Origin of the sequence: Lelliottia sp. 489 (genome assembly GCF_050435885.1) — a bacterium.
In the GTDB taxonomy this organism is placed as follows: Bacteria; Pseudomonadota; Gammaproteobacteria; order Enterobacterales; family Enterobacteriaceae; genus Enterobacter; species Enterobacter nimipressuralis.
This window is the reverse complement of sequence record NZ_JBNDLC010000006.1, coordinates 173,015-213,684: the sequence shown is the minus strand read 5'-3', so window position 1 is coordinate 213,684 and position 40,670 is coordinate 173,015. Positions and strand designations below refer to the sequence as shown.

The following is a 40,670-nucleotide window of genomic DNA, read 5'->3' as shown; positions in this document are numbered from 1 at the left end:
ATACCACGAGCTTTTTCTTCTGGTGCGTTATCGATCTGATCGAATGCACGAGCAGAACCACCGTAGGTTTTAGCCAGAACGGTAGTGATTGCAGCAGTCAGGGTAGTTTTACCATGGTCAACGTGGCCGATAGTACCAACGTTGACGTGCGGTTTTGTACGTTCAAATTTTTCTTTAGACACGGCTATATTCCTTACTATAGTGCCCCCTCACCGAGGGGACACGGGATTTTGGTTTTTAAACCTGAGGCTTATTTGCCACGGGCTTCGATTACGGCCTGAGCAACGTTGTTCGGCGCATCATCATACTTCAGGAATTCCATGGAGTAAGATGCACGACCTTTAGTCAGAGAACGCAGCTGAGTTGCGTACCCGAACATTTCTGACAACGGAACTTCAGCATGAATCTGAACGCCAGTAGCGTTAGATTCCTGACCTTTCAGCTGACCACGACGACGGCTAAGGTCACCGATAACGTCACCGGTGTTCTCTTCCGGAGTCTCTACTTCAACCTTCATGATAGGCTCAAGCAGAACTGGTTTCGCTTTCTTAAAGCCATCTTTGAAGGCGATAGAAGCGGCCAGTTTAAACGCCAGTTCAGAGGAGTCAACGTCATGGTAAGAACCGAAGTGCAGACGCACGCCGAGATCTACTACTGGGTAACCTGCCAGAGGGCCAGACTTCAGCTGCTCCTGGATACCTTTATCAACGGCAGGGATGTATTCGCCAGGAATTACACCACCTTTGATGTCGTTGATGAACTCGTAACCTTTCGGATTTGAGCCCGGCTCCAGTGGGTACATGTCGATAACAACATGACCGTACTGACCACGACCACCAGACTGCTTAGCGTGTTTACCTTCAACATCGGTAACTTTCGCACGAATCGCTTCGCGGTAAGCAACCTGAGGTTTACCCACGTTAGCTTCAACGTTGAATTCACGCTTCATACGGTCAACGATGATGTCGAGGTGCAGTTCACCCATACCAGCGATGATGGTCTGGTTAGATTCTTCATCAGTCCATACGCGGAATGATGGGTCTTCTTTAGCCAGACGGCCCAGAGCCAGACCCATTTTTTCCTGGTCAGCTTTGGTTTTTGGTTCAACGGCGATAGAGATTACTGGCTCAGGGAACTCCATACGCTCCAGAATGATCGGGTGATCTGGGTTACACAGGGTGTCACCAGTAGTCACGTCTTTCAGACCGATAGCCGCAGCGATGTCGCCTGCGCGAACTTCTTTGATCTCTTCACGTTTGTTCGCGTGCATCTGTACGATACGACCGAAACGTTCACGTGCAGCTTTCACGGAGTTCAGGATGGTGTCACCGGAGTTAACCACGCCAGAGTACACGCGGAAGAACGTCAGGTTACCCACGAACGGGTCGGTAGCGATTTTGAACGCCAGTGCAGCAAACGGCTCGTCATCACTTGCGTGACGTTCAGCCGGAGTGTCTTTACCGTCGTCCAGGATACCGTTGATCGCAGGAACATCTACTGGAGATGGCAGGTAATCAATTACCGCATCCAGCATTGCCTGAACACCTTTGTTCTTGAACGCAGAACCACAGGTTACCAGGATGATTTCGTTGTTCAGAACGCGCTGACGCAGAGCTTTCTTGATCTCTTCTTCAGTCAGTTCTTCACCACCCAGGTATTTCTCCATCAGCTCTTCTGAAGCTTCAGCAGCGGACTCGATCAGGTTCTGGTGCCATTCGTCGGCCAGGTCCTGCATGTCTGCTGGAATATCTTCATAAACGAAGGTGACGCCTGCATCTTCTTCGTTCCAGTTGATGGCTTTCATTTTCACCAGGTCAACAACACCGGTGAAACCTTCTTCAGCACCAATTGCCAGCTGAAGCGGAACCGGAGTCGCGCCCAGACGGGTTTTGATCTGACCAACAACTTTCAGGAAGTTAGCACCCATACGGTCCATTTTGTTAACGAACGCGATGCGTGGAACTTTGTATTTATTAGCCTGACGCCATACGGTTTCAGACTGTGGCTGAACACCACCAACTGCGCAGTAAACCATTACTGCACCATCAAGAACACGCATGGAACGTTCAACTTCGATGGTGAAGTCAACGTGCCCCGGGGTGTCGATGATGTTTACGCGATGCGGTTCATACTGCTTAGCCATACCTGACCAGAATGCAGTAGTCGCTGCGGAGGTGATGGTAATACCACGCTCCTGCTCCTGTTCCATCCAGTCCATGGTAGCTGCGCCGTCATGAACTTCACCGATTTTATGGTTTACACCGGTGTAGAACAGAATACGTTCGGTAGTAGTGGTTTTACCGGCGTCGATGTGCGCACTGATACCGATGTTACGGTAGCGTGCGATGGGTGTTGTACGAGCCATTTGATTCCTCGTTTGATTCTTTGGCGTTCAGTTAAGTAACCCAGAGCGGGCGGCTTCTCTGAAGCGCCCGCCTGGTGACTATGACTCCGAAGGGATTACCAACGGTAGTGTGCGAACGCCTTGTTGGCTTCTGCCATACGGTGAACGTCTTCACGTTTCTTAACTGCAGTACCTTTGTTGTCTGCAGCATCAGAAAGTTCGTTCGCCAGACGCAGAGCCATGGATTTATCACCGCGTTTACGAGCAGCTTCAACGATCCAACGCATTGCCAGAGCATTACGACGAACCGGACGAACTTCAACTGGAACCTGATAAGTAGAACCACCAACGCGGCGGGACTTAACTTCTACGGTTGGGCGAACGTTGTCGAGAGCGACTTCGAAAGCTTCCAGTTCATTTTTACCAGAACGCTGAGCCAGGGTCTCCAGCGCGCTGTATACGATTGCTTCTGCAGTAGATTTTTTACCATCTACCATCAGGATATTTACAAATTTTGCCAGCAGTTCTGATCCGAACTTAGGATCTGGAAGGATTTTACGCTGACCAATGACGCGACGACGTGGCATGGGAATACTCCGTTGTTAATTCAGGATTGTCCAAAACTCAAAGAGTTTAGTTTGACATTAAGATAAATCAGTTTGGCCTTACTTAACGGAGAACCATTAAGCCTTAGGACGCTTCACGCCATACTTGGAGCGAGCTTGCTTACGGTCTTTAACGCCGGAGCAGTCGAGCGCACCACGAACGGTGTGATAACGAACACCCGGAAGGTCTTTTACACGACCGCCACGGATCAGGATCACGGAGTGTTCCTGCAGGTTGTGACCTTCACCACCGATGTAGGAAGTCACTTCAAAACCGTTGGTCAAACGCACACGGCATACTTTACGCAGTGCGGAGTTTGGTTTCTTAGGAGTGGTGGTATATACACGAGTACATACGCCACGTTTCTGCGGGCAGGCTTCCAGCGCAGGCACGTTGCTTTTTGCAACTTTGCGAGCGCGTGGTTTGCGTACCAGCTGGTTAACTGTTGCCATTAAATAGCTCCTGGTTTTAGCTTTTGCTTCGTAAACACGTAATAAATCGCCTCATACAATATGAGGACGCGAAATTTTAGGGCCACGCCGAAAAGGTGTCAAGAAATATACAGCGATCTCACCTCACCAACTCATTTGAGTTGTGTGTTTCACCGAGAGATTGACGAAATCAGTATAGCTAACCACGTCGATTTTGGCTGAAATTTGAGCAGCAAGGCCGCGTGCATCAATGTCTTCCTTTAGCGCAGAGACAGTAATGGGGGCATTATTGAGCATTTCAACAAAGCGGCTGCCTTCAATTGCGGCCAGCACGCCGTCCTGAATCAGCAGCAGGTCGTCGCCGTCGGCCAGCATTCTCAGCAACCCGTCGATATCGCACTGCCACGGAGAGTGGCTCAAGGTATGGAGCATGACGGCCTCAGAAAGTCAGAACAGTATGATATTGAGAGAGTTGTTCGCGTAACACCTCGGGCGCGACGACGGTCACATCCAGCACCATAGCGATGTTTTCATCCAGCCCGCGCTCTTTTAGCGATGCCGCACAGACCCAGAAAGTCTCGATGTCGTACAGGGGCAGAACTTTGAAGGTCGCAATATAGTCACGCGCCAAAATCTGCTGAGGCTGTTGCCCGGCCAAAAGCTGGAGCACGCCATCACCGATAAAGAAGACACCGATATCTTCCGTCAGAGCCGAGGTTGCTAAAAGCGCATCAAGCCCTTCCCTGCCGGCTGCACTGCCGTGTGGGGCAGAAGTAAATACAAAGGCAACGCGGTTCATCAGAATTGTACCATCCGATCGCAGGTCAGCGCCGCTTGAGCCAGAGCGCCTAAGCCACTGAGGGAAAAGCCTGGCTGGAGATTCGCCCCGACAAGGCCAAGACGCTCGGCTTCTGCTTCATCCGTCACACCGCGACGCAACGCCGCCGCGACACAAATGTGCAGCTCGACGCCCTTTAACTCATTAAGTTTCTGCCAGCCGCGCACCAGATCAAACTCATCCGACGCAGGCGAGGTCAACTGGTTAGCGTTGTAGACCCCTTCCCGGTAGAAAAAGACACTGCTCAGCTGATGCCCGGCAGCCAACAACGCCTCGGAAAATTGGAAAGCGCTACTGGCCTGCTGAGTACCGTAAGCCGGGCCTGTCACCATGATGGCAAAACGCATTACTTCTCTTGTCCCAGGAAATCACCGCTTTTGAACTGGCGGATGTAGAGATAAACCGTGTGCTTGGAAATGTTCAGGCGATCTGCCACCTGGTTAATCGCATCTTTAATATCGAAAATGCCTTTTTCATAGAGGTTCAGCACGATCTGGCGGTTCTTAGCGTTGTTCGATACGTTGCGATCGGCATTGACCTCTTCGATGGTGAACTCCAGCGTCTGGGTGACGAGGTCTTCAACGGAAGACGCAAAGTTCACCGACGAATTCACTTCCGGCGTTTCAGGCGGAATAAAGGTGCTCATGATTTGAGAGAACGGCACATCAAGGTTCATGTTGATACACAGCAGTCCGATTACGCGGTGCTCGCGGTTACGGATGGCGATCGTTTCTGATTTCATCAGAACGCCGCTTTTGGCACGAGTGAAATAACATTTGGAGACGCTGCTGTCCGCGCCGGTCATGTCGTGCAGCATACGCAGTGCAAGGTCGGTAATTGGCGATCCAATTTTGCGGCCAGTGTGCTCACCATTAGCAATGCGGATGGCGGAACATTTCAGATCTTGCAGGGAGTGCAATACGATTTCGCAGTGGGAGCCAATGAGCATCGCTAACCCGTCCACCACCGCTTCGTAGGATTTGAGAATATCGAAGTCGGTCTGGTCGAAAGGACGTTGATCCAGCAAATCGAGTTCACTGGTTTCGTTGGTTAAAAGCGACCTGGACATGAAAAAAACACTCCTTTTCAGGAGCCTGTCATTAGGTTGTCAGGGCAGGCTCATATTTACACGGACAACTAAATTAATACAGCGTAGGTAACGCTTTCCAGTGTTAATTATATCTGCCCCTAATAAAAGAACCGCCGCCTTAAAGGCGGCGGTTTTCAGCGTTTTACTTCTTCGCTGCGTCTGCAGCTTTATCATCTGCTGCAGCATCTGGTTTGGCATCTGCCTTCGGTGCTGGTTTGATATCCAGCAGCTCAACATTGAAGACCAGAGTGGAGTTAGCCGGAATACCCGGAACGCCCGTTTTGCCGTAAGCCAGATCCGGTGGGATTACCAGCTGAATTTTGCCGCCTTTCTTGATGTTTTTCAGGCCTTCGGTCCAGCCTGGGATAACACCGTCAAGACGGAAGGAGAGCGGCTCACCACGGGTATAAGAGTTATCGAACTCTTTACCGTCGATCAGGGTACCTTTGTAGTTCACAACTACGGTATCGCTGTCTTTAGGCGCATCGCCAGTACCGGCTTTCTCTACTTTGTACAGCAGACCGGTAGAAGAGGTTTTCACACCCTTCTCTTTAGCAAAAGTATCGCGGTAGGCTTTGCCTTTCGCTTCGTTGTCTTTTGCGTCTTGTTCCATCTTGCCCTGAGCAGCACCTTTCACGCGAGCTTCAAAAGCCTGCAGGGTCTGTTCGATTTCCTGGTCAGACAGTTTGCTCTTGTTTGCAAACGCATCCTGAACCCCGGCGATCAGCTGGTCTTTATCCAGTTTGATGCCCAGTTTCTCTTGCTCTTTGAGAGAGTTTTCCATGTAACGGCCCAGAGATGCGCCCAGCGCATAGGCTGATTTCTGGTCGTCATTTTTGAACGCAGCTTTACTGTCTGCGCTTGCAGCAGGCTTCGCAGCGGTATCAGCAGCGAAAGAGAGCGGCGCATTCAGTGCGACGGCCATTGTGGTCGCCAGCAGCGTTACTTTAAACAGTGATTTCATCCATTTCTCCAGGACCGGGGCCTCTCACCCCAGCGTTAAACGTATATGAGAAGCGTACTATAGAACGTTGAAGAAGAAATCTACAGACAGACTCTCCCTAAACTCGCTTCTTTTCAGACTATTTTTGTTTAAATAAGTTTCTTGCATTAAGGCAGGATGCTTTACAGAGGAGTAAACTCGGGTAAAATTCGCCGCCGCCAACGCCCCTGGCGTGCGAAATCACAGAGAGGTCAATCATGCAAAATACGACATTGGAAGCGCGGCTGGCCGAGCTGGAAAGCCGCCTGGCTTTTCAGGAAGTGACCATCGATGAGCTGAACCAGACGGTGACGGCTCACGAACTGGAAATGGCCAAACTGCGCGATCTTCTGCGCCTGCTTACGGAAAAAGTGAAAGCGACACAGTCGTCACACATCGCCTCACAGGCAGAAGAGACGCCCCCACCTCACTATTGAGGCATAAAAAAAGCGGGAATATTTCCCGCTTTTTTGTGCCTGCGACACTGCTAAATTACCCGGTCATACGCGTTGCAGAAAGGTGACTGGTTAGAACATTCCCGAGAGCATAGAATACTCTACCACCGGGACTGGTAAACGCAGTCAACGTCTCTGCGGCTCGAAAGACGCCGGTGATTTAGTGGCAGCCGCAACCGCCGTTACCACCACAACCGCCTTTGCCGTGCTCATGACCGTGGTCATGCTCGTGGCCGTGACCACCGCAGCAACCGTCATGGTCGTGATCGTGGTCGTGACCATTTGCACCGTGAACGTGGCCATGAGCCAGCTCTTCAGCAGTCGCTTCACGAATCGCGATAACTTCAACGTTGAATTTCAGGTTCTGGCCAGCCAGCATGTGGTTACCGTCGACCACAACGTGCTCGTCTTCAACTTCTGTGATTTCAACAGGTACTGGCCCCTGGTCAGTTTCAGCCAGGAAACGCATGCCAACCTGCAGCTCGTCAACGCCCATGAACACGTCTTTAGGAACGCGCTGAACCAGATTATCGTCGTACTGACCGTAAGCGTCATTCGCGCCTACAGCAACATCAAATTTGTCGCCAACAACATGACCTTCCAGCGCGTTTTCCAGGCCGGAAATCAGGGAACCGTGACCATGCAGGTAGTCCAGCGGCGCACTCACCGGAGACTCATCAACCAACACACCGTCTTCTGTACGTACCTGATAGGCCAGGCTGACCACCAGGTCTTTTGCTACTTTCATGATATCTCCTGAGCGTGGGAAAATTGCTGGCGCAGATTGTAGCGGAAATCTGCACCCGTGTACCCTTTAGCTTAAAAAATCTGAGGGCATATCGCTAGTCCGGATGAAAAATGCCGATCACTTGCTCTTCTTTGCGAACATGCTCGCGAACCTCTTTGTCCGCCTCGCGCATCTGGTGCCCGCACTTAACACACTCAACAATATCGATATTATTCTCGCGCCACATGGCCAGGGTATCTTGCGCCTGGCAGGACGGGCATTTTGCGCCTGCAATAAAACGTTTACGAACTGCCATACTTTTTCCCCTATTCAAATTCATCCCAGCCATCCAGCTGACGCCGTTCCTTCTGCATCTCACGCTGGAAGATCTCTTCCAGCTCACGGCGAGCTTCCCGCACGCGGGAGATTTGCGCCGTATCGCTATGGACGGGCATTAACTCGCGCAGCATACGCATATCAAGGCGGCGGAAATGCAGCTGGGCGCGCAGCGCCTGGTGCGGATGCATCCCCAACGAAACCAGCGTCTTACGGCCTAGCTCAAGGGCGCTGGAAAACGTCTCACGCGAGAAGTTTTTCACCCCCGCCTGCAACAGCTCATGGGCTTCCACGCGCCCTCTGGCGCGCGCCAGAATATGCAGGTGCGGGAAATGCTGCTGACACAGCTCCACCAGCTTCATCGTATCTTCCGGTTCATTACAGGTGATGACGATAGACTCTGCGGCCTCGGCACCTGCTGAACGCAGCAGCTCAAGCTGCGTCGCATCGCCGTAATAGACTTTATAACCGTATTTGCGCATCAGATTTACTGCGCTGATATCACGCTCCAGCACCGTAATACGCATCTCATTGGCCATCAGCAAGCGGCCAATCACCTGCCCAAAACGGCCAAACCCCACCACAATTACCTGTGGTTTATCGTCTTCCACCCACGGTGTTTCCGCTTCGTCTTCAGGCGGATTAAAGCGGCGCGACAGGGATTTATCAATCAGCTTCATCAGCAGCGGCGTGGTCATCATCGACAGAGTGACCGTCACCAGCAGCAGCGCCATCTGATCATCCTGAAATAAACGCTGAGACGATGCTGTGGAGAAGAGCACAAATGCGAACTCTCCCCCCTGACTCAGCACGCCCGCGAACTGCATGCGCTCAGAACTTCGGAGTCCGTAAATCCGCGCCAGGGCGTAAAGCACGCCGGTTTTCACTGCTACCAGCACCGCGACGCTGATCACCACCCACAGCAGATGGGTGTAGAGCACGCCAAGGTTGAGCGCCATGCCTACAGAGATAAAGAACAGCCCTAACAGCAGCCCCTTAAAGGGATCGATGGCAATCTCCAGCTCGTGACGATATTCACTCTCGGCAAGCAGAACGCCCGCAATAAACGTCCCCAGCGCCATCGACAGCCCCAGCGCATCCATAAACAGCGCGGAACCCAGCACCAGCAGCAGCGTCGCCGCGGTAAACACTTCCCGCACGCCAGACGCCGCAATAAAGCGAAACACCGGACGCAGCAGGTAACGCCCGCCAATCAGCATGCCTGCAAACGCCAGCACCTTCATGCCAACTTTCATCCAGTCGAAATGATCGTCGCCAGATCCGGCGAGCAGCGGCACCAGCGCTAACGCAGGGATCACCGCTAAATCCTGAAACAGCAAAACGGAAAAACCGAGCTGTCCCGACTCGTTGCGATTCATCCCCTTATCGCGCATCAGCTGCAGCGCCATCGCCGTCGAAGACATCGCCAGACCAATCCCGCCGATCACCGCCGCCTGCCACTTGAACTCGGTCAACATCAGCAATCCAGCGAGGATCACCGCGCTGAACAGCACCTGTGCGGCGCCAACGCCAAAAATCGAGCGCCGCAGGTGCCAGAGCTTCGCCGGATTCAGCTCCAGCCCAATGATAAACATCAGGAAGACCACACCCAGCTCAGAGAAGTGGAGGATTTCATCCACGTCGCTAATAAACCCAAGCCCCCACGGACCAATCGCGATACCTGCCAGCAGATAGCCCAGCACCGCGCCGATACCCAGCCGGGAGGCCAGCGGCACGGCCACAACCGCCGCGAAGAGGAACAACACACCAGCCAGTAACAGATCGGAACCTTCCATCAGCGGCCTCCTGTCAGAATCGGTGAGGCCAGCCAGTCGCCATAGGCTTTGGCATGATTCGCCAGCTCTTTTGAGGGCTGGCGGCGGGCCCAATAGACCACAATCGGGCTCATCCACTGCATACGGCACATGGCCGCCGTCAACTCAAAAGGGCGCAGAATATCGCTCATGGGATAGCGGTTTAGCCCGTCGTGACGGTAGGCGCTCTCGGGTTCACCGGTCGTGATGACACTCCGCCAGTACTTTCCCGCCAGCTGGTTTCCCCCTGGTCCACTGGAAAAGCCGCGGGTCAACACCCGGTCCAGCCACTCTTTCAGCAACGCCGGACAGCTGTAGGTATAAAGCGGATGCTGGAACACAATCACGTCATGCTGACGCAATAGTTCCTGTTCGTGTGGGATATCAATAAAAAAATCAGGATAGTGCGCGTACAGGTCGTGCACCGTCACATTGCTGAGTTGTCGAGCCGGTTTGAGCAAAACCCGGTTAGCGACCGAGTCCTGTGATTCCGGATGGGCATACAGCAGCAGCACTTTTGCTGTCTGGGACATCATTCCCCTCCCGGGTCGTCATCATTGCCATTTTGGGCTAACATGGCACTCCCGCGTCAGGCGCGGTACAACATTTAACTCCATTATAATGACAACTTAACATAGTCGGAACACACGGCGCTCTATGATTGTTTTCTCCTCGTTACAAATTCGTCGCGGCGTACGCGTCCTGCTGGACAACGCTACAGCCACCATTAACCCTGGGCAAAAAGTCGGTCTGGTGGGCAAAAACGGCTGCGGCAAATCCACTTTGCTGTCGCTTCTGAAAAACGAGATGAGCGCCGATGCAGGGAGCTTCACCTATCCGGGAAACTGGCAGTTGGCCTGGGTTAACCAGGAAACCCCTGCCCTGAGCGTTCCGGCGCTCGACTATGTCATTGACGGCGACCGCGAATACCGCAAGCTGGAAGCCGAGCTGAACGCCGCCAACGAGCGCAACGACGGCCACGCCATCGCCACCGTTCACGGCAAGCTCGACGCCATCGACGCCTGGACCATCCGCTCGCGCGCCTCCAGCCTGCTGCACGGTCTGGGCTTCAGCAACGAGCAGTTAGAGCGCCCGGTGAGCGATTTCTCCGGCGGCTGGCGTATGCGCCTGAACCTCGCGCAAGCGCTGGTCTGCCGCTCGGATCTGCTGCTCCTCGATGAACCGACCAACCACCTCGATCTCGACGCGGTGATCTGGCTGGAAAAATGGCTTAAAAGCTATCAGGGCACGCTGATCCTGATCTCCCACGACCGCGACTTCCTCGACCCGGTCGTCGATAAAATCATTCATATCGAACAGGAATCGATGTTCGAATATACGGGCAACTACAGCTCGTTCGAGCGCCAGCGCGCCACACGCCTGTCACAGCAGCAGGCGATGTACGAAAGCCAGCAGCAGCGCGTTGCCCATCTGCAAAGCTTTGTTGATCGCTTTAAGGCTAAAGCCTCCAAAGCCAAACAGGCTCAGAGCCGCATCAAGATGCTCGAGCGTATGGAGATGATTGCCCCTGCTCACGTGGATAACCCGTTCCACTTTAGCTTCCGCGCCCCGGAAAGCCTGCCGAACCCGTTGCTGAAAATGGAGAAGGTCAGCGCCGGCTACGGCGAGCGCATTATTCTCGACTCCATCAAGCTCAACCTGGTGCCCGGTTCGCGCATCGGTCTGCTCGGGCGTAATGGCGCAGGTAAGTCCACACTGATTAAACTGCTGGCGGGCGAATTGAACCCGGTCAGCGGCGATATCGGGCTGGCGAAGGGCATCAAACTGGGCTACTTCGCCCAGCACCAGCTGGAATTTTTACGCGCAGACGAATCGCCGATTCAGCATATGGCGCGTCTGGCACCTCAGGAAATGGAGCAGAAGCTGCGCGACTACCTCGGCGGTTTCGGCTTCCAGGGCGATAAAGTCAGCGAGAACACCGAGCGCTTCTCCGGCGGGGAAAAAGCCCGTCTGGTGCTGGCGCTGATCGTCTGGCAGCGTCCGAACCTGCTGCTGCTCGATGAACCGACTAACCACCTGGATCTCGATATGCGTCAGGCGTTGACCGAAGCGCTGATCGAATTCGAAGGCGCCCTTGTCGTGGTTTCGCACGACAGGCACCTGATCCGCTCCACCACCGATGACCTCTATCTGGTGCACGATGGCAAAGTCGAACCGTTCGACGGCGATCTGGAAGATTATCAGCAGTGGCTAACGGACGTGCAGAAGCAGGAAAACCAGCCTGCCGACGACGCGAAAGATAACGCCAACAGCGCTCAGGCGCGTAAAGACCAGAAACGTCGCGAGGCAGAACTGCGCACGCAAACCCAGCCGCTGCGTAAAGAGATCGCGCGTCTGGAAAAAGAGATGGAAAAACTGCACGCGCAGCTGGCCACGGTGGAAGAGAAGCTCGGCGACAGCGGCCTGTACGATCAGGCGCGCAAAGCCGAGCTGACCGAGTGCCTGCAAGTACAGGCCAAAACCAAATCTGGCCTGGAAGAGTGCGAAATGGCGTGGCTCGACGCGCAGGAACAGCTGGAAGAGATGCTGCAAACCGATTAAGGGATCAGGAAGGTTATGACTATCGACATCACGAGCGACATCACATTTCGCAAACTGAGTATTTTCATGACCTTCATGGAAAAGGGCAATATCGCCCGCACCGCCGAGGCTCTGGGCCTGAGCGGTGTCAGCGTGCACCGCGCCCTGCATACCCTGGAAGAGAACGTTCGCTGCCCGCTGTTCACCCACAAAGGACGCAATCTGATTGCGTTGCCTTCCGCCTGGACACTGCTGGAGTACTGCCAGGAAGTGATGCAGGTGATGGAACGCGGGCTGGAAGAGTCGCGCAAAATCGCCGGGATAGGACAGGGGCGCCTGCGCGTCGGTACGCTTTACTCCCTGACGATGGAAACCGTCCCACGGCTGATTATGGGGATGAAGCTGCGCCGTCCGGACCTGGAGATGGACCTGACGATGGGCTCTAACGACACCCTGCTCCATCTGCTCGATGAAGGCGCGCTGGACGCAATCCTGATCTCCATCTCCGAAAGCGATATCGACCGAAATACCCTCGAAGTGCTGCCCCTGTTCCACGACGACATTTTCCTCGCCGCGCCCGCGTCGGCCAAACTCAACAGTAACGGCCTGGCCGATCTGCGCGATTACAAAGATCAGAAGTTCGTCTCGCTGGCGGAAGGGTTTGCCACCTACGCCGGTTTTCAGGACGCGTTCCAGATTGCCGGTTTTGAGCCGGAAATCGTCACCCGTGTGAATGATATCTTCTCGATGTTAAGTCTGGTGCAGGCGGGTGTGGGCTTTACGCTGATGCCCGGCAGGATGAAAAAGGTTTACGAGAACTCCGTGCAGCTGCTGAAGCTGGCGCAGCCGTACCAGATGCAACAGCTGATCGCGATTGTCTTTGCCCGCAACCGCGAACAAGACCCGAGCCTGCGGGCACTGGCTGCAGAGGGGCGAATGTACGCCCGCAGTTTGCAGGACGGTAGCTGATGCTTTGCCGGATGTAACTCCGCGTTACCCGACGCAGGATTTCCCAGGAATTAAAACCCGGCGCCAACAGGCAAAACTACCCGCGAAGACGTTTTGCCAGATGCACCGCCACATCCACGCCGCTACGCTCGAGCGAAACCGCTTCACCTTCCCACGCCGCCTGTCGCGTCAGGCACGTCAGCACACCGCCGGGAGGCATCTCTATCGCCAGTCGCGCCTCACGCTCGTTGGCGGAAATCACCGCTTCCTGCCAGCGCACCGTACGCGCCATGTTCATGGCTAAATCGTCGGCAATTTTCTCCGGCGCCCATAATACGCGTCCGGTACTGCCGCTGAGCCAGGCACAGCGCGGGCGAGAAAGGGTCACATGGCTGAACGCCTCCGCCAGTTTCTGCGCCGGTGCCGCCAGCAGTTCACAATGCGAAGGCACACTCACCGCCAGCCGATGGGCTTTATTTGCGCCCTTCTCCAGCGCGCGTTTTGCCACTTCGGCCATTCCCTCATCGGTGCCGGCAATCACAATCTGCGTTTCCGCGTTAAGGTTAGCGATGTACGTGCCAGTGCCCGCGAGGAGCGCCTCCACCTGTGGCAGCGTCAGCCCCATGATGGCCGTCAAACCGTAGCCGTGGGGATACGCCTGCTCCATCAAATCACCGCGCAAGGCCACCAGCCGAAGCGCGTCGGTAAACGTCAGTGCACCGGCGATCACGGCAGCAGGATAAGCACCAATCGACAGGCCGCTGACAATATCTGGCGTCACGCCACGTCGTTCCAGTTCTCGCGCCCAGGAAACGCCAGCGATCAGAAGGGACAGTTGCACCGCGCGGGTGTGTTTCAGCGCGTCGGGGGAATCCAGCCGATCCGCTTCTTCACCCAAAACCTCGCGCGCTACCGCTTTCTCTGTACCCGGCAGGTCCTGCAGCATGCCTGCACGCTGCGTCCCCTGTCCCGGGAAGGTAAACAAAATTTTCATGACTCCTCCCTGCCCCACGGGTCGGCTACCAGGCGGGGCCCACGATGCGTTTTTAGCAGCGCTCTGCCCTCGCGCAGCCACTCGTTCAGCGCGAACCCGCCCGCAGGGGTTTCCACCTGCGTATCCACGCGGCACAACGCACTACCGAGCTGCGCCGCCCAGCGCTGGAACGCTTCCTGAGGCAGCGGCACGGGCGCCCGGATCAGCAGATCCAGATCGCTCTCGGCATGGATCACCGGAACGCCGGTTGCCAGCGCGTAGCCGGTACTGCCGGTTATCCCCCACGTCCAGGACCACGCCTGCTGCGCAACCTGAAACGCCACCTGCACGGGCGGCTGGGTGATAAACGGCGAGCGCAGCAAATCGGTCGCGACGCTTAAATTTTCCGGAGATACCACGCGGGTCACGCGCTCTGGGTTAACCCAACCGGCGGCGCGTTGCTCGCGTTTCAAACCGCGCACGCCGACGGGGATCCGTCCGGTACCATCAACATCACGCCGCACCACCACAGGCAGACCGGTATGCCACACGCCATCCACCCAGGTTTCGGTGATACCTTCCAGCGCGTCGCGCGCGTTAAGCCAGATAAGATCGTGTGGGCGTAATGTTGGGATCATAATTACATTCCTGAAGTCAGCGAGATAAACAGCGGCAGAGACAGGATACACAGGACCGAGCTTAACAGCAGCACCGCTTCTGCATCAGGAGACTGCACGCCAAAACGGTTGCCGAAGACCACGCCAAAGAAACCTGCGGAGAGCGCAATCATCAGAATTGCCGTGATCGCCACAGATCCATGCAGACCGAAAATCAGCACCAGACCCCAGGCAATGGCAGGCTGAATCAGCAGTTTGGCGATAGTGGAGGTGATCACCATGGTGTTGATTTGCAGTTTACGCGCAGAGAGGATCACCCCGGTCAGGAACAGCGCTGCCGCCGTAGCCGCCAGACCCAGCGGTTTAATCGCCGCCAGAACCAGTTCCGGCATTTTGATACCAATAGCCGACAGAATCACCCCGAGCAGCGGGCCCATCACGATCGGTTTTTTGATAGAGCGCCACATTAGCACCGGCAGCATCGCCAGAGTTGAACCGCTGTTGCCGCCTTCGGCACGCGCTTTTTCGCGTTCCAGAATCAGCAGGCAGAACGGTGTCATCAGGACAGAACCACAGGCGATGGAAACCGCCACGGAGAGCGAGGTGGACGAACCTTCCCCGAGCACGCTGCCGAGAATGGGCAGACCGAGCGCCGCATAGTTAGGCAGGGCCACCGTCAGGGTCAGTACGGCCGCATCCTGCGGGGATTTTTTAAAGACCTTGGTGGCCAGGAAATAGATCGCCGCGTAGGTGATCCACATTGCCAGCGTCAGCACCAGAATCAGCGGCGACTGGGCGAGGATCCCCGTCCACGAGGTTTGTACTGTGGCACTAAACAGCGCCGCAGGCAGCGCAAAATCCATCACAAAGATATTCAGCAGGGAGACATTTTTGTTGTCGACCATTTTGGCCTTACCGGCCCAGAATCCCAGCAGCATGATGACAAAAATCGGAGCAAGAGCATGAACAATTACGTAAGTCATAAATCACCTGTAATTTAAAAAAAGAGATAGCACTGGCGCGATGATTATTATTTTCAGGATGCAGGTTCCCGCGCAGGCGCAGCGAGTGCGCCCACGTGGCCCTGCATCTGGCAGGACTTTTTTTTAATTACCAGCTTGCTCGCATACGTTCGCGTACCAGAGCAGAGCTGCGGCGGTTGTCAGCACCCAGGCGGCTTTTCAGCGTGGTGTCCTGACGTGCGTCGTTGATGGCCTGTTGCAGAGTGGTTTTCACCTGCGCCAGATCGCTGTCGGAAGGGGCATCCGGATTGCTGATGTCCAGCAGATCGGCGAGCAGCCCGAGCGTGGCGTAGTTACTGATGTCATACGCCATTGGCGGGATGGTGGCCGCCAGTTTTTCCAGCGCGTCGACGGTGCGCAGGGTGATACGTGCGGCAGACTCTTTGCCCATCGCATGAATCAACACGCCCTTGTCGTTAAAGGCAATCAGGCGGTTTGCCTGGTAGCCGTGTGCCAGGAAAGCACCCGACATCGCTTTGCCGACGATGAGGCCGATGACCGGATGACCGGCCAGACGCGCATTGGCATACGCCGCAGCTGCACCGGCCAGCGCCTGATGGATACCGAACGCCTCTTCGCGACGGCCATACGCCTGGCTGGGCACGTCGATCACCGCCACGATAGGGCGTTTAACGGCTTTATCGGCATCAGCGGCAATGGTTTCGCTCACCACTTTAGCCAGCGTCCAGCCCTCCAGCAGCCCCACTTCACCCTGCGCGGCGCGCGGGAAATGGTTGTTCGCATCCGGGACCACGGCAACGAAACGTACGGTCTCACCGTTCAGTTCACCGTCAGCGGCCTGCACGGACGGGCATAGCCCTGACAGACGGTGGGCATGTGGGGCGAGCGTTTGCAGCCAGAGTTCGCCGCGGCTGATTGTAGTAGTCATCATTTCACCTCCCGGGCAAAAAGCGCATGGATCTGTTCGGTATCCGCCTGTTTGCGGGTGTCGAAATGGCTCAGACGATTCAAATAATCATCATAGTTATCGGTGCGATGCGCAGCCGGAACCCCTTTGGCAATGGCCTCGTTCATCGCCTGTTTCACCGCGTTGACGCCGTCGCCCACCAGGGCATCGACCAGACCACTTTCATAGCGGATTTCGCCGCCGGTCATGCTCCAGATAAACGGACGGTCGCGGGAGTCGTACTCATCAATCCCGGCTTCCTGCTCGATAACCTGCGGGCCGTTAAGACCGAGACGTGCTTCGCGGGTGACAATCAGATAGCTGCACAGGGCCGCCGCAATCGACATCCCACCGAAGCAACCGACGGTCCCTGCGACAATCCCGATGACCGGCGTATAGCGACGTAAATCGACAATCGCCGCGTGAATATCAGCAATCGCCGCCAGGCCGAGATTCGCTTCCTGCAGACGAACGCCGCCGGTTTCGAGGCAAAGCACCGCCTGGGTCGGGATACCGTTGCGGTTATCTTCTGCCGCCAGTTCCAGTGCGGCGGCCATTTTGGCCCCTGAGACTTCGCCCATACTGCCGCCCTGGAACGCACCTTCTATCGCCACGACCACTGCGGGCTGACCGTTAATGGTCCCTTTCGCGACCACCATCCCGTCGTCGGCCTGCGGCACGATACCCTGTGCGCCGAGCCACGGAGAGGTAATGCCTTCAAACGGGTCCAGCAGTTCACGGTAGCTGCCATCGTCCAGCAGCGCGTGCGCACGCTGGCGCGCTTTTAATTCGATAAAACTCAGATCGTCACGCATGGCTCACCTCTTCAAAGACCTGTTCAATACGAATGCGCGCCACGCCAGGGGTGGCACCAAAGTCATGAATGGTGAGGCGACCGGCAGGCAGGCTGCTCACGGTGTGCAGACGGTTGAATAGCGCCTCCCAGCGACCACGGCTGTTGTCGACGGAAGTGGTGATATCGATGGTTAAGGTCTGGCTCTGATCGGCGGTGAATAACACCTCCATATCACCAGAACCAACAACCCCTGCCAGCGCCCTGCCGCTTACTTCGCGGCTGGCTGGCACGGTCAATGTGATTTTTTCCATAACATCCTCTTAATGCTTTGAATAAGGCGTCTCGACGCGGTCGAGGAACAGCGTGGCGGCAAGCAGATCGGCGGCACCACCCGGAGAGGCGTTGAGCGCCAGCATCCGGCGGTCAAGTTCCGCCAAAGCGCGCTGGCCTTCAGGCTGCGCGGTTCCACCCGCATTCAGCACGGCGCGAGCGCCGTCCTGCATCGTCTCCAGTCCTTCCATCCCGGCGCGGGAGAGCACGCAGGTGTCGGTCAGCGAGGTCATGATGGCCATCAGCGCATCAAGCCTGGCGTGCGATTCGCTGCTGCCGTTCAGGCGGCTGAGACGAAGCTGCGGCAGTGCCCGCTGTAAAACGTGTGGGAACGCCTGCTGCGCCTCTTCGCGAGCGCCCGGCACCCGGTAGCGGTGCGTGGCGCGAAGCCCTTTGCTGAACACTTTCGGGGCGGCGTCATCGGGCAGCGTGGCCAGTTCGGCTGCAGTCCGTGCGATAGTCTGCGGACGCGCGTCGCCGCCCAGCATCGCTACCGCGCTTACCAGCAGTCCGAGCGCCCAGATTGCGCCACGGTGGGTGTTCACTCCCTGGGTGGCCGCCATCATGTTCTGCTCGCCCTCACGGCCGAGCCTGCCGATGGTTTGTCTGAGCGCAATGTCGGCCGGACGTTGCCAGCTTTGCTGTGCCAGTGCCTGAAACGTGGGGGTCAGGCTGTGCGCGGACCGCTCCATTAACGCGAGCGAGAGATCCAGGTGCGCGCCATTCCCCCGACTGTCCACCAGACCGGGTTTCGGGCTTAATCGTGCTTCGTCAATCAGACACTGCGTGGCGGTTCGCGCCAGCCATTCGGCACCGCCTTCAACCTGAATCTGTGGCAGAAGTTTCATTACCAGCTCCGGAATTTCGCAGGTGGGTTGTAAAGACCGCCAGACCATTCCACCAGGTCAGAGACACTCCCGGCTGCCAGTAGAGATCGGGTCGCATCGGTACGACGAATACCCATATCTTCCGGATAGACCACTTTGCCACTCTGGCGCAGCGCAGCGACGCGTTTGGCGTCCACGCCCAGGCCGATGTCGGTGATCCCGGCCACTGCCGCAACCATTGCGCGGCGCTCTTCGAGATTTTCAGCGCGATAGAGATACGCAATCCCCTCTTCGGTGAGCACGTGCGTCACGTCATCGCCGTAAATCATGACTGGCGCCAGCGGCATCCCGGAGGTTTTCGCCACTTCAACGGCATCGAGTTTTTCCACGAAGGTCGGTTTAACGCCCGCCTGGAAAGTTTCCACCATCTGCACCACCAGCTTTTTACCGCGCTGCATCGGGTCTGGTTCGGTGATCATGTTGAGCCATGCTGGCGTGGCATGACGACGACCGTGGGGATCGTGGCCCATGTTTGGCGCACCGCCGAAGCCCGACAGGCGACCGCGGGTCACAGTCGAGGAGTTGGCATAGCCGTCAACCTGGAGGGTCGAACCGATAAACATATCCACCGCGTACTGGCCTGCCAGCTGGCAGAATGCACGGTTGGAACGCATCGAGCCGTCGGCACCAGTAAAGAACACGTCAGGACGGGCACGGATGTACTCTTCCATCCCCAGCTCACCGCCGAAGCAGTGGACGCTCTCGACCCAGCCGCTTTCAATCGCCGGAATCAGCGTTGGGTGCGGGTTCAGGGTCCAGTGCTTACAGATTTTGCCCTTCAGACCGAGCTGTTCGCCGTAGGTCGGCAGCAGCAGCTCAATCGCTGCGGTGTTAAAGCCAATACCGTGGTTCAGAGACTGCACCTGGTGTTCCGCGTAGATGCCCTTAATCGCCATCATCGCCATCAGGATGTGTTCTTGTTTGATGAGACGCGGGTCGCGGGTAAACAGCGGTTCGATGAAGAACGGCTTGTCGGCAACGACCACGTAATCAATCCACGAGCCAGGAATATCGACGCGCGGCAGATCGCACTCGTCGTCCACCAGCTCGTTCACCTGAGCGATGACGATCCCGTCGTGGAACGCGGCGGCTTCCACCAGTGCAGGCGTGTCTTCGGTGCTTGCGCCGGTATAAAGGTTGCCTTTGCGGTCCGCTTTAAAACCGGCAATCAGCGCCACGTTTGGCGAAAGATCGACGTACAGGCGGGAGTAGAGTTCGATGTAAGTATGAATGGCACCGATTTCGAGCTGGCCGTCCTCCAGCAGCTGCGAAATACGCAGGCTTTGGGTTCCGGAGAAGGAGAAATCGAGTTTGCGGGCGATGCCCTTTTCGAAGATATCGAGATGCTCACTGCGACCGACGCTTGGCATGATCATATGCAGGTCATGCACGATTTGCGGATTGACCTCGGCCAGTGAACGGGACAGAAAATCAGCCTGCTTTTGGTTGTTGCCTTCCAGTACGACTTTATCGCCCGGAGCAATCAGTTTTTCCAGCATGGCGACAAGATCGTCGGTTGGCAGAACCTTGCCTTGCACCGGGACAGAAGCCAGGCGGCGCGCTTTTTCAGTGCGACGCGTGTTCCAGACCCGGGCGGGTGTTTGCCCAGATAACATTATTAACCTCCTGATTCAGCACATCATTCTGATTTGCTTAACGCTGAACAAAGTGTGCGCTCTGGTGAGAAAGGCATCAATTAAGCGTAGTGTGGAATCATTAGCCTGAGAGTAATAATCGAGGTAAAGATTTGTGATCGAGATCAGTTCGCATCACGCGAAAAAATGCCAGAGGTGGCAGAAATGGCTGAATCGGAGGTAAACGCTCTTCGTTTTTATAAACAGGGTACAATTCGGAAGGTATAGTAAATGACTGACAAGAATTAACATTGCATCGTTATGACTCAAATTATTCCATCAGATTTCGACATCGCAAGCGATGAGAGCGCAGCATTCATCCCCATGCGGGGTGTGGCGAACCCACATCTGCAGACCATGCTGCCGCGTATTTTGCGCCGAAAACTGCAGTTTACGCCGCACTGGCAGCGCCTCGACCTGCCGGACGGAGATTTCGTGGATTTAGCCTGGAGCGAAGATCCCGAACAAGCCAGGCACAAACCGCGTCTGGTAGTGTTTCATGGCCTGGAAGGGAGCCTGCACAGCCCCTATGCCCACGGGCTGATCCACGCGGCAAAATCACGCGGCTGGCTCGGCGTCGTGATGCACTTTCGCGGTTGTAGCGGCGAGCCGAATCGCCGTGAGCGAATTTATCACTCTGGCGAAACCGAAGACGGCACCTGGTTTTTACACTGGTTAAGCACTACCTTCGGCACCGTGCCGACGGCCGCCGTAGGCTACTCCCTGGGCGGTAATATGCTCGCCTGCCTGCTGGCAAAAGAGAGCAATAACGTTCCGCTGGATGCGGCGGTGATTGTCTCCGCGCCGTTCATGCTTGAGCAGTGCAGCTACCATATGGAAAAGGGTTTTTCGCGGGTCTATCAGCGCTATCTGCTCAACCTGCTGAAAGCTAACGCCGCGCGTAAGCTAAAGGCCTATCCGGACACCCTGCCCATCAGCCTGCAACAGCTGAAGCGGATGCGCCGTCTTCGCGAGTTTGATGATCTGATCACATCGAAGATCCACGGCTTTGCCGACGCGATCGACTACTATCGTCAGTGTAGCGCGATGCCATTGCTGAACCAGATCACCAAGCCGACGCTGATCATCCATGCGAAGGATGATCCCTTTATGGATCATCACTCCATTCCGGCCCCGGAACATCTGCCTGCGAACGTGCAGTATCAGCTGACCGAACACGGCGGCCACGTCGGCTTTATCACCGGGACGTTGCTTCGCCCGAAAATGTGGCTGGAATCGCGCATCCCTGACTGGTTAACCCCATTTCTGGAGAGAATAAAATGATGATTCCCTGGCAGGATCTGGCTCCCGAAACGCTGGATAGCCTGATTGAAAGCTTTGTATTACGCGAAGGCACCGATTATGGTGAACATGAGCGTTCGCTTGAACAAAAGGTCGCCGATGTAAAACGGCAGCTACAGAGTGGCGAGGTGTTGCTGGTGTGGTCTGAACTGCACGAAACCGTCAACATCATGCCGCGCAATCAGTTTCGCGGTTGATTGTTCCATTTTTCCAGTCAGGGAGTTGCTATGTCCGCCAGACATCCGGTTATTGCCGTTACGGGTTCGAGTGGTGCGGGAACCACCACCACCAGCCTCGCTTTTCGCAAGATTTTCGCGCAGCTCAATCTGCGCGCTGCCGAGGTTGAGGGCGACAGTTTTCATCGCTTCACCCGTCCTGAAATGGACATGGCTATCCGCAAGGCCCGGGATTTAGGTAAACACATCAGCTATTTCGGGCCAGACGCCAACGACTTTGGCCTGCTGGAACAAACTTTTCAGGACTACGGCCACACGGGAAAAGGTCAGTCGCGTAAATATCTGCACACCTACGATGAAGCGGTGCCGTGGAATCAGGTTCCTGGCACATTCACACCGTGGCAGCCCCTGCCGGAGCCGACGGACGTGTTATTTTATGAAGGATTGCACGGCGGCGTGGTAACGCCACAGCACGACGTGGCGCGCCACGTGGATCTGCTGGTCGGCGTGGTGCCGATTGTCAATCTGGAGTGGATTCAGAAGCTGACCCGTGACATGAGCGAGCGCGGCCATTCGCGTGAAGCGGTGATGGATTCGGTCGTACGCTCGATGGAAGATTACATCAACTTCCTGACGCCGCAGTTCTCGCGCACCCACATCAACTTCCAGCGCGTCCCGACGGTGGACACCTCTAACCCGTTTGCGGCGAAAACAATTCCGTCGCTGGACGAGAGTTTTGTGGTGATTCACTTCCGCAATCTGGAAGACATTGATTACCCCTGGCTTCTGGCGATGCTGCAGGGTTCATTCATTTCCCATATCAATACATTAGTGGTCCCGGGCGGGAAGATGGGTCTGGCGATGGAATTGATCATGATGCCGCTGGTGCAACGGCTGATGGAAGGCAAGAAGATCGCCTGATTTCAGTCGCCGGAGGGCACTTCGCTATCCGGCTGAATCATGCGGTGACAGGCCCGGCAAGCGTAGCGCTACCGGGCGTAGTGTTAAGCGTCGATCACTTCGTACGAATGCGTAATGTTCACCGCTTTTTGCAGCATCAGTGCCACGGAGCAGTACTTCTCCGCAGACAGATCCACCGCACGGGAAACCGCCGCATCCTTCAGCTCTTTACCGGTGACGATAAAATGCAAGTTGATGTGCGTAAACAGACGTGGCGCCTCTTCGCGACGCTCTGACGTCAGCTTCACTTCGCAGTCCGTCACGTCATGACGGCCTTTCTGCAAAATCGAAACCACGTCAATCGCGCTGCATCCGCCCGCCGCCATCAGCACCACTTCCATCGGGCTTGGCGCTTTATCTCCGGAGTTGCCGTCCATCAAAATCTGGTGTCCTGAAGCGGATTCGCCAAGGAACGTTAAACCTTCAACCCATTTCACACGCGCTTGCATTTTCATTAACTCCAAAGTTGCATTTTTCCGAACAGATTACGCGTGCGTTACAATTCTCGCAACGGAAGGCGACCTGCATCATGCTGAAGCGAGACACCAGGAGACACGCGGCTAAAGCTATGCTAAAACAGTCTCGATGCTACAGTAATACATTGACGTTACACATGTATGCAGAGGACATCAAACTTTACTGGCTGCGAACAGTGCGACAGCCACTTCCCAGGTACGGGTAAGAATTCGATTGCAACCCCAGAGTCAGGATGCGATTTTGACTCTGAGACAGCTTATAACAGAGGATAACAGCGCATGGTGCTTGGCAAACCGCAAACAGACCCGACTCTCGAATGGTTCTTGTCTCATTGCCACATTCATAAGTACCCATCGAAGAGCACGCTGATTCACCAGGGTGAAAAAGCGGAAACGTTGTATTACATCGTCAAAGGCTCGGTGGCAGTGCTGATCAAAGATGAAGAAGGGAAAGAGATGATCCTTTCTTATCTGAACCAGGGCGATTTCATCGGTGAACTGGGCCTGTTTGAAGAAGGCCAGGAACGTAGCGCCTGGGTGCGTGCGAAAACCGCGTGTGAAGTTGCAGAGATCTCCTATAAGAAATTCCGCCAGCTGATCCAGGTAAACCCGGACATCCTGATGCGTCTTTCTTCGCAGATGGCTCGCCGCCTGCAGGTCACTTCCGAGAAAGTGGGTAACCTCGCCTTCCTGGACGTAACAGGCCGCATCGCGCAGACCCTGCTGAACCTGGCGAAACAACCTGACGCCATGACCCACCCGGACGGTATGCAAATTAAAATTACCCGTCAGGAGATTGGTCAGATCGTCGGCTGTTCTCGTGAAACCGTTGGCCGTATCCTGAAAATGCTGGAAGATCAAAACCTGATCTCCGCTCACGGTAAAACTATCGTGGTCTACGGAACGCGTTAATTCCGGAACGAACGGCGTGCCATCGCAAGGTGTCACGCCGTTTTTGTCTCTGACGATCATGTGGCGCAGGCTGATTTATCACCCCGAAGTTAACTACGCACTACGTCAAACTCTGGTGTTATGTCTTCCCGTGGCTGTCGGTTTAATCCTGGGCCATCTGCAACATGGGCTGTTGTTCTCTCTCGTTCCTGCCTGCTGCAACATTGCCGGTCTCGATACACCGCATAAACGCTTTTTCAAACGCCTGATTATCGGCGGCTGCCTGTTCGCCGGATGTAGCCTGGCCGTGCAGCTGCTGCTGGCCCGTGATATCCCGCTGCCGTTAATCCTGACCGTGCTGGCGATGACGCTGGGCGTCACGGCGGAGATCAGTTCGCTGCACGCTCGCCTGCTGCCCGCCTCACTGATAGCGGCTATTTTCACACTGAGCCTCGCCGGAAATATGCCCGTCTGGGAGCCGCTGCTGATCTATACGTTCGGTACCCTGTGGTACGGGCTGTTTAACTGGTTCTGGTTCTGGATGTGGCGGGAGCAGCCTCTGCGCGAATCCCTGAGCTTGCTCTACGTCCAGCTCGCGGACTATTGCGAAGCCAAATACACCCTGCTGACGCAACACACAGACCCGGAAAAATCATTGCCCCCGCTGCTTACGCGCCAGCAAAAAGTGGTCGACTTAATCAGCCAGTGCTATCAGCAGCTGCACATGCTGGCGGCCAATAAAAACCATGAATACAAGCGACTGCTGCGCGTCTTCCAGGTGGGGCTTGATCTGCAGGAGCATATTTCGGTCAGTCTGCATCACCCGCAGGAGGTGCAAAAACTGGTGGAGCGCAGCCACGCCGAAGCGGTGATCCGCTGGAATGCCCAGACCGTCGCGGCCCGCCTGCGGGTGCTGGCTGACGATATTCTTTACCACCGTTATCCCACGCGTTTTACGATGGATAAACAGCTGGGCGCGCTGGAGAAAATTGCCCGTCAGCATCCGGATAATCCGGTTGGGCAGTTCTGCGCGTGGCACTTTAGTCGCATCGCACGCGTACTGCGCACTCAGCGCCCGCTCTACCCGCGCGACCTGATGGCCGATAAACAAAAGCGTCTGCCGCTGCTGCCGGCACTGAAAAGCTATTTATCACTGAAATCTTCCGCCCTGCGCAATGCCGCACGCATCAGCGTAATGCTGAGCATCGCCAGCCTGATGGGCGTCGCGCTGCACTTACCCAAGCCCTACTGGATTTTAATGACCGTGCTGTTTGTCACCCAGAATGGTTATGGCGCGACGCGCGTGCGAATTCTACACCGTGCGCTCGGGACGTTTGCCGGGCTGGTGATTGCCGGTATCACACTGCACTTCCATGTTCCTGACGGCTATACCCTGCTGGGAATGCTGGTCATTACCCTGGTCGGCTATCTGATCATCCGCAAAAACTACGGCTGGGCAATGGTTGGGTTTACGGTGACGGCGGTATACACCCTGCAACTGCTGACCCTGAATGGCGAGCAGTTTATCGTGGCGCGGCTGGTGGATACGTTGATTGGCTGTCTGATCGCCTTCGGCGGCATGGTCTGGCTGTGGCCACAGTGGCAGAGCGGGCTGCTGCGCCAGAACGCCCACGACGCCCTCGAAGCGGACCAGCAGGCCATTCGTCTGATCCTGAGCGACGATCCCAAACCTTCGCCGCTGGCGTACGAACGTATGAAGGTCAATCAGGCGCACAACGCACTGTATAACTCCCTCAACCAGGCGATGCAGGAGCCGGGCTTTAATTCAGACTATCTGGCAGATATGAAACTATGGGTGACGCACAGCCAGTTCATCGTCGAACACATTAACGCGATGACGACCCTGGCGCGCGAGCACACAATGCTGACGCCGGATCTGGCGCAGCGCTATTTGCAGTCGTGTGAAATTGCATTGCAGCGTTGCCAGCAGCGTCTGGAGTACGACGCGCCGGGAGAGTCGGGAGATTCCAATATTCTGGAAGCGCCAGAGACGCTCACCCACGGGCCAATGAGCACTCTGGAACAGCATTTACAGCGCGTAATAGGACACCTGAACACCATGCACACCATTTCGTCGGTGGCGTGGCGTCAGCGTCCGCATCACGGAATTTGGCTGACGAGGATTATGCGCCGTAAGACGTCGTGAGGTTTGCGGCTCCGTAGGTCGGAACAAAACGAAGCCGCGACTCCACTAGCCCTGAACGATCTTCTTCACCGCACTGGCAAAGCGGTTCATACCGTCATCGATATCCTGCCCTTCAATCACCAGCGACGGCGCAAAGCGCATCACATCCGGCCCGGCATTCAACACCATCACCCCTTCGTGGGCAGCGGCGTGGAGGAAATCGCGCGCGCGACCTTTGTACTGCGGCTTCAGTTCCGCACCGACTAACAGTCCCATGCCGCGAATATCGCTGAACACGTCGTACTGCGCATCGATCTGCTGGAGATGCTGCACAAACTGCTCACGCTTCGCGTTTACGCCGTTCAGCACTTCCGGGGTGTTGATAATATCGAACGCCGCCCCGGCGATCGCGCACGCCAGCGGGTTGCCGCCATAAGTGGAGCCGTGAGAGCCAACGTGGAAGGCTGAGGCGATCTCTTGCGTCGTCAGGACGGCGCTCACCGGGAAACCGCCGCCGAGCGCTTTGGCGCTGGTCAGGATATCCGGCGTTACGCCGTAGTGCATATAGGCAAACAGATCGCCGGTACGCCCCATACCGCTCTGCACTTCATCAAAGACCAGCAGCGCCTGATGCTCATCGCACAGCTCGCGCAGTCCTTTCAGAAATTCTGGCGTCGCGGCCATCACGCCGCCCTCGCCCTGGATCGGCTCAACCACCACCGCGCAGGTGTGATCGTCCATCACCGCTTTGACCGCATGCAGATCGTTAAACGGCACGTGGATAATATCAGCAGGTTTTGGACCAAAACCGTCGGAATATTTCGGCTGCCCGCCCACGGAAACGGTGAACAGCGAACGGCCATGGAAGGCGTTATGGAATGCAATAATCTTGCTTTTGTATGGGCTGTGACGCGTGGAAGCGTAATAGCGCGCCAGCTTAAAGGCGGTTTCATTGGCTTCGGTGCCGGAGTTCATGAACAGTACACGCTCGGCAAAGGTGGCATCAATGATCTTACGGCCCAGGCGCAGCGCCGGTTCGTTGGTGAAAACGTTGCTGGTGTGCCACAGGGTTTCCCCCTGGGTTTTCAGCGCCTCAACCAACGCCGGATGGCAGTGCCCCAGCGCCGTCACCGCAATGCCGCCCGCAAAATCAACGTACTCTTTGCCCTGTTGATCCCATACCCGACTGCCTTTCCCTTTCACCGGGATAAACTCCGCCGGTGCATAAACCGGCAGAATCACTTCATCGAATGTTGCGCGCGTAATTGCAGGTTGTTCAGTTGCCATGTCATGCCCGTCCGTTTTATGCCACATTAATTGTGAAAATATAATCACAAAATATGCATAAAAAATCACAACAAGGCAATAAAAATTCAGCGATTGAGGAAATTGGCGAGAAGCTGGTGGCCCTGTTCGCTCAGAATGCTCTCCGGGTGGAACTGCACCCCTTCGAGGTCCCACTCGCGATGGCGAATGCCCATGATCTGCCGGGTGTCGCTCCAGGCGGTGACGTCAAAGCACGCAGGAAGCGTGGGCGGGTCGATCACCAGCGAGTGGTAGCGCGTGACGGTCAGCGGGTTATTCAGCCCCTGAAACACCCCCACGCCGGTGTGGGTGACCGGTGAGGTTTTGCCGTGCATCACGCGTTCGGCACGAACAATGGTCGCACCAAACACCTGCGCGATAGCCTGATGACCGAGACAAACCCCCAGAATCGGCAGTTTGCCGGAATAGTGGCGGATGACCTCCAGCGAAATACCCGATTCGTCAGGCGTACACGGCCCCGGTGAAATCACGATTTTATGCGGGGCCAGTACGTCGATATCAGCCAGCGTGATGTCATCGTTACGCCGGACAATGACCTCTGCGCCCAGTTCACAAAAGTACTGGTAAAGGTTCCAGGTAAAGGAATCGTAGTTATCAATCAGCAGGATCATGGCGGCTCCGGGACAAAAATAGCCGCCCTATTCTACTCAGTTTCCCGCGCTTCGCTCACTACTTTGGCAAAGATGGCGTTGAGCGCGGTCAGATCGCCCATCGCCCCGCTCTGGTTGGCCGCCGACCACGCATCCGGATCGATCCCCTGCCAGCTCAGCTGATAGCCCGCATGGATTGCCAGCTGCTCGAAGAAGACGCGCTGCGCGATGCCGTTGCCAATGCGAAACGGGTGCAGCACGTTAATCTCGCAGTAGTAATGGCTGAGTCTGGCAATAAACGCCTCGCGCTCAAGGCCGGTCAGATAGTGCTCCTCCTCCAGGTCCTGCATCAGGGCGTTGCCCTCTTTTTCGATGTACGCAAAATGGCAAAAACGGGTATCGCCCTGATAGATATCGACCTCACGAATCGCCCCAGCCCAGCTAAAAATATCCTGATAAAGGTGGCGATGGATGGCGCACAGATGCGGTAACCCACGGACCGGCGGGCCGAGAGGCAGCGTGGCCGCGCGCAGGGCGGTGAGTTCGTAGGAGGCCTGTGCCAGGCGCTCCGCCTGACGAATACTGAGCGCATTACGCATCACATTCAGGCCGGGATAGAGGTACGGATCGCGGTCGTCACCAATTTTATCGCTCATAGTGCCTCCTGAGTTCCTGAATACGAACCTCGGCGTCCTGCGCACTGAGCGTGACTAACGGGCTATCGACGCCTTCGAGACGGCGGCTGGCCTGGAAATTGGTATTTCGCTGCTGCTCCCAGAGACGGGATTTTTGCTTATCGGTGAGTTTTTTCACTTAACGCCTCCCTGAATGTGTCCGTTTGCCACAAGTATAAGCAGCAAACTGCGCTTTCGCAGGGAGGGGAAAGCAATGCGGGCGAGAATGCCCGCAGAGGAGAATCTTACGGCAGCACTTTTGCGGAGAGGATAACTACCGGTTTTGTCGGCACATTCTGGTATGGACCGACGTCGTGGGTCTGCACCTGAGAGATCTTGTCCGCCACGTCCATGCCTTTCACAACTTTACCGAAGACTGCATATCCAAAATCACGCTGACCGTGATCGAGGAAGGCGTTATCAGCAACGTTGAGGAAGAACTGGCTGGTCGCGCTGTCTTTGTCGGCAGTACGTGCCATGGAGATGGTGCCACGGGTGTTACGCAGGCCGTTATCGGCTTCGTTTTTGATCGGCGCGTTAGGCTGTTTCTGCTGCATCTGCTCGTTAAAACCGCCGCCCTGGAGCATGAAGCCCGGGATCACACGGTGGAATGTGGTGTTGTTATAGAAACCGCTATTTACGTAATCAAGGAAGTTTTTCACAGAAACAGGAGCTTTCTGGCTATTCAGTTCCAGCTCAATATTCCCGGCGGACGTTGTCAGCAAAACATGGGGGTCGCCTTTCGCTGCGAGAACAGCAGGAGAGACAGCAGAAAGAGCAAACACAGCTGCGACAGCCGCCAGAGTTGATTTGAGCATGAGAATTCCTTAAAAAAGCGCGGTAAATAAGGCAAGTTGCTTGATTCTAAAGAGCAGTATGGATGGAGGCCAGCCTTTTACCTAATTTTACGAATTTGAAACAGTTGTAACGGCGCAAACAGTTGAATCCAGCGGGTAAAAAGGTGACTTACGTCATGATAAATACTGTAACGATGCTCATAATTTTCAGAAAAGATTTAAATAGATCACTTTAATGACTAAAATCTGCCCGCACTTCGCGCGTCAACGCGCTTTACGTACATATACAAGGCAGACATGACTAACAGCAACCGCATCAAGCTCACATGGATCAGCTTCTTCTCGTACGCCCTCACCGGCGCACTGGTGATCGTCACCGGGATGGTAATGGGCAACATTGCCGATTATTTCCAGCTACCTGTTTCCAGCATGAGTAACACCTTCACCTTCCTGAACGCCGGGATCCTGATTTCGATCTTTTTAAACGCCTGGCTGATGGAAATCGTGCCGCTGAAAACTCAGTTGCGCTTCGGCTTTGTGCTGATGGTCGCCGCCGTGGCGGGCCTGATGGTCAGCCACAGTATCGCCCTGTTCTCGGCGTCGATGTTCGTTCTCGGGCTGGTCAGCGGGATCACCATGTCCATCGGGACCTTCCTGATCACCCACATGTATGAAGGCCGCCAGCGCGGCGCGCGTCTGCTGTTCACCGACTCGTTCTTCAGCATGGCGGGGATGATCTTCCCAATGGTGGCCGCCGTTCTGCTGGCGCGTAGCATCGAGTGGTACTGGGTTTATGCCTGCATCGGGCTGGTGTACGTCGCTATCTTTATTCTGACCTTCGGCTGCGATTTCCCGGTACTGGGCAAAAAAGCGGTGCAAACCTCTGAGCCGATGGTGAAAGAGAAATGGGGAATCGGCGTGCTGTTCCTCTCCATTGCCGCGCTGTGCTACATCCTCGGCCAGTTGGGCTTTATCTCCTGGGTGCCGGAATATGCCAAAGGGCTGGGCATGAGTCTGAACGACGCCGGTAAACTGGTGAGTGATTTCTGGATGTCGTACATGTTTGGCATGTGGGCGTTTAGCTTCATCCTGCGCTTCTTCGATCTGCAGCGCATCCTGACCGTACTGGCGGGCCTGGCAACCGTGCTGATGTATCTGTTCATCAACGGTTCGCCGGAGCATATGCCGTGGTTCATTCTGACCCTCGGTTTCTTCTCCAGCGCGATTTACACCTCGATCATCACGCTTGGCTCCCTGCAAACCAAAGTGGCGTCGCCGAAGCTGGTGAACTTTGTGCTGACCTGCGGCACCATCGGCACCATGCTGACTTTCGTGGTGACCGGTCCTATCGTGGCGCACAGTGGCCCGCTGGCAGCCCTGCACACGGCTAACGGCTTGTACGCCGTGGTGTTCGTGATGTGTCTGATTCTGGGCTTTGTCACCCGCCACCGTCAGCACAACACGGCAGCGGCTTCTCACTAATGCCTACGCCCCTTTGCCATCGGTGAAGGGGCTGTTTCGTGTAAAACTCACTTCCTCTCCCCCGCTATCGGTTTGTATCCACGTTTGTGCCAGCTGTGTGGTGGCGATCACCCGTCCCTGACGAATCGACCAGCGCACCGGCACCTGGCAACGCACCGCTTCGAAACCGCTCTCAGCAGGCAGAATAATCAGGTTCGCCGGATGACCCGTTTCGATGCCGTAATCCGTTAGGCCAAACGTTCTGGCGCTGTTGTGCGTGATCAGATTTAACCCGCTGTCGATTTGCGGATAGCCCATCATCTGGCAAACATGCAGCCCCATGTGCAGCACCTGCAACATATTGCCCGTCCCCAGCGGATACCAGGGATCAAAGACGTCATCATGACCGAAGCAGACGTTAATTCCTGCCTCGAGCAGCTCTTTCACGCGAGTGATGCCGCGGCGTTTCGGATAGTCGTCAAAACGCCCTTGCAGATGGATATTCACCAGCGGATTGGCGACAAAATTGATGTCTGACATTTTCAGCAGGCGGAACAGGCGCGACGTGTAAGCGCCGTTGTAGGAGTGCATCGCCGTGGTATGGCTGGCAGTCACGCGATGGCCAATGCCCGCCTCGTACGCCAGCATGGCGACGGTTTCGACGAAGCGCGACTGCTCATCGTCGATCTCATCGCAGTGGATATCCAGCGGGCGGTCATATTTTTTCGCCAGCGCGAAGGCGATGTGCAAGGATTCCACGCCGTACTCGCGGGTAAATTCAAAGTGCGGGATCGCCCCGACCACATCGGCCCCCAGTTTTAAGGCTTCCTCCAGCAGCGCCGCGCCGTTGGGATAAGAGAGAATGCCTTCCTGCGGGAATGCGACGATTTGCAGCGTAACCCACGGCGCCACTTCCTGCTTCACTTCCAGCATCGCTTTCAGGGCGGTAAGGGTCGGATCGGAGACATCCACATGGGTGCGCACAAACTGGATACCGTTGGCGATTTGCCACTTCAGCGTTTTCCACGCGCGGGCTTTGACATCGTCATGGCTGAGCAGCGCCTTGCGTTCGGCCCAGCGTTCGATGCCTTCAAACAGCGTCCCCGACTGGTTCCAGCTGGGTTCCCCGGCGGTTTGCGTCGTATCCAGATGAATATGAGGCTCGATAAACGGCGGAATCGCCAGTCCACCGCGAGCGTTAAGCACTTCATAACTTTCGTCATGAGCGTCGCGCATCGGGGTGATCTCTGCAAAACGGCCATTCTCAATGCCGATTTGCCATAACCCTTCCCGGCCAGGTAACCGAACATTCTGAACCAGCCAAAGCGGTGTTGTCGTCATACCTTTCTCCCGAAAAATGCGGCTGAAATTAAGGGGTACGTCATCGTAATCATTAGCCCCCTAATTTGTATATAAATTAGACGCTCGCGAAAAGCGTGCTATTTCCATGACTTATAAAAATCCTGACAAATCAGGTATATACCCACTAAGTGGTAGGTTAAGGCGTATTTGATTTGCATCAATAAGTGCCCCTGCTGAATCGTTAAGGTAGGCAGTAATAGAAAAGAAATCGAGGCAAAAATGAGCAAAGTCAGACTCGCTATTATCGGTAACGGCATGGTCGGCCACCGCTTTATTGAGGATCTCCTTGATAAAGCTGACGCTGCCCAGTTCGATATTACCGTCTTCTGTGAAGAACCCCGCAAAGCATACGATCGTGTACACCTCTCTTCCTACTTCTCTCATCACACCGCGGAAGAACTTTCGCTGGTGCGCGAAGGTTTCTACGAGAAGCATGGCGTCAAGGTGCTGGTGGGCGAACGCGCTATCACCATCAACCGCCAGGAAAAAGTGATCCACTCCAGTGCCGGACGCACGGTTTTTTACGATAAGTTGATCATGGCGACTGGCTCTTACCCGTGGATCCCGCCAATCAAAGGCTCGGAAACGCAGGATTGCTTCGTTTATCGTACCATTGAAGACCTCAAAGCGATCGAATCCTGTGCGCGCCGCAGTAAACGCGGTGCGGTAGTCGGCGGCGGTCTGCTGGGCCTCGAAGCGGCAGGCGCGCTGAAAAACCTGGGGGTCGAAACCCACGTCATCGAATTTGCCCCGATGCTGATGGCTGAACAACTCGACCACATGGGTGGCGATCAGCTGCGCCGTAAAATCGAAAGCATGGGTGTGAAAGTTCACACCAGCAAAAATACCAAAGAGATTGTTCAGGAAGGCACCGAAGCGCGTAAAACCATGCGCTTTGCCGACGGCAGCGAGCTGGAAGTCGACTTCATCGTCTTCTCCACCGGTATCCGTCCGCGCGACAAAATGGCGACCCAGTGCGGTCTGGCCGTGGCTCAGCGCGGCGGGATCATGATTAACGACGCCTGTCAGACCTCCGACCCGGACATTTACGCCATCGGCGAATGCGCCAGCTGGAACAACCGCGTGTATGGTCTGGTGGCTCCCGGCTACAAAATGGCGCAGGTCGCCGTTGACCATATTCTCGGTAACGAAAATGCCTTCACCGGCGCAGACATGAGCGCCAAGCTGAAACTGCTCGGCGTGGACGTCGGCGGGATCGGCGATGCGCACGGTCGCACACCAGGCTGTCGCAGCTACGTTTACCTCGACGAAAGCAAAGAAGTCTACAAACGCCTGATCGTCAGTCAGGACAACAAAAACCTGCTGGGTGCGGTGCTGGTGGGGGATACCAGCGATTTCGGTAACCTGCTGCAGCTGGTCCTGAACGCCATCGAACTGCCGGAAAACCCGGACGCGCTGATCCTGCCGGCTCACGCCTCCAACGGTAAACCTTCTATCGGCGTGGATAAACTGCCCGACAGCGCGCAGATTTGCTCCTGCTTCGACGTGACCAAAGGCATGCTGATTTCGGCGATCAACAAAGGCTGCCATACCGTCGCCGCCCTGAAAGCCGAAACCAAAGCCGGTACCGGCTGCGGCGGCTGTATCCCGCTGGTCACCCAGGTGCTGAACGCCGAACTGGCGAAACAGGGCATCGAAGTGAACAACAACCTGTGTGAGCACTTCTCTTACTCACGCCAGGAGATTTACCACCTGATCCGCGTGGAAGGCATCAAAACCTTCGACGAACTGCTGCAAAAACACGGTCAGGGCTACGGCTGCGAAGTCTGTAAACCGACCGTCGGTTCACTGCTGGCTTCCTGCTGGAATGAATACATCCTGAAGCCAGAGCACACGCCGCTGCAGGACACCAACGACAACTTCCTGGCGAACATTCAGAAAGACGGGACTTACTCTGTGATCCCACGTTCCGCCGGTGGCGAAATCACCCCGGAAGGGCTGGTGGCCGTGGGCCGCGTGGCGCGCGAATTTAATCTGTACACCAAAATCACCGGTTCCCAGCGTATCGGCCTGTTTGGCGCGCAGAAAGATGACCTGCCGGAAATCTGGCGTCAGCTGATCGAAGCAGGCTTCGAAACCGGTCACGCGTATGCCAAAGCGCTGCGTATGGCGAAAACCTGCGTCGGCAGCACCTGGTGCCGTTACGGCGTGGGCGATAGCGTGGGCTTTGGCGTTGAGCTGGAAAACCGCTACAAAGGCATCCGTACCCCACACAAAATGAAGTTTGGCGTCTCCGGCTGTACCCGCGAATGTGCGGAAGCGCAGGGTAAAGACGTGGGGATTATCGCCACCGAAAAAGGCTGGAACCTGTACGTATGCGGTAACGGCGGGATGAAGCCGCGTCACGCCGACCTGCTGGCGGCCGATCTCGATCGCGAAACCCTGCTCAAGTATCTCGACCGCTTCATGATGTTCTACATTCGTACCGCCGACAAACTGACCCGTACCGCCTCCTGGCTCGATAACCTGGAAGGCGGCATCGAATATCTGAAATCGGTGATCATCGACGATAAACTTGGCCTGAACGAGCATCTGGAAGAAGAGATTGCCCGCCTGCGCGAGGCCGTCATTTGCGAGTGGACAGAAACCGTCAATACGCCAGCCGCGCAGGTTCGCTTCAAACACTTTATCAACAGCACCCAGCGCGATCCGAACGTACAGGTTGTTCCTGAGCGCGAGCAGCACCGTCCGGCAACGCCTTACGAGCGCATTCCGGTGACTCTGGTGGAGGAAAACGTATGAGCCAGTGGGTAAACATCTGCAAAATCGACGACATCATTCCGGCGACGGGCGTCTGTGCGCTGCTGGGCAACGAGCATGTGGCGATCTTCCGCCCGCGCCACGATGAACAGCTCTTCGCGATCAGTAATATTGACCCGTTCTTTGAGGCCAGCGTGTTGTCTCGCGGCCTGATTGCTGAACACCAGGGCGAGCTGTGGGTCGCCAGCCCGCTGAAAAAACAGCGTTTCCGCTTAACGGACGGGCACTGTATGGAAGATGAAAGTCACTCTGTGAAGCACTACGACGTTCGCGTGAAAGACGGCAACGTGCAGCTGAAAGGCTAAACCAGAACGGGAGGCGCAATGCCTCCCGTACGTTTCACATGTTTTCTGTATGACGCTTGTCGTTACGGGTATGCTACTCACTAAGCGGAGCATCCGACTCCGTAAACCATCGCAACTGTTAAGGCGAAAGCTCACTCTTAAGAGGTAATGTCGTGGATCACCTGCCGATTTTCTGTCAATTACGCCATCGCGACTGCCTGCTGGTGGGCGGTGGCGATGTCGCTGAACGCAAAGCGCGTCTCCTGTTAGAAGCGGGTGCCCGACTGACGGTGAATGCCCTCGCCTTTGACCCTCAGTTCACCGTATGGGCGCAGGAAGGCATGCTGACACTGGTCGAAGGCGAATTCGACGAAGCGCTGCTCGACACCTGCTGGCTGACCATTGCCGCTACAGATAACGACGAAGTGAACCAGCGCGTCAGCGACGCCTGTGAAACCCGCCGTATTTTCTGCAATGTGGTCGACGCGCCAAAAGAAGCCAGTTTTATTATGCCGTCGATTATCGACCGCTCGCCGCTGATGGTGGCGGTGTCGTCCGGCGGCACCTCTCCGGTGCTGGCGCGTTTGCTACGTGAGAAACTGGAAGCGATACTGCCTCAGCATCTTGGTCAGGTGGCGCACTACGCGGGGCAACTCCGCTCGCGGGTGAAGAAAACCTTCGCCACCGTTGGCGAGCGCCGTCGCTTCTGGGAAAAATTCTTTGTAAACGATCGCCTGGCACAGTCGCTGGCGAATCAGGATCAAAAAGCCATTACCGAGACCACCGAACGCCTGCTGACCGAGCCGCTGGACCATCGCGGTGAAGTGGTGTTGGTCGGCGCAGGGCCGGGTGACGCGGGGCTGTTGACCCTGAAAGGGCTGCAGCAGATCCAGCAGGCGGATATCGTGGTTTACGATCGTCTGGTCTCCGATGACATCATGAATCTGGTGCGCCGCGACGCTGACCGGGTCTTTGTCGGTAAACGCGCCGGGTATCACTGCGTGCCGCAGGAAGAGATCAACCAGATTCTGCTGCGTGAAGCGCAAAAAGGAAAACGCGTGGTGCGCCTCAAGGGCGGCGATCCGTTTATCTTTGGGCGCGGCGGCGAAGAGCTGGAAACGCTCTGCAATGCGGGTATTCCGTTCTCGGTTGTACCGGGAATTACGGCAGCGTCCGGCTGCTCGGCCTACTCCGGTATTCCGCTGACTCATCGCGATTACGCCCAGAGCGTGCGCCTGGTGACGGGCCACCTGAAAACCGGCAGCGAGCTGGACTGGCATAACCTGGCCGCAGAGAAACAGACGCTGGTGTTCTACATGGGGCTAAACCAGGCGGCCACTATTCAGGAAAAACTGCTGGAACACGGTATGCCGGAGGATATGCCGGTGGCGCTGGTGGAAAACGGTACTGCCATTACGCAACGCGTGGTGAGCGGCGTTCTGACTCAACTGGGTGAACTGGCGCAGCAGATGGAAAGCCCGGCGCTGATCGTTGTCGGCCGCGTGGTCGAACTGCGCGAAAAGCTGAACTGGTTCTCCAGCCATTAATCTCCCCCCGCATATTCACACTTCAGGGAGTAGTCTTTAACCGGACTACTCCCGCCTGACACCTGCCGATAACATACCGCCTGCGAAATGGAATCTTTTCCATTAATTCCCTCATTTTACATCCAAAAGTACGGCTCCATTACAAGGAAAGTGTATGTTTAAACTGGCAAAAGCCGCTGTGTTAGTTGGCTTGTTATCTACCCTGACGGCGTGTACGGGTCACGTGCAAAACACCAAAAACAACTGCGGCTATGATTACTTCCTGCACCCTGCGATCTCGATTTCGAAAATGATCGGCGGCTGCGGCCCGGCGGCAGAACAGCCGTAAGTCTTTTTCAGGCACAAAAAAACCGGGAATATCCCGGTTTTTTTATGGGTGCAGAGCGGTTGTTTCGCCGGGTAGCGCTCGCGCTTTCCCGGTCTACGTCAAACCACCCGGCAACGGCTTACGGCTTACCCACAAACCCAATCGCGTCATACACCGCTTTCAGGGTTTCGGACGCACGGGCGCTGGCTTTGTCGGCACCGTCGCGCATCACGTTGTTCAGGAACGCTTCGTCGTTGCGGAAACGGTGATAACGCTCCTGCAGGTCAGTCAGCATGCCGGAAACCGCCTCAGCCACTTCCCCTTTCAGGTGACCATACATTTTGCCTTCGAAGTGCTGCTCAAGCTCAGGGATGCTCTGACCGGTCACGCCGGAGAGAATATCCAGCAGGTTTGATACGCCCGCTTTGTTCTGCACATCGTAGCGAACAACAGGCGGCTCGTCGGAGTCGGTCACTGCGCGCTTAAGCTTCTTAACCACCGCCTTCGGATCTTCCAGCAGGCCGATCACGTTATTACGGTTATCGTCGGACTTGGACATCTTCTTGGTCGGCTCAAGCAGAGACATCACGCGCGCGCCGGATTTCGGAATGAACGGCTCTGGTACTTTGAAGACATCACCATAAATGGCATTGAAGCGCTGGGCGATATCACGGCTAAGCTCCAGATGCTGTTTCTGGTCTTCACCGACCGGTACCTGGTTAGTCTGGTACAGCAGAATATCTGCTGCCATCAGCACCGGGTAGTCAAACAGACCGGCGTTAATGTTTTCGGAGTAGCGCGCGGATTTGTCTTTGAACTGGGTCATGCGGCTCAGTTCACCAAAATAGGTGTAGCAGTTCAGCGCCCAGCCGAGCTGTGCGTGTTCTGGCACGTGAGACTGCACGAAGATGGTGCTTTTCTCAGGATCGATGCCACAGGCCAGGTACAGCGCCAGCGTATCCAGCGTTGCTTTGCGCAGTTTTTCTGGATCCTGACGCGCGGTAATCGCGTGTAAATCCACGATGCAGTAGATGCAGTGATAATCATCCTGCATGTTGACCCACTGACGTAACGCACCCATGTAGTTACCAATGGTCAATTCACCTGAAGGCTGTGCGCCACTAAATACGATGGGCTTAGTCATTTTTCGATTCCTGATGTTCACTGTGCGAAAGCCCGAGTGCGGGCAGTAAATCTTTGAAGTGATCGAACACCACGTCCGGCTCACTCAGCGTAATGGCTTCACCGTAGTTGTAGCCATAGGTTAGGCCGACGGAGGGGGATCCTGCCGATTTGGCCGCCAGAATATCATTGCGCGAATCGCCGACAAAGAGCAGCTGTTCAGGCGATAACGACAGTTTTCCTGCGACCAGTAAGATCGGCTCAGGATGCGGCTTTTTGTTTTGTACGTCATCACCGCCGACGATCACGGAGAAGTACTTCGCGATGCCCAGCGCTTCAAGCAGCGGGGCGACAAACGGCGTCGGCTTGTTGGTTACCAGCGCCAGCGGCAGGCCGTTAGAATGCAGCGCGCTAAGGGTTTCCACCACGTCCGGGAACAGGAAGCTGCCCTCTTCCACCGTCTCTTCATAGTAACGATTGAAGAGTTTACGCAGGACGCGTAACTGCTCGTCCTGGGGGATATCCGAGTGATCGACGCCGGGTTTACCCTGCGCGGCGCGCTGAATCGCACGCTCCTGGCGCGCCCATGTCAGGGCACGTTCCATCAGCACGTCTGCGCCGTTACCGATCCAGGTCACTACGCGATCTTCGCCTGCCATTGGCAGCTCGAGCGCATAGAGCGCCTGATCCACTGCGCTGGTTAAACCTGGCGCGCTGTCGACCAGCGTGCCATCGAGGTCGAACGCGACGCCCCGAATTGCCTTCAACTTATCCATGACTTACCTTTGCCAGTTCAGCGCGCATTTCTTCAATGACTTTTTTGTAATCCGGTTGGTCGAAAATCGCCGAGCCGGCAACGAACATATCCGCACCCGCCGCCGCGATCTCGCCAATGTTGTTGACCTTCACGCCGCCGTCCACTTCCAGGCGGATATCATAGCCAGACTCATCAATACGACGGCGCACTTCGCGCAGTTTATCCAGCGTTTGCGGGATAAAGGACTGGCCGCCAAAGCCTGGGTTAACGGACATCAGCAGGATCACATCCAGCTTATCCATGACGTAATCAAGGTAGCTGAGCGGGGTTGCCGGGTTAAACACCAGGCCCGCTTTGCAGCCGTTTTCTTTAATCAGCTGCAGTGTGCGATCGACATGCTCGGAGGCTTCGGGATGGAAGGTAATGATGCTGGCCCCTGCGGCGGCAAAATCCGGCACAATGCGATCGACCGGTTTCACCATCAGGTGAACGTCAATCGGGGCGGTGATGCCGTAGTTACGCAGCGCTTTAAGAACCATCGGGCCGATGGTCAGGTTCGGCACGTAGTGGTTGTCCATGACGTCGAAATGGACCACATCCGCACCGGCGGCTAAGGCGTTGGCCGTATCTTCACCCAGGCGGGCGAAATCGGCTGACAGAATTGAGGGAGCAATCAAAAACTGTTTCATCCGCATCTCCTTGAAATGTAGTTACCGGCGGGCGAAACGGCTCAGGGTCGATAAAGAGCCAGCAGTTCGTCCACCTTTTTACGTGTGCCGCCGTTGCTGCTGATACTGCGCCGCACTTTAAGCTGAATACGATCGTTCGCCGCTTTGTACCACTCGCGAGTATCAGGCGTGTCATGGTTCGAAATTAACACCGTGATTTGCTTACTGACCAGCTTTTCCGCCATTTCAGCCAGATGAGCCTGCTCTTTCGGGCTGAAGCTGTTGGTGTGATAAGCGGTAAAATTCGCAGTGGCCGAGAGCGGGGCGTATGGCGGATCGCAATAAACCACGGAGTCCGCGTTCGCCATTTCCATGCACTTTTCATACGAGATGCAATGGAACTCCGCTTTCTGTGCCTTTTCGGCAAAATGCTGCAGCTCGGCCAGCGGGAAGTAGGGACGCTTGTAGCGGCCAAACGGCACGTTGAATTCACCCTTCAGGTTGTACCGGCACAGGCCATTGTAGCCATGACGGTTCAGATACAAGAACAACTGCGCGCGACGGAACGCATCCGTGCTCTGGTTGAACTCGGCGCGATACTGATAGTAGGCGTCCGGGTTGTTGTTCTCTGGGGTAAAGAGTTGACGCGCCGCATCGATATACTCATCTGTCTGAGTTTTAACGATGTTGTAGAGGGTAATGAGATCGCTGTTGATATCCGCAAGGATATAGCGAGAAAAGTCGGTGTTCAGGAACACCGACCCG

At 55.8% G+C, this 40,670-nt stretch carries 45 protein-coding genes (1 of these 45 cut by a window edge); 13 read left to right on the top strand and 32 right to left on the bottom strand.

The window, feature by feature from the left end:
- The 9 genes from ABIE11_RS18085 to fkpA form a co-directional block, all read right to left on the bottom strand.
- A partial coding sequence (locus ABIE11_RS18085) for a GTP-binding protein (RefSeq protein WP_010287081.1) occupies nucleotides 1-182 on the bottom strand: 182 nt, incomplete at its 3' end.
- A 68-nt stretch (nucleotides 183-250) separates the two neighbouring features.
- The gene (fusA, locus tag ABIE11_RS18080; protein ID WP_100778646.1) at nucleotides 251-2,365 is read right to left on the bottom strand and encodes an elongation factor G; all 2,115 of its coding nucleotides are present in this window, start codon (nucleotides 2,363-2,365) and stop codon (nucleotides 251-253) included.
- Nucleotides 2,366-2,460: 95 nt separating this feature from the next.
- Nucleotides 2,461-2,931 (bottom strand): 30S ribosomal protein S7, encoded by a 471-nt coding sequence (rpsG, locus tag ABIE11_RS18075; protein ID WP_004106370.1) that lies wholly within the window; start codon nucleotides 2,929-2,931, stop codon nucleotides 2,461-2,463.
- A gap of 96 nt (nucleotides 2,932-3,027) precedes the next feature.
- Nucleotides 3,028-3,402, bottom strand: coding sequence for a 30S ribosomal protein S12 (gene rpsL, locus ABIE11_RS18070; protein WP_000246815.1), 375 nt, complete (start codon nucleotides 3,400-3,402; stop codon nucleotides 3,028-3,030).
- Nucleotides 3,403-3,525: 123 nt separating this feature from the next.
- Complete coding sequence (gene tusB, locus ABIE11_RS18065) at nucleotides 3,526-3,813, bottom strand: sulfurtransferase complex subunit TusB (protein WP_102105357.1); 288 nt, start codon at nucleotides 3,811-3,813, stop codon at nucleotides 3,526-3,528.
- 7 nt (nucleotides 3,814-3,820) lie between these two features.
- The gene (gene tusC / locus ABIE11_RS18060) at nucleotides 3,821-4,180 is read right to left on the bottom strand and encodes a sulfurtransferase complex subunit TusC (protein ID WP_429185032.1); all 360 of its coding nucleotides are present in this window, start codon (nucleotides 4,178-4,180) and stop codon (nucleotides 3,821-3,823) included.
- Nucleotides 4,180-4,566: a sulfurtransferase complex subunit TusD gene (gene tusD / locus ABIE11_RS18055; protein WP_429185031.1), complete on the bottom strand. Its 387-nt coding sequence runs from the start codon at nucleotides 4,564-4,566 to the stop codon at nucleotides 4,180-4,182. The genes tusC and tusD overlap by 1 nt, the downstream gene beginning before the upstream one ends.
- A complete protein-coding gene (locus tag ABIE11_RS18050) occupies nucleotides 4,566-5,288 on the bottom strand; it encodes a helix-turn-helix transcriptional regulator (protein WP_100778642.1) in 723 nt (240 codons plus the stop codon). Before ABIE11_RS18050 ends, tusD begins: the two co-directional genes overlap by 1 nt.
- Nucleotides 5,289-5,451: 163 nt before the next feature.
- Nucleotides 5,452-6,273, bottom strand: coding sequence for an FKBP-type peptidyl-prolyl cis-trans isomerase (gene fkpA / locus ABIE11_RS18045; protein ID WP_095283677.1), 822 nt, complete (start codon nucleotides 6,271-6,273; stop codon nucleotides 5,452-5,454).
- A gap of 236 nt (nucleotides 6,274-6,509) precedes the next feature.
- Here fkpA and ABIE11_RS18040 point away from each other — a divergent pair, with 236 nt between their 5' ends.
- On the top strand, nucleotides 6,510-6,728 hold the full coding sequence (locus tag ABIE11_RS18040; RefSeq protein ID WP_100778641.1) for a protein SlyX: 219 nt from the start codon (nucleotides 6,510-6,512) through the stop codon (nucleotides 6,726-6,728).
- Between the two features lie 178 nt (nucleotides 6,729-6,906).
- Here the strand turns inward: ABIE11_RS18040 and slyD are convergent, their stop codons facing one another.
- From slyD to kefG, 4 genes are all read right to left on the bottom strand, one after another.
- A complete protein-coding gene (gene slyD, locus ABIE11_RS18035) occupies nucleotides 6,907-7,494 on the bottom strand; it encodes a peptidylprolyl isomerase (protein WP_429185030.1) in 588 nt (195 codons plus the stop codon).
- Nucleotides 7,495-7,588: 94 nt separating this feature from the next.
- Nucleotides 7,589-7,789 carry a YheV family putative zinc ribbon protein gene (locus ABIE11_RS18030; RefSeq protein ID WP_100778640.1) on the bottom strand — a complete coding sequence of 67 codons (201 nt, stop codon included), beginning with the start codon at nucleotides 7,787-7,789 and terminating at the stop codon, nucleotides 7,589-7,591.
- A 10-nt stretch (nucleotides 7,790-7,799) separates the two neighbouring features.
- Nucleotides 7,800-9,605 (bottom strand): glutathione-regulated potassium-efflux system protein KefB, encoded by a 1,806-nt coding sequence (gene kefB / locus ABIE11_RS18025; RefSeq protein ID WP_107702728.1) that lies wholly within the window; start codon nucleotides 9,603-9,605, stop codon nucleotides 7,800-7,802.
- Nucleotides 9,605-10,156: a glutathione-regulated potassium-efflux system ancillary protein KefG gene (gene kefG / locus ABIE11_RS18020; RefSeq protein ID WP_206732574.1), complete on the bottom strand. Its 552-nt coding sequence runs from the start codon at nucleotides 10,154-10,156 to the stop codon at nucleotides 9,605-9,607. The genes kefB and kefG overlap by 1 nt, the downstream gene beginning before the upstream one ends.
- A 124-nt stretch (nucleotides 10,157-10,280) precedes the next feature.
- Between kefG and ABIE11_RS18015 the strand changes: the two genes are divergently transcribed.
- Nucleotides 10,281-12,185, top strand: a complete 1,905-nt coding sequence (locus tag ABIE11_RS18015) for an ABC transporter ATP-binding protein (RefSeq protein WP_100778637.1) — start codon at nucleotides 10,281-10,283, stop codon at nucleotides 12,183-12,185.
- A gap of 15 nt (nucleotides 12,186-12,200) precedes the next feature.
- Nucleotides 12,201-13,133, top strand: coding sequence for a LysR family transcriptional regulator (locus ABIE11_RS18010; protein WP_100778636.1), 933 nt, complete (start codon nucleotides 12,201-12,203; stop codon nucleotides 13,131-13,133).
- Between the two features lie 76 nt (nucleotides 13,134-13,209).
- Here ABIE11_RS18010 and mdcH read toward each other — a convergent pair whose 3' ends face one another.
- From mdcH to mdcA, 8 genes are all read right to left on the bottom strand, one after another.
- On the bottom strand, nucleotides 13,210-14,106 hold the full coding sequence (mdcH, locus tag ABIE11_RS18005) for a malonate decarboxylase subunit epsilon (protein WP_429185029.1): 897 nt from the start codon (nucleotides 14,104-14,106) through the stop codon (nucleotides 13,210-13,212).
- Nucleotides 14,103-14,723, bottom strand: a complete 621-nt coding sequence (locus ABIE11_RS18000) for a malonate decarboxylase holo-ACP synthase (RefSeq protein WP_429185028.1) — start codon at nucleotides 14,721-14,723, stop codon at nucleotides 14,103-14,105. Before ABIE11_RS18000 ends, mdcH begins: the two co-directional genes overlap by 4 nt.
- 2 nt (nucleotides 14,724-14,725) lie before the next feature.
- Nucleotides 14,726-15,685, bottom strand: coding sequence for an AEC family transporter (locus ABIE11_RS17995; protein WP_429185027.1), 960 nt, complete (start codon nucleotides 15,683-15,685; stop codon nucleotides 14,726-14,728).
- A 127-nt stretch (nucleotides 15,686-15,812) separates the two neighbouring features.
- A complete protein-coding gene (mdcE, locus tag ABIE11_RS17990; protein ID WP_429185047.1) occupies nucleotides 15,813-16,613 on the bottom strand; it encodes a biotin-independent malonate decarboxylase subunit gamma in 801 nt (266 codons plus the stop codon).
- A complete protein-coding gene (locus ABIE11_RS17985; RefSeq protein WP_129034801.1) occupies nucleotides 16,613-17,446 on the bottom strand; it encodes a biotin-independent malonate decarboxylase subunit beta in 834 nt (277 codons plus the stop codon). Before ABIE11_RS17985 ends, mdcE begins: the two co-directional genes overlap by 1 nt.
- On the bottom strand, nucleotides 17,439-17,738 hold the full coding sequence (mdcC, locus tag ABIE11_RS17980; RefSeq protein ID WP_100778631.1) for a malonate decarboxylase acyl carrier protein: 300 nt from the start codon (nucleotides 17,736-17,738) through the stop codon (nucleotides 17,439-17,441). The genes ABIE11_RS17985 and mdcC overlap by 8 nt, the downstream gene beginning before the upstream one ends.
- Before the next feature lie 9 nt (nucleotides 17,739-17,747).
- Nucleotides 17,748-18,605, bottom strand: coding sequence for a triphosphoribosyl-dephospho-CoA synthase (locus ABIE11_RS17975; RefSeq protein WP_100778630.1), 858 nt, complete (start codon nucleotides 18,603-18,605; stop codon nucleotides 17,748-17,750).
- Nucleotides 18,605-20,260, bottom strand: a complete 1,656-nt coding sequence (gene mdcA / locus ABIE11_RS17970; RefSeq protein ID WP_100778629.1) for a malonate decarboxylase subunit alpha — start codon at nucleotides 20,258-20,260, stop codon at nucleotides 18,605-18,607. The genes ABIE11_RS17975 and mdcA overlap by 1 nt, the downstream gene beginning before the upstream one ends.
- 279 nt (nucleotides 20,261-20,539) lie before the next feature.
- Between mdcA and ABIE11_RS17965 the strand changes: the two genes are divergently transcribed.
- Genes ABIE11_RS17965 through ABIE11_RS17955 form a run of 3 tightly spaced genes read left to right on the top strand, consistent with a single transcriptional unit; the run spans nucleotide 20,540 to nucleotide 22,677 of the window.
- Nucleotides 20,540-21,562 carry a hydrolase gene (locus ABIE11_RS17965; protein ID WP_429185025.1) on the top strand — a complete coding sequence of 341 codons (1,023 nt, stop codon included), beginning with the start codon at nucleotides 20,540-20,542 and terminating at the stop codon, nucleotides 21,560-21,562.
- Nucleotides 21,559-21,777, top strand: a complete 219-nt coding sequence (locus ABIE11_RS17960) for a YheU family protein (RefSeq protein WP_095283693.1) — start codon at nucleotides 21,559-21,561, stop codon at nucleotides 21,775-21,777. The genes ABIE11_RS17965 and ABIE11_RS17960 overlap by 4 nt, the downstream gene beginning before the upstream one ends.
- A 30-nt stretch (nucleotides 21,778-21,807) precedes the next feature.
- Nucleotides 21,808-22,677 carry a phosphoribulokinase gene (locus tag ABIE11_RS17955; protein ID WP_100778627.1) on the top strand — a complete coding sequence of 290 codons (870 nt, stop codon included), beginning with the start codon at nucleotides 21,808-21,810 and terminating at the stop codon, nucleotides 22,675-22,677.
- 83 nt (nucleotides 22,678-22,760) lie between these two features.
- Here the strand turns inward: ABIE11_RS17955 and ABIE11_RS17950 are convergent, their stop codons facing one another.
- Nucleotides 22,761-23,165 carry an OsmC family protein gene (locus ABIE11_RS17950; RefSeq protein WP_429185045.1) on the bottom strand — a complete coding sequence of 135 codons (405 nt, stop codon included), beginning with the start codon at nucleotides 23,163-23,165 and terminating at the stop codon, nucleotides 22,761-22,763.
- Nucleotides 23,166-23,471: 306 nt separating this feature from the next.
- Between ABIE11_RS17950 and crp the strand changes: the two genes are divergently transcribed.
- Together crp and ABIE11_RS17940 are read left to right on the top strand one after the other, a co-directional pair.
- Entirely contained in the window at nucleotides 23,472-24,104 is a 633-nt protein-coding gene (gene crp, locus ABIE11_RS17945; RefSeq protein WP_000242758.1) for a cAMP-activated global transcriptional regulator CRP, read from the top strand.
- A 58-nt stretch (nucleotides 24,105-24,162) separates the two neighbouring features.
- Nucleotides 24,163-26,250, top strand: coding sequence for a YccS/YhfK family putative transporter (locus ABIE11_RS17940; protein ID WP_100778626.1), 2,088 nt, complete (start codon nucleotides 24,163-24,165; stop codon nucleotides 26,248-26,250).
- Between the two features lie 45 nt (nucleotides 26,251-26,295).
- On the opposite strand, the gene argD is transcribed toward ABIE11_RS17940, so the two are convergent.
- The 5 genes from argD to ppiA all read right to left on the bottom strand — a co-directional run bounded on the left by argD (nucleotide 26,296) and on the right by ppiA (nucleotide 29,637).
- The gene (gene argD / locus ABIE11_RS17935) at nucleotides 26,296-27,516 is read right to left on the bottom strand and encodes a bifunctional acetylornithine/succinyldiaminopimelate transaminase (protein WP_123429778.1); all 1,221 of its coding nucleotides are present in this window, start codon (nucleotides 27,514-27,516) and stop codon (nucleotides 26,296-26,298) included.
- Nucleotides 27,517-27,602: 86 nt separating this feature from the next.
- On the bottom strand, nucleotides 27,603-28,166 hold the full coding sequence (gene pabA, locus ABIE11_RS17930) for an aminodeoxychorismate synthase component 2 (RefSeq protein ID WP_429185023.1): 564 nt from the start codon (nucleotides 28,164-28,166) through the stop codon (nucleotides 27,603-27,605).
- A gap of 32 nt (nucleotides 28,167-28,198) precedes the next feature.
- Nucleotides 28,199-28,801 carry a putative adenosine monophosphate-protein transferase Fic gene (locus ABIE11_RS17925; protein ID WP_429185022.1) on the bottom strand — a complete coding sequence of 201 codons (603 nt, stop codon included), beginning with the start codon at nucleotides 28,799-28,801 and terminating at the stop codon, nucleotides 28,199-28,201.
- Nucleotides 28,791-28,958 (bottom strand): YhfG family protein, encoded by a 168-nt coding sequence (locus ABIE11_RS17920; RefSeq protein ID WP_100778622.1) that lies wholly within the window; start codon nucleotides 28,956-28,958, stop codon nucleotides 28,791-28,793. Before ABIE11_RS17920 ends, ABIE11_RS17925 begins: the two co-directional genes overlap by 11 nt.
- Nucleotides 28,959-29,064: 106 nt before the next feature.
- Nucleotides 29,065-29,637, bottom strand: a complete 573-nt coding sequence (gene ppiA, locus ABIE11_RS17915; RefSeq protein ID WP_095283699.1) for a peptidylprolyl isomerase A — start codon at nucleotides 29,635-29,637, stop codon at nucleotides 29,065-29,067.
- 276 nt (nucleotides 29,638-29,913) lie between these two features.
- Here ppiA and tsgA point away from each other — a divergent pair, with 276 nt between their 5' ends.
- Nucleotides 29,914-31,098: an MFS transporter TsgA gene (tsgA, locus tag ABIE11_RS17910; RefSeq protein ID WP_429185021.1), complete on the top strand. Its 1,185-nt coding sequence runs from the start codon at nucleotides 29,914-29,916 to the stop codon at nucleotides 31,096-31,098.
- A gap of 3 nt (nucleotides 31,099-31,101) precedes the next feature.
- Here the strand turns inward: tsgA and ABIE11_RS17905 are convergent, their stop codons facing one another.
- Complete coding sequence (locus tag ABIE11_RS17905; RefSeq protein ID WP_102105345.1) at nucleotides 31,102-32,418, bottom strand: cytosine deaminase; 1,317 nt, start codon at nucleotides 32,416-32,418, stop codon at nucleotides 31,102-31,104.
- 240 nt (nucleotides 32,419-32,658) lie between these two features.
- On the opposite strand from ABIE11_RS17905, the gene nirB reads away from it, so the two are divergent.
- The 4 genes from nirB (at nucleotide 32,659) to ABIE11_RS17885 (ending at nucleotide 37,379) form a co-directional block, all read left to right on the top strand.
- Entirely contained in the window at nucleotides 32,659-35,202 is a 2,544-nt protein-coding gene (gene nirB, locus ABIE11_RS17900; protein WP_100778619.1) for a nitrite reductase large subunit NirB, read from the top strand.
- On the top strand, nucleotides 35,199-35,525 hold the full coding sequence (gene nirD, locus ABIE11_RS17895) for a nitrite reductase small subunit NirD (RefSeq protein WP_102105343.1): 327 nt from the start codon (nucleotides 35,199-35,201) through the stop codon (nucleotides 35,523-35,525). Before nirB ends, nirD begins: the two co-directional genes overlap by 4 nt.
- Before the next feature lie 152 nt (nucleotides 35,526-35,677).
- Nucleotides 35,678-37,051 carry a siroheme synthase CysG gene (gene cysG, locus ABIE11_RS17890; protein ID WP_429185020.1) on the top strand — a complete coding sequence of 458 codons (1,374 nt, stop codon included), beginning with the start codon at nucleotides 35,678-35,680 and terminating at the stop codon, nucleotides 37,049-37,051.
- 154 nt (nucleotides 37,052-37,205) lie between these two features.
- Entirely contained in the window at nucleotides 37,206-37,379 is a 174-nt protein-coding gene (locus tag ABIE11_RS17885) for a YhfL family protein (RefSeq protein WP_100778616.1), read from the top strand.
- A 118-nt stretch (nucleotides 37,380-37,497) separates the two neighbouring features.
- On the opposite strand, the gene trpS is transcribed toward ABIE11_RS17885, so the two are convergent.
- The 4 genes in view from trpS to dam are tightly spaced (at most 41 nt apart) and all read right to left on the bottom strand, a layout consistent with a single transcriptional unit that may run on beyond the window.
- Entirely contained in the window at nucleotides 37,498-38,502 is a 1,005-nt protein-coding gene (trpS, locus tag ABIE11_RS17880; protein ID WP_100778615.1) for a tryptophan--tRNA ligase, read from the bottom strand.
- Nucleotides 38,495-39,256: a phosphoglycolate phosphatase gene (gene gph, locus ABIE11_RS17875; RefSeq protein ID WP_100778614.1), complete on the bottom strand. Its 762-nt coding sequence runs from the start codon at nucleotides 39,254-39,256 to the stop codon at nucleotides 38,495-38,497. Before gph ends, trpS begins: the two co-directional genes overlap by 8 nt.
- A complete protein-coding gene (gene rpe, locus ABIE11_RS17870; protein ID WP_100778613.1) occupies nucleotides 39,249-39,926 on the bottom strand; it encodes a ribulose-phosphate 3-epimerase in 678 nt (225 codons plus the stop codon). The genes gph and rpe overlap by 8 nt, the downstream gene beginning before the upstream one ends.
- Nucleotides 39,927-39,967: 41 nt before the next feature.
- On the bottom strand, nucleotides 39,968-40,670 hold the 3' portion of the coding sequence (dam, locus tag ABIE11_RS17865; protein WP_100778612.1) for an adenine-specific DNA-methyltransferase. It continues 113 nt past the right edge of the window; only the last 703 of its 816 coding nucleotides appear in the window; its start codon lies off the right edge, out of view; its stop codon occupies nucleotides 39,968-39,970.

Bases quoted from the DNA above. Each gene is read 5' to 3' on its own strand.
- fusA (WP_100778646.1), bottom strand. From the start codon at position 2,365: ATGGCTCGTACAACACCCATCGCACGCTACCGTAACATCGGTATCAGT.
- rpsG (WP_004106370.1), bottom strand. From the start codon at position 2,931: ATGCCACGTCGTCGCGTCATTGGTCAGCGTAAAATCCTTCCAGATCCT.
- rpsL (WP_000246815.1), bottom strand. From the start codon at position 3,402: ATGGCAACAGTTAACCAGCTGGTACGCAAACCACGCGCTCGCAAAGTT.
- tusB (WP_102105357.1), bottom strand. From the start codon at position 3,813: ATGCTCCATACCTTGAGCCACTCTCCGTGGCAGTGCGATATCGACGGG.
- tusC (WP_429185032.1), bottom strand. From the start codon at position 4,180: ATGAACCGCGTTGCCTTTGTATTTACTTCTGCCCCACACGGCAGTGCA.
- tusD (WP_429185031.1), bottom strand. From the start codon at position 4,566: ATGCGTTTTGCCATCATGGTGACAGGCCCGGCTTACGGTACTCAGCAG.
- ABIE11_RS18050 (WP_100778642.1), bottom strand. From the start codon at position 5,288: ATGTCCAGGTCGCTTTTAACCAACGAAACCAGTGAACTCGATTTGCTG.
- fkpA (WP_095283677.1), bottom strand. From the start codon at position 6,273: ATGAAATCACTGTTTAAAGTAACGCTGCTGGCGACCACAATGGCCGTC.
- ABIE11_RS18040 (WP_100778641.1), top strand. From the start codon at position 6,510: ATGCAAAATACGACATTGGAAGCGCGGCTGGCCGAGCTGGAAAGCCGC.
- slyD (WP_429185030.1), bottom strand. From the start codon at position 7,494: ATGAAAGTAGCAAAAGACCTGGTGGTCAGCCTGGCCTATCAGGTACGT.
- ABIE11_RS18030 (WP_100778640.1), bottom strand. From the start codon at position 7,789: ATGGCAGTTCGTAAACGTTTTATTGCAGGCGCAAAATGCCCGTCCTGC.
- kefB (WP_107702728.1), bottom strand. From the start codon at position 9,605: ATGGAAGGTTCCGATCTGTTACTGGCTGGTGTGTTGTTCCTCTTCGCG.
- kefG (WP_206732574.1), bottom strand. From the start codon at position 10,156: ATGTCCCAGACAGCAAAAGTGCTGCTGCTGTATGCCCATCCGGAATCA.
- ABIE11_RS18015 (WP_100778637.1), top strand. From the start codon at position 10,281: ATGATTGTTTTCTCCTCGTTACAAATTCGTCGCGGCGTACGCGTCCTG.
- ABIE11_RS18010 (WP_100778636.1), top strand. From the start codon at position 12,201: ATGACTATCGACATCACGAGCGACATCACATTTCGCAAACTGAGTATT.
- mdcH (WP_429185029.1), bottom strand. From the start codon at position 14,106: ATGAAAATTTTGTTTACCTTCCCGGGACAGGGGACGCAGCGTGCAGGC.
- ABIE11_RS18000 (WP_429185028.1), bottom strand. From the start codon at position 14,723: ATGATCCCAACATTACGCCCACACGATCTTATCTGGCTTAACGCGCGC.
- ABIE11_RS17995 (WP_429185027.1), bottom strand. From the start codon at position 15,685: ATGACTTACGTAATTGTTCATGCTCTTGCTCCGATTTTTGTCATCATG.
- mdcE (WP_429185047.1), bottom strand. From the start codon at position 16,613: ATGACTACTACAATCAGCCGCGGCGAACTCTGGCTGCAAACGCTCGCC.
- ABIE11_RS17985 (WP_129034801.1), bottom strand. From the start codon at position 17,446: ATGCGTGACGATCTGAGTTTTATCGAATTAAAAGCGCGCCAGCGTGCG.
- mdcC (WP_100778631.1), bottom strand. From the start codon at position 17,738: ATGGAAAAAATCACATTGACCGTGCCAGCCAGCCGCGAAGTAAGCGGC.
- ABIE11_RS17975 (WP_100778630.1), bottom strand. From the start codon at position 18,605: ATGAAACTTCTGCCACAGATTCAGGTTGAAGGCGGTGCCGAATGGCTG.
- mdcA (WP_100778629.1), bottom strand. From the start codon at position 20,260: ATGTTATCTGGGCAAACACCCGCCCGGGTCTGGAACACGCGTCGCACT.
- ABIE11_RS17965 (WP_429185025.1), top strand. From the start codon at position 20,540: ATGACTCAAATTATTCCATCAGATTTCGACATCGCAAGCGATGAGAGC.
- ABIE11_RS17960 (WP_095283693.1), top strand. From the start codon at position 21,559: ATGATGATTCCCTGGCAGGATCTGGCTCCCGAAACGCTGGATAGCCTG.
- ABIE11_RS17955 (WP_100778627.1), top strand. From the start codon at position 21,808: ATGTCCGCCAGACATCCGGTTATTGCCGTTACGGGTTCGAGTGGTGCG.
- ABIE11_RS17950 (WP_429185045.1), bottom strand. From the start codon at position 23,165: ATGCAAGCGCGTGTGAAATGGGTTGAAGGTTTAACGTTCCTTGGCGAA.
- crp (WP_000242758.1), top strand. From the start codon at position 23,472: ATGGTGCTTGGCAAACCGCAAACAGACCCGACTCTCGAATGGTTCTTG.
- ABIE11_RS17940 (WP_100778626.1), top strand. From the start codon at position 24,163: ATGTGGCGCAGGCTGATTTATCACCCCGAAGTTAACTACGCACTACGT.
- argD (WP_123429778.1), bottom strand. From the start codon at position 27,516: ATGGCAACTGAACAACCTGCAATTACGCGCGCAACATTCGATGAAGTG.
- pabA (WP_429185023.1), bottom strand. From the start codon at position 28,166: ATGATCCTGCTGATTGATAACTACGATTCCTTTACCTGGAACCTTTAC.
- ABIE11_RS17925 (WP_429185022.1), bottom strand. From the start codon at position 28,801: ATGAGCGATAAAATTGGTGACGACCGCGATCCGTACCTCTATCCCGGC.
- ppiA (WP_095283699.1), bottom strand. From the start codon at position 29,637: ATGCTCAAATCAACTCTGGCGGCTGTCGCAGCTGTGTTTGCTCTTTCT.
- tsgA (WP_429185021.1), top strand. From the start codon at position 29,914: ATGACTAACAGCAACCGCATCAAGCTCACATGGATCAGCTTCTTCTCG.
- ABIE11_RS17905 (WP_102105345.1), bottom strand. From the start codon at position 32,418: ATGACGACAACACCGCTTTGGCTGGTTCAGAATGTTCGGTTACCTGGC.
- nirB (WP_100778619.1), top strand. From the start codon at position 32,659: ATGAGCAAAGTCAGACTCGCTATTATCGGTAACGGCATGGTCGGCCAC.
- nirD (WP_102105343.1), top strand. From the start codon at position 35,199: ATGAGCCAGTGGGTAAACATCTGCAAAATCGACGACATCATTCCGGCG.
- ABIE11_RS17885 (WP_100778616.1), top strand. From the start codon at position 37,206: ATGTTTAAACTGGCAAAAGCCGCTGTGTTAGTTGGCTTGTTATCTACC.
- trpS (WP_100778615.1), bottom strand. From the start codon at position 38,502: ATGACTAAGCCCATCGTATTTAGTGGCGCACAGCCTTCAGGTGAATTG.
- gph (WP_100778614.1), bottom strand. From the start codon at position 39,256: ATGGATAAGTTGAAGGCAATTCGGGGCGTCGCGTTCGACCTCGATGGC.
- rpe (WP_100778613.1), bottom strand. From the start codon at position 39,926: ATGAAACAGTTTTTGATTGCTCCCTCAATTCTGTCAGCCGATTTCGCC.